The following is a 57,671-nucleotide window of genomic DNA, read 5'->3' as shown; positions in this document are numbered from 1 at the left end:
CATCCTGGCGGTGCTGTTCGAGGGACATCAGGACATCGGCAAGCTGCTTCCGGACTGGAAGGGCAAGACGATCATCGACGCGATGAATACGAATGACCCGGTCGAAACGCTCGACAACCTCCCCTCTTCCGCCTTCGCCGCCAGGTCGTTCCCCGGCGCCAGGTTCGTCAAGGGCTTCAATCACCTGCTGTCGCGCACCCTAGCCACCGACCCCAAGGTCCAGGGCGGCCACCGGGTGGTGTTCCTGTCGAGCGACGACGAAGCGGCCACCGCGCAAGTGGCGGACCTTGCGAAGCGACTCGGCTTCGCCCCCGTCAACCTCGGCAAGTTCGACGAGGGCGGCACCCTGGTGCAGGCACGCGGTCGCGTCTGGGGCCCGCTGATTTTCCAGGACCTGTTCAAGCAGCAGCCCTGAACGCGCACGGCCATCGCGACAAGGATCGCGATCGGCGCGCCATCCCCATCACTGCTTCGGCAGTGGCAACCTCTCCCACCAAGGATTCATGACATGAGCAAGTTGAATGGAAAGACCGCCGTCATCACCGGCGGCGCTACAGGTATCGGCTTCGCGGCAGCAGAGCGCTTCATCGAGGAAGGCGCCTTCGTCTTCATCTACGGCCGTCGGCAGGAAGCGCTCGACGCCGCGGTGACCAAGCTCGGCCCCAACGCCCGCGCGGTGAAGGGTTCGGTATCCGACCCGGCCGACCTCGACCGGCTTTACGCGGCGGTGAAGGCCGAACGCGGAACGCTCGATATCGTGTTCGCCAACGCCGGGACCGGCGGCCTGCTTCCGCTGGGGCAGATCACCGCCGAGCACATCGACGAAACCTTCGACACCAACGTGAAAGGCACGATCTTCACGGTACAGAAGGCGCTGCCGCTGATGGGCCCGGGCGGCTCGATCATCCTCACCGGATCGAGCGCCGGCACCACCGGCGCCCCGGCCTTCGGCGTCTACAGCGCGAGCAAGGCCGCCGTGCGCAACCTCGCCAAGACCTTTGCGGAGGACCTGAAGGGCACCGGCATCCGGGTCAACGTGCTGTCGCCCGGACCGACCGCAACCGAACTGGCGAAGGCCGCGGTGGGCGAGGAAGGCCTGAAGGCGTTCGCCTCGATGAACCCGCTGCAGCGCATGGCCGAACCGGCGGAGATCGGAGCGGCGGCCGCCTTTCTGGCGTCATCGGACAGCAGCTTCATGACCGCCAGCGAGCTTGCCGTCGACGGCGGGCTCGCGCAGATCTGACGCGTTGCGTATGGCCGGGTGCTCCTTCCGATGGGTCGGAGCGCCTTGTCGATTGCCCGGTGGCCGCGCCGAGCTACAAACCCGCATACGCCACCCATCCCTTGAACGTGAAAGCCGCATAGAACAGCTCATGCCGCTCGAAGCCGGCCTGCTCCAGCAAGTCGACCTCGGCTTCGGGAGAAAGCAGCGGGAGGCGGCGGGCCATCGCTTCGATCGTCGTGGCCATGTTCGCAACCGGCATGCCGTTGGAAGCCATGAAGGCCACGTGCCGCCGTAGCCAGCGCAGCTTTTCGTCCGGTGCATCGGGAACGCTGTGATGGGCCATCACCAGCGGGGCGCCGGGTTTCAACCGGCGCCTCAGCTCGCGCAGCGTGTGCAGGCGTTCCCTGATGGACAGGAAGTGCATGGTCAGCAGGCAAACCGCGCCGTCGAATTCGATGGCCGGAGCCGCATCGATGTAGCCCTCCAGCAACTCCACCCGCGGCGCCAGCGGCCCCAGCGTCTGGACGGCCAATTCCAGCATCGGCGCCGACGGGTCGATGCCGAGCAGGCGCCACTGCGGATGGGCTTCGGCAAAGGCCTTGAGCTCCAGGCCTCCACCGGCGCCCAGCACCAGCACGCGCCCATCGGACGGCACGTGCTCGTGCAGGAGCAGCCCGCTCATCTGGTGGAGCGCATGCAATCCGGGCACCTGGCGCAGCGGCCCGTCCGTGTATCGCGCCACCGCCTGGGGATCGTTGAAAGAAGACATGTGGCCTTCGCCGCTTGACATGGAGGCACTAACGTAACATCGTTTGTTACATGAAACGAGACAGCCGACTTTCCGCCGTACTCCACGCCTTGCTGCACATGGCCGAGCGCGATACGCCGATGACATCCGATGCGCTGGCACAGTGTCTGGGCACGCATCCGGTGGTGGTCCGCCGCACCATGGGCCTGCTGCGGGAGGCTGGCCTGGTCACGGCGGATCGCGGACACGCCGGCGGCTGGCGCATCTCGGCGGATCTCGCCATGGTCACGCTGCGCCAGTTGCATGAAGCGCTGGGCGAACCCGCGCTGTTCGCCGTGGGCAACCGGAACGAACATCCCGAATGCCTCGTCGAGCAGGCGATCAATGCGGCGCTGGACACCGCTTTCGCCGACGCCGAGGCACTGCTGTTGCAGCGGTTCGAGTCGGTCACCCTGGCCGCGCTGGCCGCGGATTTCGCGCGCCGCCATGGCGCCCATCGATCGAGGCACCGGCATGAAGCATGACGTCATCATCATCGGCGGCAGTTACTCGGGCATGGCCGCGGCCCTGCAGCTGCTACGGGCGCGCCGCAGCGTACTCATCATCGACGGCGGCAAGCGGCGCAATCGCAGCGCCAGTCATTCCCACGGATTCCTGGGCCAGGACGGCGTCGATCCCGCCGAGCTGGCCCGTGTCGCCCGCACGCAACTCGAGGCGTATCCCACGCTGACCTGGCTCGACGGCGAAGTCGAGCAGGCGACCGGCGCGATGGACGACTTCCAGGTGGCCTGTGGCGGCACCACGTATTCAGCCAGGCGTTTGCTGCTGGCGATCGGCGTGTCGGATCGGCTGCCCGAGATCCCCGGCCTGGCCGAGCGTTGGGGCAGGAGCATCTTCCACTGCCCGTACTGCCACGGTTATGAACTGGATCAGGGCCGCATCGGCGTCATCGCCACGGGCCCGATGTCGATCCATCAGGCGCAGTTGCTGCCGGAGTGGGGAAGCACCACGTTCTTCCCCAACGGCACGTTCGAACTCGACGAGACTGCCGCGGAAGAACTGGCTCGTCGCGGCGTGACGGTCGAAACGACGCGAATCGAGCGCATCGACGGAGACGCCGACATCGTGCTCACCGACGGACGACGCATCAGCTTCGCCGGCCTGTTCACCGCGCCGCGGAACGAGCCTTCGACACCGATCGCGGTGCGGCTCGGTTGCGAACTGGTCGAGACGCCGATGGGCCTGCAGATATCGACCGGAGAAACCAAGGAGACCACCGTGCCAGGCGTGTTCGCCTGCGGTGACGCCGCGAAGATCCCGCACTCGGTTTCGCTCGCAGTGGGTGACGGCGCCTGGGCTGGTGCGCAGATCCATCGGTCGCTGGTGTGGCCTGGGTCGTAATTAACTTCCGAACCCTGGCCCGCGATTCACGAAGCCGATGCTTCCAGCGCCCGATTGAGTCGCTCCACCAGCGCAGCCTGGATGTGTCCGTTGGACACGCAGACATTGCCGCCATGCACGCCCACCGGGCCACCGGTGACCGAGCTGGCCACGCCGCCGGCTTCGCGCACCAGGATGATGCCCGGCGCCATGTCCCAGGCGCACAGCGAGCGTTCCCAGTACGCGTCCCAGCGTCCGGCCGCGACGTAGGCCATGTCGACCGAGCACGCGCCGGTGCGACGGATGCCGGCGACTTCGCCGGACAGCAGCGCCATCTCGCGGGCGAACACCGGGTGATCGGGCTTGCCGGCGAACGGGATGCCGCAGCCGAGCACGCTGTCGACCAGGCGGTTGCGGGTGGAGACGCGGATCGGTTCGCTGTTGAGCCAGGCACCCTCGCCTTTCGCCGCCACGAACATTTCACGCAACACCGGCAACCAGGTCACGCCGGCCACCACCTCGCCCTCGCGCGCCAGCGCGATGTTGACGCCCCACAGCGGCGTGCCGAACAGGAAATTGGTGGTGCCATCCAGCGGGTCGACGATCCAGCTCTGCGCATCGTCGCTGCCGCCGGTGGTGCCGCCCTCTTCGCCGATGAAGCCGAACGACGGCTGCGCCTTGCCGAGGATTTCGCGGGTGCTGCGCTCGGCTTCCTCGTCGGCGATCGAGACCAGGTCGGCCGGGCCGGACTTGGTGCGCGCCACCAGTTCACCGAGCTGGCCGAAGCGCTGCAGCAAGCCGTCGCCGGCTACCTGGGCGGCCTTGATCATCGCCTTGAGTTCGGGGGAAGCGCGCAACATGGTTTCAGTCCCTGCGTCGTGTGCGCCACAGGCTCAGCGCCAGCAGCATGGAGAGCACCGACGAGCCGATCCAGAACGCGATCGCCGGGCCGAAATTGTAGTGGCGCACGCCATCGACCATGGTCATGCCGTGCTGGATCAGCGTGCCGGACACCTGCTCCTGCACGCCGGCGCCGATATAGCTGCAGATGCCGATCACACCCATCGCCGCGCCGGCCACGCGCTTGGGCGCGATGTCCACCGCGAACAGGCCGCCCAGCGAGGTGACCAGGCCGGTCAGGCCCATGCCGAACAGCACCATCGCGATGATCAGCGACCACAGGTGATTGGGGCCATAGAAGAACAGCAGCAGGCCAGCCAGTTCCAGCAGCGCGAAGATCAGGTTCACCGGCGGGCGATGTGCGTCGAACAGCTTGTCGGAAATGAAGCCGAACGCGATGGCGCCGGCCATGCCGGCCAGGGTGCTGATCATCAGCAAGGTGCCAGCCATGGTCAGCGAGTAACCGTGGATCTCCTGCAGGTACAGCACGCCCCAGGAATTGATCGCGTAGCGCGTCACGTAGGTGGTGGCCGAGGCCAGGCACAGCACCCAGATCGCGGGCATCTTCAGGATCGACAGCTGCAGCTTCAGCACCGAGGCGATCTTCGGCTTCGACGCTTCGCCGAAGTTGTCGTTCTTCCAGTCGTTGACCGCGGGCAGGCCCAGGGTGGGCGGGCGATCCTGCAGCAGCAGGTAGGCGCCGATCGCGGTGACCACGCCGATCATGCCCGGCCCCCAGAAACCGAAGCGCCAGCCGAAGGTGGCCACAGTGGCGCCCACGACGAGAAAGGTCAGGCCTTCGCCGATCGAATGCGCCGTGCTCCAGATGCCGTAGGTGCGCCCGCGCTCGCGGTTGGAAAACCACGCCGTCATCGCCACCACGCCGCCCGGCGCGCCGAAGCTCTGGAACCAGCCGTTGAGCCCCCACAGGATCACCGCCAGCCACACCGTGGTGACGAAGCCCATCGCCAGGTTGCACACCGCGGTGGTGAGGAAGGCGAAGGCCAGGAAGCGCTTCATGTTCGCGTGATCGGCGAGGAAGCCGTTGGTGAGCTTGCCGATCGCGTAGGTATAAAAAAGTGCCGAACCGATCATGCCCAGTTCGGCGGGAGTAAAGATGCCGGCGTCGATGATCGGTTTCTTGACCACCCCGAGCGCCAGGCGGCAGGTGTAGATCAGGCCGTAGCCCAGCGTTATCGCAAGCATCACGCGCAGGCGATGCTTGCGATATTGCCGGTCGATGACGTCCCTGTCGGTGATCTCGGGCTGGTCAGCTCCAGTTGCGAAAAACGCCAGCCATCCACGCGCCATCGGACTCCCCCCTCAGCAGCCGGCGCAGCACGCACCGGCCTCGTTGCAATCAGACTATTTCATATTTGAACAAATTGGAAGAATTATTCCATATACACCGAAACGCCTTGCTTCCCCCGCTGCGCGGAGGAAGGATCGTTCGTGTCACGCCGTCACAAAGTCGGGATCACGAAGCTCTGCTCGATCGCTTCGCCGCCCCGGGGCCAGCGCTGGGTCACCGTCTTGGTGCGGGTGTAGAAGCGCACGCCGTCCATGCCGTACTGGTTGAGGTCGGCGAAGCCCGAGCGCTTCCAGCCGCCGAAGCTGTGGTACGCCACCGGCACCGGGATCGGTACGTTGATGCCGACCATGCCCACCTCGACGCGGTCGGCGAACTCGCGCGCCGCGTCGCCGCTGCGGGTGAAGATGCTGACGCCGTTGCCGTAGGGATGCTGCGACGGCAGCGCCAGCGCTTCCTCGAAGCTGTGCGCACGCACGATCTGCAGCACCGGGCCGAAGATCTCGTCCTGGTAGGTCTTCATCGTGGGCTTCACGTGATCGAACAGCGTGGGCGCCAGGAAGAAGCCGCCTTCGTGGCCGGGCACCTTGAGGCCGCGGCCGTCGACCACCAGCTCCGCGCCCTCGTCCACGCCGAGCTGGATATAGCCCTCGATGCGCGCCTTGTGCGCCGCCGACACCACCGGGCCGTAGTGCGCATCGGGATTGCCGGAGACGCCCACCTGCAGCGCGGCGATCGCCGGCAGCAGTTTCGCGCGCAGCGCCTCGGCGGTCGCCTCGCCCACCGGCACCACCACCGGCAGCGCCATGCAGCGCTCGCCGGCCGAACCGTAGGCGGCGCCCATCAGGTCGGCGACGACCTGGTCGAGATCGGCGTCCGGCAGCACGATGCCGTGGTTCTTGGCGCCGCCCATGCACTGCACGCGCTTGCCGTGCGCCGCGCCGGCCGCGTACACCGATTGCGCCACGTCGGACGAGCCGACGAAGCTGACCGCCTTGATCGTCGGATGCGCTACGATCGCGTCGACGATCTCCTTGTCGCCATGCACCACGTTGAGGATGCCCGGCGGCAGGCCGGCCTCGATCATCAGCTCGGCCAGCCGCACCGGCACCGACGGGTCGCGCTCGGATGGCTTCAGGATGAACGCGTTGCCGGTGGCGATCGCCGGGCCGAACATCCACATCGGGATCATCGCGGGGAAGTTGAACGGCGTGACGCCGGCCACCACGCCCAGCGGCTGCATCGCCGAATAGACGTCTATCCGCGGGCCGGCGCCCTGGGTGTACTCGCCCTTCAGCAGGTGCGGGATGCCACAGGCGAACTCGATCACCTCCAGCCCGCGCAGCACATCGCCGTGCGCATCGGACACCACCTTGCCGTGCTCGCTGGCCAGCAGCTCGGCCAGCTCCTGCTTGTGCACGTTGAGCAGGCGCACGAACTCGAACATCACCCGCGCGCGGCGCTGCGGATTCACCGCGGCCCACGCCGGCTGCGCCTCGGCGGCGTTGCGCACCGCGCGGTCCAGCTCCGCGGCGTTGGCCAGCGACACCTTCGCCTGCACCTGGCCGCTGTTCGGATCGAAGACGTCGCTGTGGCGACCGGAGGTGCCGACGACGGTCTGGCCGCCGATGAAATGTTCGATGTTGCGCATGACTCACTCCTGGATGATGTCTTTCTGGTGGGCGCCGGATGGCCGGCCCGATGACCCGTTCCCCGCGAGGTCTGGATCTTTCGCTTCCCCCGCCGGCAGCGGGGGAAGCTGCCCGGAGGGCTGATGGGGGCGCTTTTTGCGCGATGGCAGATCAAGAGCACGTCCCCATCCGCCTTACGTGCCGCTCCTGCGGCACGCCCTTCGGGCCGGCTTCGCCGTTCGCTTCGGCATCCTGCCTTCTCAGTCGGCACCTTCCCCCGCTGGGCGGGGGAAGGGAGTCTTGCCGCGCTGTTAGCCGGGCGGGCGCCGCGCAATCCAGTCGTGGGCCGGGTCGTTGCGGAAAATCCATTGGCGATGCGGTCCCGCCATCACGTTGAGGTAGTACAGGTCGTAGCCGTGCGCCGTGCCGACCGGGTGGTAGCCGCGCGGCACCATCACCACGTCGCCGTCTTCCACGCAGACGGTTTCGTCGAGCGAGCGGTCATCGGTGTAGACGCGCTGGAAGGCGAAGCCCTGCGGCGGGTTGAGCCGGTGGTAGTAGGTTTCCTCCAGCGCGGATTCCGTGCCTGCCTCGGCGGTGTCGTGCTTGTGCGGCGGGTAGCTGGACCAGTGCCCGCCGGGCGTGATCACTTCCACCACCAGCAGGCTGTCGGCCGGCTCGGTCTGCGGCAGGATGTTGCGCACGTGGCGCGTGTTGGTGCCTGCGCCGCGCACTTCGCGGCTCATCGCGGATTCGGCGATCAGCCGCGGTTCGCCCTGCCCCGTGCCGGGCGCGGTACAGACGGCCAATTCGATCGGGCCACTGGCGACGACCTCATAGGCGACACCCGCGGGCACGTAGACGGCACCGGGCGCGCGATCCTCGAACGGGTTGCTGCGACCACCGACGTGCGCGAAGTGCACTCCGCCCGCATTGACGTCGGCCATGCCGGCAACGATCACCAGGCAGGCCTCGCGGCCGGCTTCGCCGCCGACGAACCGCTCACCGGCCGCCAGTTTCACCAGGCGGAAGCCGACATGTTTCCAGCCGGCGCTGGCCGGAGTCACCTCCAGCACGGTGCCCGTGGCGTCGGGCGCATGGGGGCGGACGCGCAGGCCAGCCATCACTGCAACCCCGCGGCGGCGGCGCGCTCCCGCAGCGTGCCGAGGCCGAGTTGGGCGTAGGTGCGCGGATCGGCCAGGGCCGGGTCCTGCTCGGCCTCGATCACGATCCAGCCGCTGTAACGGATCTTCGCCAGTGCAGCCATCAGCGCCGCGTAATCCAGGCCGCCGTCGCCGGGCACGGTGAACATGCCGGCCAGCACGCCGTCGAGGAAACTCGAACCGGCTGCGCGCAGTTCGTCGAACACCTCGCGGCGCACGTCCTTGCAATGCACGTGGGCGATGCGCGCAGGGTGCTCGGCGATCAGCTGCAACGCGTCGATGCCGCCCAGCGCGGCGTGGCCGGTGTCCAGGGTCAACCCCACCGATGCGCCGGTGTGGCGCAGGAAGGCCTGCAGGTCCGACGCGCGCTCGACCACGGTGCCCAGGTGATGGTGGTAGGCGAAGCGGATGCCCTGCGCCTGGATGTAATCGGCCACCTCGGTCAGGCGCTGGCCGAACACGGTCCACTCGTCCGGGCCGAGTTGCGGCGTGTCCTGCATGGCCTGGTCGCGCTGGCCATGGATCGCGTTGCTGGTTTCGGCGAACACGAACACCGTGCTGCCCATCGCCTTGAGCAGTTCCAGATGCGGCTGCAGCGCCACGATCTCGTCGTGGGCGGACTGCGTCAGCAGCGAGCCGCTGTACCAGCCGCCGATCAGGTCGAGCTGGTAGCGCGCCAGCAGCGGCTTCAGCGCGGTCGCCTGGCGCGGGAACTTACCGCCCAGTTCGACGCCTTCGAAGCCCAGCTCCTGGATGTCATGCAGGATGCTTTCCAGCGGCGTGTCGCCGCCCAGCTCGGGCATGTCGTCGTTGGCCCAGGCGATCGGGCTGACGCCGAAACGGATGCTCATGACAAATCCTTCTTCTGTCGGATGCCCTGCTCGTAGGCACGCCGCGCGGCCTCGACTTCAGGGCGTTCGGAAACTTCCGGGACCGCCACGTCCCACCACCAGCCACCGGCTTCGGTGCTCTTCAGCGGATCGGTGTCGATCACCACCACGTAGCTGCGCGTGGCGGCGCGTGCACGCACCAGCGCGGCTTCCAGTTCGCCCAGCGTCGCGACGTGTTCGGACAGCGCGCCCAGGCTCGCCGCGTGGGCGGCGAAGTCGATCGACGGCAGCACGTCGTGCGCGGCATCGGCCAGCAGGTTGTTGAAGCCGGCGCCGCCGGTGGCGTGCTGCAGGCGGTTGATGCAGCCGTAGCCCCGGTTGTCCAGCAGCACCACGATCAGCTTGCGGCCCAGCATCACCGAGCTGGCCAGTTCGGAATTCATCATCAGGTAGCTGCCGTCGCCGACCATCACCACCACCTCGCGACCGGGCGCCGCCATCTTCACGCCGAGGCCGCCGGCGATCTCGTAGCCCATGCACGAATAGCCGTACTCGACGTGGTAGCCGTCGCTGCGCGCGGTGCGCCACAGCTTGTGCAATTCGCCTGGCAGGCCGCCGGCCGCGCACACCACGATGGCGTTCTCGTCCACGCTGCGCTGCACCGCGCCGATCACCTGGGCATCGCTGGGCAGGACCTGTGCGGCGGCGCCGGCGGTGGCCGCATCGACGGCCGCATTCCACGCCCGCACCTCGCCCGCATCGATGGCGGGCGCGCGCCAGCCGGCCAGCTCCGCGGACAATGCCTGCAGCACCGTGCGTGCATCGCCGAGCACGGCCTGCGCATCGTGCTTGTGCGCATCGAACGGCTGCACGTTGATCTGGAACTTCCGCGCCTGCTCGAACAGGCTGCGCGAGCCGGTGGTGAAATCCGCCAGCCGCGTGCCGATGCCGACGACGAGATCGGCACGCGCGGCCGCCGCGTTCGCCGCGCTCGATCCGGTGACGCCGATCGAGCCGAGCGAGCAGGAATGATTCCACGGCAACGCGCCCTTGCCGGCCTGGGTCTCGGCCACGGCCAGGCCGGTGGCTTCGACCAGGGCGGCCAGCGCCGCTTCGGCACCGCTGTACAGCACGCCGCCACCGGCGATCAGCAGCGGATGCCGCGCCGCCTTCAGCGCGCTCACCAGCGCCGCGAATTCGGCGGCGTCGGCACCGGGCCGGCGCTCGCGCCACAAGCGTCGCGCGAAGAATGCTTCGGGATAGTCGAACGCCTCGGCCTGCACGTCCTGGCAGAACGCGATGGTGGCCGGGCCGCAGCTGGCCGGGTCGAGCATCGTGGCGAGCGCCTTGGGCAGCGCGTCGATGATCTGTTCGGGCCGGGTGATCCGCTCGAAATGGCGCGACACCGGACGGAAACAGTCGTTGGCCGTGACCGTGGCGTCGGCGAAGTCCTCGACCTGCTGCAGCACCGGATCGGGCTGGTGGCTGGCGAACACGTCGCCGGGCAGCAGCAGCACCGGCAGGCGGTTGACGTGGGCCAACGCCGCCGCGGTGACCATGTTGGTGGCGCCCGGGCCGATCGAGCTGGTGCAGACCATCGCGCGGCGGCGACGCATCTGTTTCGCATACGCGATCGCGGCGTGGGCCATGCCCTGCTCGTTGTGCGCGCGCCAGGTGGGAAACGTGTCGCGCACGGCGTGCAGCGCCTCGCCGAAACCGGCCACGTTGCCATGGCCGAAGATCGCCCAGGCGCCGGCGAAGTACGGCACTTCCTCGCCGTCGACGATCACGTATTGCGCCGCCAGCCAGCGCACCGTCGCCTGTGCCGCGGTCAGTCGCACGATGGCCATCTCACACCGCCTCGCTGCGGCAGGCCAGGGCCGCTGCGCGGGCCTCGCGCCACGCCTCGACCAGCACCGCGAAGCGCTCGCAGAGATCGGCGATCGCCGCCTCGTCATCGAAGCTGCCGGACAACCAGCGTGCCGCGGCATCCGCGAAAATCGTGCGCCCCACCGCGAAGCCCTTGACGATGGGACTGGCCGCGGCGCTGCGGAACGAATCGGCGAGCACTTCGCTGGGCGCCTGCAGGCCCAGCAGCAGGACGCCGTGGCAAAGCGGATCGTTGCGTCGAATGGCGCGCTCGATATGGCCCCAGGTGGCGCCGTCGGCGGCCGGTTCGAGTTTCCACCAGTCCGGTTTCATGCCCCGATCATAGAGACACTGGATCGCCCGCGCCGCGGTGTACTGGTCGACCGGTCCATGGCGCGAGGCGATCACTTCCAGCAGCAGCTCGTGGCGGGTCTTGCGGCAGGCGTCCTGCAGGCGCAGCAGCTGGCGTTCCTGCTGTTCGCACAACTCGCGCGGGTCGTCCGGGTGATAGAACACCAGGCACTTCACCACGTGGTTGTACGGCCAGGTGGCCAGCTCGGTGGCCACGTCGGCGGAGCTTTCGAACACCAGCGGGCGCGAACCGGGCAGCTCGATCGGACGGCCGATCCAGTACGGACGATCGGCGGCGGCTTCCAGCGCGCGCATGCCGTAGCGGCCATCCAGCAACACGCCGAAACGGTCGTCGCCACGCGCCAGCCGGTCGACCGCCTGCAATACCAGCGCCTTGAACGCGGGAATGCGGGCCGGGTCCGCCCCGGTCTCGCGGCAGATGTCCTCGAACTGGCTGCGATGATCGACCGCCAGCACGGTGAGGTCCTCGTGCACGCGGGTCCGCGTGGTCGCCCAGTGCAGCTGTTCCAGCGCGGCATCGTCGCGCAGCCGGAACGGTCGTTCGCCGCCACCGAGGAACGCCTGCAGTTCGTCCCAGGTCGGCATCGCGGGCGCGCAGCCGTGGCGCGAGACCACGATGGCGCCGCAGGCGTTGGCGTATTCGCAACACGTCGACAACGGCTCGTCGCGCAGCCAGCCGCGCAGGAAGCCGGCCATGAATGCATCGCCGGCGCCCAGCACGTTGAACACCTCGACCTGGAAACCGCGGCCGACCACGCCGTCGTCGAGGCGGTCGGGGATCGCGGCGGGGAACGCCGAGCAACCCAGCGCGCCGCGCTTGCACACCAGCAACGCGTCGCTGCGCGCGCGGATCGCCCGCAGCGCGGCGATGGTGTCGGTGCTGCCGCCGAGGATGTGGATCTCTTCCTCGGTGCCCACGATCAGGTCGCACAGCGGCAGCACCTGCTGCAGCCGCACGGTGACTTCGGCGTCGGCGACGAAGCGGTTCTCGCCCATGTCCCTGCCGGTCAGCCCCCACAGCACGGGCCGGTAATCGATGTCGAACACCACCCTGGCGCCGGCGGCGCGGGCCAGTTCGCAGGCGTGCACGGAGGCGTCGAACACGTTCGGCCGCGACAGGTGCGTGCCGTTGATCAGCACGGAGCGCGCGGACTGCACCAGCTCCACGTCGATGTCCGAGACGCCCAGCGCCATGTCGGCGCAGTTCTCGCGATAGAAGATCAGCGGGAACGTGTCCGGGTCGCGGATGCCCAGGAAGACCAGCGCGGTGAGCCGCTCGCGGTCGGTGACCAGGCCATCGACGCAGACGCCTTCGCGCCGCAGCTGCTCGTGGATGAAGCGGCCGAAATGGTCGGCGCCCACGCGGGTGACCAGGGCGCTGCGCAAGCCGAGTCGCGAGGCGCCGACGGCGGTGTTGGTCGGACTGCCGCCGATGTACTTCGCGAAAGAGGTCATGTCCTCCAGGCGACCACCGGTCTGCTCGCCGTACAAGTCGATGCAGGATCGTCCGATGGTTACAAGGTCAAGCTGACGCTTTGCCCCTTCCATATGCACTTCTCTCACGGGTCTCCGGCGCCCACCGCTCCGGATGCACGTAATATATATTCTATTTTCTATTTTTTAGCAACAGATGTTTCATTTCTTGGCGGACCTGGAAGACGGCAGCCGCGAACTGTTGCGCCGGGGCGTGCTGCTGGCGAAGGCGTAGGAGATCACCAGCGCCTGGGCCAGGCACATGGAAGCGGACAGCGAGCGGAACTTGCGCACTTCGGCCTCACGCACCTGCAGCACCACGGTGGCGGGCTTGGCCACCGGGCTGACCAGGCTGTCGCTGATCGACAGCACCTTGCAGTGGTTCTCCGCGGCGGCATCGATCATCTGCACCGCCTCTTCCGCATACGGGTGGTAGCTCACCGCGATCAGCAGGTCGCGGCGGGTGATCGCGTGGATCTGCTGGCGGGTCATGCCGCCGATGCTGTCGATGAAGACGGTCTTCTTGTCCACCTGGTGCAGCGAGTAGGCCAGGTAGGCGGCGACCGGGAAGGAACGGCGGAAGCCGGCCACGTAGACGGTGTCTGCCTCCTCGATCAGTTTCACCGCGGCCGCCAGGTTCTTGCGGCCCACCGCGTCGGCGAGGTTGTGCAGGGCCAGCACGTTGCCCTCGACGAATTCGGCCAGCACCTGCACCGGGTCGCCCACCGACTTGCCGTCGACGTTCTGGCTGAACTGCCGCACGCGCTCGCCGTAACCCAGCGCGGCGTTGCCCGACAGCAGGCCGTCACGGAACAGCCGCTGCATCTGGCTGGCGCCCTCGAAGCCGAACGACTTGGCGAAACGCACGATCGCCGACGGCTGCACGCTGCAGCGCTCGGCCAGCACGGCCAGCGTTTCCAGCGCCACCGCGTTGGGTTCGTCGAGCACGTAGCGGGCGATCTGCTGCAGGCGTTTGCTGAGCGATTCGTAGCGATCGAGGATGGCGGAGCGCAGTTCTTCGGCGCTGGCGGGCGGCACGTCCATTTCGACCATGGGGCTTTCCTTCGTGTTTCGCCGGGCTGCACGCGCAACACCGGCCTTTGTTGAAATATGGCGCAACTTTCCAGAAATTCTATTACAATCAAAAACAGAATATCAGTTCTATTTTTTTCGGCAACTCAGCTCGGGGGAGTCTACTCTTGGACAGAATCGACGTTGTCTTGATCGGCGCGGGCCGCATGGGCCAGGTGCACGGGCCCAATGCCGCCCGTCACCCGGGCCTGCGCCTGAAGTACGTGGTGGATCCCCGCGTCGAGGCCGCGGGCTTCGCCGCCCTGCACGGCGCCAGCATGGTCAGCCTGGAACAGGCGCTGGCCGATCCCTCGATCGGCGGCGTGCTGATCTGCAGCTCGACCGACCAGCACCTGGGCCACGCGCTGGCGGCGGTCGAGGCGGGCAAGGCGGTGTTCTGCGAGAAGCCGATCGATCTGGATCTGGAAAAGGTGCGGGCGGCGCAGTCGCGCTTCGCCGGCGCCCGCTTCCTGCTCGGCTTCAACCGGCGCTTCGATCCGCAGTTTGCGCGACTGAAGCAGCAGCTGGACGCGGGCGCGATCGGCCGGCTGGAAACCCTGCACCTGGTCAACCACGACCCGGCCTCGCCGCCGGCGGGCTTCATTCCCACCAGCGGCGGCCTGTTCAAGGACTTCACCATCCACGACCTGGACATGGCGCGCTGGCTGATGGGCGAGGAGCCGATCGAAGTGTTCGCCAGCGCCAGTTGCCTGGTCGACCCGGAGATCGGCCGCCAGGGCGACGTCGACACCGCCCGCTGCGTGCTGAAGACCGCCAGCGGCCGGCTGTGCGTGATCTCCAACACGCGCCGCAGCGGTTACGGTTACGACCAGCGCATCGAGGCGTTCGGCTCGACCGGCATGATCCGCGCCGACAACGTGGCGCAGGACACCGTGCACACGCTGACCGAGGCCGGCAGCTGCGGCGCGCCGATCATGCCCGCCTTCGCCGAGCGCTACCGCGAGGCCTACCGCGCCCAGATCGACCACTTCGCCGACGTGGTGCACGGCCGTGCCGTTTCGCGCACCGATTATGCCGACGGCGTGGCCGCGCTGATCCTGGCCGAGGCCTGCGCATGGTCCGCGCAGCACGAACAAGTCTTCACCCTCTGAGCGAGACACGATCATGCACAAAGTCGTCATAGTCGGAGCCGGCCGCATCGGTCGCATCCATGCCCGCAACGCCGCCCTGCATCCACGCATCGAACTGGCCGGCGTGATCGACGCGATCGACGCGTCGGCACAGGCGCTTGCCGCGGAGTGGAATGCCCCGGTCACCAGCCTCGACGCCGCGCTGGCCGATGCATCGGTCCGCGGCGTGATCATCGCCAGCTCCACCGACACCCACCTGGACTACTGCGTGCGCGCTGCCGCCGCCGGCAAGGCGATCTTCTGCGAGAAACCCATCGACCAGGATCTGGCCCGCGCCCGCGGCGCGGCGGCGAAGCTGTCCGGCGCCAACCTGCTGCTGGCCTTCAACCGGCGTTTCGATCCGAACTTCCGGGCATTGAAGGCGCGCCTGGACAGCGGCCGGATCGGCACGATCGAAAGCCTGCAGATCACCTCGAACGATCCCGCGCCGCCGCCGCCGTCCTACGTCGCCGTGTCCGGCGGCCTGTTCAAGGACATGGCGATCCACGACTTCGACATGGCCCGCTGGCTGCTCAGCGAGGAACCGGTCCAGGTCTATGCCGCCGGCAGTTGCCTGGTCGACCCGGTGATCGGCGAACTGGGCGACGTGGACACCGCGCGCACGCTGCTGAAAACCGCCTCGGGCAGGCTCTGCGTGATCTCCAACAGCCGCCGCAGCGGTTTCGGCTACGACCAGCGCATCGAGGCCTTCGCCTCCGGCGGCATGGTGCGGGCGGATAACGTGCTGGAGAGCACCACCCAGGTCTGCACCGAGGCCGGCGTCGCCAGCGACCGCCTGCAGAACTTCTTCCTCGACCGCTACGCCGAGGCCTATCGCAGCGAGATGGAGCACTTCGCCGACATGCTGGACGGCACGCGTGCCGCGGTCGGTTATGCCGACGGCGTGGCGGCGCTGGCGCTGGCCGAGGCGGCCAGCGAATCGGTACGCTCCGGCGCGCCGGTCAGGCTCTGAGTGAAGCGATGGCGGCGACCATCACGGTCGCCGCCATCGTGTTCCAGGCGGTCTTGATCAGGGCAGCACGGGCCGGCGCAGCACCGGCACCAGCTTGTCCTTCACGATCTTCTCGAAGTCCGCCAGCGGGCAGCGCTCCGCGCAACCCGGAATCGGGATGTACTGGTACGAGGCCGGATTGCCGGCGTCGAGCTTCTGCAGTTCGCGCACCTGGTCCATCGTCTGCGAGCGGTAGAACGCACGGACGAACTGCGCGCCCTGCGGATCGGCCAGCACCTCGAAACCGATCGCGCCGCCCGGCGGCGGATCGTCGCTGGGATAGCTGGGCACCTGCCAGTGCAGGTCGAGCATGCCGCCCAGGTCGGCAATGTTGGTGTCGTGTCCCACCAGCACCGTCAGCTTCGCGCCGTGTTCCACCGCCGCCAGCATGCGCGCGGCCAGCGGCGTGGCGGCGCGTGCCGCCACGTAGGGCGCGCGGCCTTCGTAGCGGAATTTCAGCGCGTGGAATTTCAGCAGGGTGGAAATCTGCTCACGGGTGAGGTGCCCCCAGGCGACGTCCTTCATCGGCTTCCCTTCGAGGTATTCGAGCAGGAAGGTCTGGCTGGCGGTGGAGGCGACGCCGAACGGATTGCCCACGCCGGGGCGATCACCGTCCTTGTGCTCCAGCCCGGCCGGCATCTTCGAGATGTCGCAAGCTGCGGCGGGCGCGCAGCCCATCGCCTGGTTGAGCAGGGCGAACAACGGCGCCTGCGCCTGCACTTCCGCCGCCATGCCACCGGCAGGCATCAGCGCCTGCACGGCCTTCAGCGCGGCATCGGCATCGATCGCCACCGCCCGCGTATCCAGCGGATGGAATTCCACGTCGTCGCGCTTGTCGGCCGGGAACGCGACGTTGATGCCGCAATCGGGAGCCATGCCTTCGACCAGTGCCCGTGCGGTGGCCTGGGTGCGCGACTTCGCGCTGGCGGCGACCTCGACGTCTCCGTTCGCCGGACAGCCGGTGGCCGGCAGCAGGCCGCGGGCGGCCCAGTTGATGCGATCCCACTGGCCGAGCAGGCGCACCGCATCGCGGCCGTGCCCGGTCAGCTCGCCGAAGTCGACGTCCCATTGCGGCCACGGCGACGGATTGGTGCCGGCCGGCGTGACTTGCTGCTTGGTCGGCGGCCTGACGCCGTGGCGCATCAGCATCACCACCCGTTGCAGCTTCAGTTCGACTGGCTGCGCGACGGCCGATGTCGCGGCTGACGCCGGCGTGGACGACTGCGCGTCCGATGCGCGCGTACACCCGCCCATGCTCATCGAGAACACCGCCAGCGGAATGCCGGCGAGCAGCTTCAGCGCAAGCGCGGATGAATTTCTGGAGTGCTTCAGTTGCATGTTCATTGCTCCTCGCAAACCGGACCTTGCCATGTTGCTCAAAAAAACGGCGATCCCGGGGAGAGGATCGCCGCCAGACACCGTGGGGACGGAATTCGAAGGCTCAGAACACGGCGCGCAGCGTGAGCGACCAGCGTGGCGACGAGCACTCGCGCTCGAGCTCCATGAAGTCGACGTTGTACGCCCGGTTGTTGGCCATCATCTCGGTGGCGTCGTCACCGGCGAAATCCTGTTCCAGCTGTTCGCTGCACGAGTCGAGCAGGTTGTTGCCGGTCAGGCGCAGCACGAACGACTTGCCGAGGCGCTTTTCCAGGAACACTTCCAGATTGCCGCCGTAGCTCGTGCTCTGCATTTCGCCGGGCGAATTGTGCTGGTAGGACGGCCCCTGCTTCTGGTAGCTGGCGCCGAAGCTGGCCTTCCACGCGGGAATGTCCTGGGTCACGCCGACGTTGTAGACGAACGACGGCTGGTCGTCGACGGTCACGTCGCGGCCGGTGATCGGGTTGAGCCGCTTGGAGAACAGCCGGGTGTAGTTGCCGAAGATGCCGGTGTTGGGCATGCCCAGCGCGCTCAGCGGCATCGACATGTCGAACTCCACGCCGCGGACCTTGGCGCTGCCGATGTTCTGGAACGTGTACAGGCCACCGGGGAAATCGTCCGGGTCCTGGCCGGCATCGGTGACCGGTCGCGTGGTGCGGACCATGCCGATCAGGTCGGAGATGTTGCGCTGGAACAGGTTGACGCCGACGATGCCGCTCTTGCCGATGCTGTGCTCGTAACCCAGGTCGAAGCCCAGCGAGCGCTCCATCTTCAGGTCCGGGTTGCCGATCGTCACGTCCCACTCGCCCGGCGATTCCAGGGTCACCGACGGCACCAGCTGCTCGACGCTGGGACGACGCACGGTGCGCGCCACGCTGAAACGCAGCTGGTCGGCATCGGTCAGTTTCCACTGCAGGTGCGACGACGGGTTGAGCATGAACTCGTGGCTGTCGGCGTGACCGGTGGTCTGCGCGTCCTGCACGTAGTTGACGTAGTTGGTGGTGACGTAGTCCTGCTTCGTCCGGGTCTTTTCGCCGCGCACGCCGGTAGTGAGGGTGAACGTCGGGCTGAATTCCCAGTCCACCGTGGCATAGGTGTCGAAGCGGTCTTCCTTGTAATCGAACCGCCCTTCGGTGCCCTTCTGGGTCGACTTGCTCAGGCCCGAGAGCTCCGATTCGGTATAGGTGCGGTCCTTGTTCTTGACCTGCACGCCCACCTTCAGCGTCGCCGCGTCGAGACCCATCGAGCTGGCAAGATCCGGCATGCGCCGCGTGATGGAGGCATCAGCCATCCAGTTCTTGTCATCGGCCGCCGTGCCCTTGTTCTTGTCCCGGGTATCCGGCGTGTCCTTGAAGTAGTGCTTGACCTCGCTGCCCTTGGTGCTGTTGCGGCCCAGGTAGGCCTCGAAATCGGTGCGGTCGTTGAACGAGGTGTTGAACAGCGCGGACAGGCCGTAGCTGTCCTCGTCGATCGGCGTGTTCTCGAACTTCAGTTCCGGATTGGCCAGGTCGAGGCCGCCGACACTGCCATCGCCCTCGTAGGTCCGGGTGTTCTCGTATTCGGTGCGGCGGGTCTTGATCGCGAAGGCGTCCAGCCGCAGGCTGGAGACATCGGACATGCGCCAGGTCACGTCGCCGTTGAAGGACAGGTCCTTCGACTCGCGCTCGTCGCCCTGCTCTTCGCGCCCGGTCGCCCGCGACTTGCTGATGTCGTCCCAGCTCTGCAGGCCGCGACCGTTGCTGCCGGCGGCCACCGCATCGCTGAAGCCGACCGTGTCGCCGTCGACCACTTCCTGGATCGCATGCTTCTCGTTGAAGCGCTTCTGCGCATCCACGGTCAGCGAATAGAACACCGTGTTCGCGTCGTTGCGGCCGGACCAGGACACGGCCGCATTCGGGCGGATCCGGCCGGTCTTCTTGTCCCAGGTTTCGCCGACGCGGACGATGACGCCGGGCGGCAAGGTCGCGCCGTCCTTGAGGATGATGTTGATGGTGCCGCCCACGCCCTGGCTGTCGAAGTCGGCCGATGGCGAACGGACGATCTCGATGCGATCGATGATCTCGGCGGGGATGCGGTCGACGGCGACCGAACGGTCATTGCCGATGCCGGGCACGGCGCGGCCGTTGACCAGGATCTGCGTATAGCCGTTGCCCAGGCCGCGCATTTCCGGCGCCACCGATTCGCCGACGTCGCCGACGAAGGCCACGCCCGGTACGCGACGCAGCTGGTCGCCCACCGAGACCGGCTCGAACTTGGCGAAGAACTGCTGGTCGTACACCAGCACCGGCGCCGGCACATCGATGTGGCTGCGATAGCCGATGTTGCCGGTGACCACCATCGCCTGCAGGTCGATGGCCTCCTGTTTCTTCTTCTCATCCGCCTGCGCGGCGGCCTGATCGCCACCGCCAGCCTGGACGCCCGTAGCCGGCTGGGCGGCCTCCTGCGCAAACACCAGGCTGGGCGTAGCCAAGGCGCAACCGCTCAACAGTAGTGCCGCCTGCAACGCATTTCGACGAAAAGTGTGCATGGATCATCTACCCCCAAAGATTTGGCCACCCTCCCCCTGCGACCCCCGCGGCGAAGTGCTGGCAATCCGAGAATACGAACAAAGATTCTAAAATGCAACACGTTTAGAATGTTTAGTGCAAAAAAGTTTTTGATGCCGTATGGTGGCCGCACGACAGCCAAGACACCGCGCGGGCGCAGCGGTCATCCGAGGAGAAAGGGGAATGAAAACACTGCTTCTTTACAGCGTCGCGACATCGCTTGCCCTGCTGCCGGCAGCCGGAACTGGCAAGTCCGCCGCACGCGACGCCGCCGCACCGGTGGTGCAGGCAAGCCTGCAGACCCAGGCCACCAGGAGCGGCAAGACCGACGCCAGCGTGATCGTCACCGGCACATCGCCTTCGGCGGTGCCACACGTGGTCGCCACCGCGGCGCTGGGCGGGCTGGAGGTCTATGGCGTCGATGGCCAGCGCCAGGCCAGCGTGCCCGCCGGCGAAGTGGCCGGTGTCGATGTCAGCTACGACTTTCCGATCGCGGGCAAGCCGCGCACGGTGCTTGCCGCGGTCGACGCCACCGGCAACCGCCTGCGCCTGTTCACCATGGACGGCGGCGTGCCGGTCGAAGCGGGCGCGCGCGCGATCCCGCTCGGCTTCGCGGTCGAAGGCGTGTGCCTGTTCCGCCAGCGGCTGGACGACGCGCTCTACGCCGTTGCAGTGGGCGACGGCGGCGAAGTGGATCAGCAGATGATCTACGCCACCGCCGACGGCAAGCTCGATGCACGCCAGGTGCGGCGGATCAGCCTTCCCTCCAAGCTGAAGCAGTGCACTGCCGACGGCGACGGCAACCTGTATGTCGCCGAGCAGGCCGTCGGCATCTGGCACCTCGACGGCAATCCCGAGGCCGACCTGTCCGCCACCCTGGTCGATGCGCCGCGACTGGGCCACCTCGGCAAGAAGGTCGAGGGCGTGGCCTTGTACGACGGCGGCAAGGGCAGCCGGTGGCTGCTCGCCGCGGACACGTCCGAAGGACGCATCAATCTCTACGACCGCGCCGATCACGATGCCTACCTGGGCAGCTTCGCCGTCACGGCACAGGGCAAGCCGCTGGACGGTCCCGGCCCGCTGTTCGCCACCAGCGTGGCGCTGGGCGCGAAGCTTCCCCACGGCGTGCTGATGATCAGCGACGAGGACGGCGGCGCCAACCACAAGGGCGTGTCGATGGCCGACGTCGCCCGCGCGCTCAAGCTGCAGCCGGGCACGCCGCAGGACCCGCGCGCAGCGGCGAAGCCGCCATTGGCAACCGTCACCGCCCTGGTGGAAACCGTGCCGGTGGCGAGCTTCGGCGACGCGGCCGACGACCCGGCGATCTGGGCGCATCCCACCGATCCGGCAAAAAGCCTGATCGTGGCCACCGACAAGAAAGCCGGCATGTTCGTCTACGACATGCAGGGCAAGGTGGTGCAGTTCCGTCCCGACGGCAAGATGAACAACACCGACCTGCGCGACGGCTTTCCGCTGGGCGGCGACAAGGTGACCCTGGTCACCGCCAGCGACCGCACGCACAAGTCGGTGGCGATCTACCGGCTCGATCCCGACCGGCGCGAACTGGTGGACGTCGCCGACGGCGTGCAGGCTACCGGCCTGGATGACCCCTACGGACTGTGCATGTATCGCAGCCCGAAGAGCGCGAAGACCTACGTGTTCATCAACACCGGCGACGGCCTGATGCGCCAGTGGGAATTGCTCGACGCCGGCAAGGGCCGCGTGCGCATCAAGCAGGTGCGCGAGTTCCGCATGGCCAGCCAGGCCGAGGGCTGCGTCGCCGACGATGCCAGCGGCGCGCTCTACGTCGGCGAGGAAGACGTGGCCTTGTGGAAGATGGACGCCGAACCGGATGGCGGCAACGCGATGACGGCGATCGACCGCGTCGCCGGCAACAAGGCGATCAGGGACGACCTCGAAGGCGTCGGCATCTACGACCTGGGCGGCGGCCGCGGCTACATCGTGGTTTCCAGCCAGGGCAACAACACCTACGCGGTGTACCGCCGCGAGGGCGATCATGCCTACCTGGGTTCGTTCGCCGTGGTGGCCGATGGTGCCCGCGGCATCGACGGCATCTCCGAGACCGACGGGCTGGAGGTCACCAGCCGCAACCTCGGCCCCGGCTTCGAGCACGGCGCGATGATCGCCCAGGACGGCCGCAACGTGCTGCCCACGCAGAACCAGAACTACAAATACGTTCCCTGGGAGTCGATCGCCCGGGCGCTGAAGCTGGAAATGCGCTGAAACTCACAAAGACGGCGGCCTGAGGCCGCCGTCTTTGGCATCGGTGCCGCCAACGAGGCAAACTGCGCGTCTGTCCAGACGACACGCGGAACGCGCCCATGCACGGCGAATACAAGATGCCCGGCGGCAAGCTGGTGGTGATCGACCTCGAGTTGCATGGCGATCACCTGGCCAAGGTGCAGCTGAGCGGCGACTTCTTCCTGGAGCCGGACGGCGCGCTCGACCTCATCAATCGCGCGCTGGAAGGCCAGCCCGCGGCGGCCACGGAAGCGGAACTGGCCCGCGCCATCGCCGGCCCGCTCGACAGCGACGTGATGATGTACGGCATTTCGCCCGAGGCGATCGCGGTCGCCGTGCGCCGCGCCCTGCACAAGGAATCTGCAGCATGATCCGCACCGACTGGCGCGACCACGACTGGCAGCTGATCCACACCACGCCGCAATCGCCCACCCTGCACATGGCGCTGGACGACGTGCTGACCCATGAGGTCGGTGCAGGCCGCCGCGCGCCCACCCTGCGCATCTGGGAATGGGCTTCGCCCGCGGTGGTGATCGGCCGCTTCCAGTCGCTGCGCAACGAGGTCGACGCCGAGGCGGCACAACGTCACGGCATCGAGGTGGTGCGCCGGGTTTCCGGCGGCGGCGCGATGTTCATCGAGCCCGGCAACACCATCACCTATTCGATCTACGCGCCGAAGTCGCTGGTCAAGGACCTGTCGTTCCAGGAGGCCTACGCCTTCCTCGACGAATGGGTGCTCGAAGCGCTGGCCGAGCTGGGCATCAAGGCCTGGTACCAGCCGCTCAACGACATCACCTCCGAAGGCGGCAAGATCGCCGGCGCCGCCCAGGTGCATCGCGGCGGCGCGGTGCTGCACCACGTCACCATGGCCTACGACATCGACGCGACGAAGATGCTGGACGTGTTGCGCATCGGCCGCGAGAAACTGTCCGACAAGGGCACCACCAGCGCGGCCAAGCGGGTCGATCCGCTGCGCAGCCAGACCGGCCTGCCCCGCGAGGCGGTGATCGAGCACATGATCGCCACCTTCCGCCGACTGCACGGCCTCGGCGACGGCATGCTGCGGATGGATGAACTGACCCAGGCCGAGACCCTGGCGCAGTCCAAGTTCGGCAGCCGCGAATGGACGGCCGACGTGGCCTGAGCAGCTGCGCGGCAGGGCCATACCTGCCATTCGTCACTTGTCAGCCGCGGTTCGCGAGGCAGAGGATCGGGCTTCCGTTCGCGCTGACAAGGAGAAGTAGATGCGTGCTTCACGACTATCCGTCCTGGTCGCCGGGCTCTGCCTGGCCTTCGCCGCCCACGCCGCCGACACCGACACCTGGAAGCTCCCGGTCGCGGTGAAGAAACTCGACAACGGCCTCACCGTGGTGGTCTCCGAAGACCACAGCTCGCCCACCGTCGGCATCAGCATGGTCTACCACGTCGGCATGCGGCTGGAGCCGCAGAATCGCACCGGCTTCGCCCACCTGTTCGAGCACCTGATGTTCGAGGGCACGCCGGACGCACCCAAGGGCACCTTCGAGCGGGTGATCCAGGGTGGCGGCGGCGTGTTCAACGGCTCCACCCGCGCCGACTACACCAACTATATCGCGTCGGCACCCTCGTCCGCGCTGGCGCCGATCCTGTGGATGGAGGCGGACCGCATGAAGTCGCTGGACTTCAGCGCGAAGAACCTGGCCAACCAGCAGAACGTGGTGAAGGAAGAGATCCGCGTCAACGTGAAGAACCAGCCCTATGGCCTGTTCTACTGGACCGATCTCAACCGTCTCGCGTTCGACAAGTGGGCCAACAACCACGACGGCTACGGCTCGTTCAAGGACCTGGACCACGCCAGCATCGCCGACGTGAAGACCTTCCACGACACCTTCTACCAGCCGGCCAATGCGGTGCTCGGCATCGCCGGCGACGTCACCCCGGCGCAGGCCTTCGCGCTGGCGCAGAAATACTTCGGCCAGCTGCCCGCCCGCGCGTTGCCGCAGCGTCCCGACGTCACCGAGCCGCTGAACACCAAGCCGCGCCACGAAGAGCAGACCGACGCGCTGGCCAAGGTGCCGGCGCTGGCGATCGGCTGGAAGATGCCGGCCCGCGGCAGCAGGGACCAGGTGCCGATGATGGTGCTGTCGCAGCTGCTGGTGGGCGACGACGCCTCGCGCTTCTACCAGGGCCTGGTCAAGGGCCGCGAGCTGCTGCTCAACATCAACGGCGGCGTGAACTTCCCGCTCGGCGACGGCAGCGACTACGCCGGGCCGACCCTGTTGGGAATGTTCGCGCTGTACAAGCCCAACGCCACGCCGGACCAGGTGCTGGCCGCGATCGACGAGGAGATCGGCAAGGTCGCCAGCGACGGCGTCGACGACGCGACCCTGGCGCGGCTGAAGACCAAGATGCTGTCGGACTGGTACGGCGGGCTGGAGTCCTTCCTCGGCCGCGCCGACACGCTGGCCAAGCTGCAGACCTTGTGGGGCGACGCCAACGTGGCCAACCGGATGCCGGGCTGGATCGAGGCGGTGAGTTCGGATGACATCAGGCGCGTGGCCCGCGCCTATCTCACCGACGCCAACCGCAGCGTGATCGTGCGCCGCCCGGCCGCTGCTGCCGCTCCCGCCACCAAGACCGCCAAGTGAGGACCGCCATGAAGACGAAGATGACATTCAGGACGCTCGCCATCGCGCTTGGCCTGGCACTGGCCGGCATGGCGCAGGCCTCCACCACCGCGTTGCCGAAGGACCTGCCCGCCTACGGCCCGGACAAGCCGCTGCCGGTGCCGCAGATCGCCCAGCGCACCCTGCCGAACGGGCTCACCGTGTGGGTGGTGCCGCGCGAGGGCCTGCCCAAGGTCAACGTGGCGCTGTCCGTGCTCGGCGGCACCGCGGCCGACGCCGCCGCCACGCCGGCGATGTCGCAGATGATGGCGCGCCTGCTCGACGAAGGCACCGCCAGCCGCAGCTCGCGCGACATCGCCGAGGCACTGCAGGCGATCGGCGGCGACTACGGCGCCGGCGCCGACGACGATGCGATCGGCATCCGCGCCAGCGCGCTGGCCTCGCACGCTTCGCAGTTGCTGGCGCTGGTGGCGGACACCGCGCTGCACCCGAGCTTCCCGGCCAACGAAGTCGCCCTGGCGAAAGCCAATGCGCTGCAGGGCCTGAAGGTGCAGGAAGCCGACCCGGACTGGCAGGCAGGCCGTGCCTTCAGCCACGCGGTCTACGGCGATCATCCGTACGCGCGCGATTCGCTGGTCGAAGCCACCGTGCAGGCCACCTCCAGCGACTCGCTGCGCGCGCTGCACGACGCCCGCTTCCGGCCCGATCGTGCCCTACTGGTGATCGTCGGGCGCATCGACGCGGACGCGGCGTTCAAGCTGGCCGAACAACAGTTCGGCAGCTGGAAGGCCGACGGCAAGGCCCTGCCCGACACTGCGCCGGCACCGCGTGAAGCAGCGCCCCAGCGGCTGCTGGTGGCACGCGACGGCGCCGTGCAGAGCAACATCCGTTATGGCCGTCCAGCCGTCCCCGCCAGCGACCCGGACTACATCCCGCTGACCGTGGCCAACACCATCCTGGGCGGCGGCTTCACCAGCCGCATCACCCAGGACATCCGCGAGGACAAGGGCTACTCGTACAGTCCGTGGTCGCGCTTCAGCGCCAGCCGCGTGGGCGGCAGCACAGTGGCCACCGTCGACGTGCGCAACGAGGTCACCGGCGCCACCCTGGCCGAACTATCCAGGCTGTTCGACAGCATGGCCAGCCAGCCGGCCAGTGCGGAAGAACTCAACGGCGCCAAGCGCCTGGTCGGCGGCATCTACCTGCTGCGCAACCAGATCCAGGGCTCGCTGACCGGCACGCTGGCGAACTACTGGGTGGACGGCCTGCCGCCGAGTTTCCTCGGCAGCTACGTGGCCGAGGCGAACAAGGTCACCGCCGCGCAGGTGCAGGCGATGGGCCGCAAGTATTTCGCCGCGAAGGATCAGAGCATCGTGATCGTTGGCGACCCCAAGGCGATCGATGCGCAGCTGAAGCCGTACGGGACGTTTGCGGCGTTCAAGCCCTGAAGAGCGACCCCACCCCGGCCCTCCCCTGCACGCAGGGGAGGGAGCAAGGACGCGCATTCGCGCCCTTCTCCTGCATGACAGGGTAGGAGCAAAACCGCACGCTCGATCCCTCCCCCTGCGCAGCAGGGGGAGGTCAGGAGGGGGTGGCTTTTGACTTTGCGGCGAAGAGCGACCCCACCCCGGCCCTCCCCTGCACGCAGGGGAGGGAGCAAGGCCGCGCGCCCGGCCCTACCCATACAAGAACCAAGCTCACAACAGCGGCAGGATGTGCTCGCGGCTGAGCTGCGCCACCGGCACGTCGGGCCGGGCCGGATCGATCCAGCGCAGTTCGGCGATCTCCGCCTGGGCCGTGATCGTGCCGCGCACTGCCACCGCGTAGACGGCCGCCTCGACCACGTGGCCGGGCTCGTTTGCCGCCGGCGCGCGACAATGACACAGCAGGCGGGCCGAGTCGCGCAGCAGTTCGCAACCCAGTTCCTCGCGCAGCTCGCGGGCCAGCGTGGCCAGTTCGTCGAGGTCGCCCGGATCGCGCTTGCCGCCGGGTTGCTGGAACACCGTGGCGCCGTGCTTGCGCACCAGCAGGCTGCGCCCCGCCGCATCGCGGATCACTGCAGCGACAATGCGGATGACCGGTTCCGCACTCACAGCCGGGTGTACGACCACGACTGCATGCGGCCGTCCTTGTATGGCATCACGCCGTGGAACGGACGCGGGTCGGCGTCGAACACCAGCGGCAGGAAGTGGCGGTCGCCTTCCCACATCGGCAGGGTCAGCAGGCGCTCCAGCGCGACCCATTCCAGGGTGCCTTCGGGATTGACCATGAACGGCGTGCCCGCGTAGCGGTCGATCACGAAGATGAAGCCGAGCCAGTCCTCGCCATGCTTGCCGAAGCCGGGCCAGTTCAGCGTGCCGCGCAACTGCATCGACTCGCAGGTGATGCCGGCCTCCTCCAGGATCTCGCGCTGCATGCAGGCGGCGATGTCCTCGCCCGGTTCCATCTTGCCGCCCAGGCCGTTGTACTTGCCCAGGTGCTGGTCGTCCGGACGGGCGTTGCGATGGATCATCAGCACTTCGCTGCGATCGGGCGACAACACGTAACCGAGGGTTGCCACTATCGGCATATAGGGCATGGGCGAGTACCGGGGAAAAGCGCAAGTTTAACGGCAGCCGGGCTCCGGCGCAGGCGGCGGACTTGCACGCGCAACGCAGGGCGGCGACCATCGACGCATGGCTTCTTCTCCCCCGCTTCCCCCCCGCCCCCGCCATTCCCGATGGCAGCGCGCGCTGTTGCCCGTGTTGCTGCTGTTCGGCGCGCCCGGTTGCGCGCCCACGGCGCAGGCACTGGCCAGCGGCGAGATCGCCTTCGAAGGACAGAACTACCGGATCGTGCATGTCGACCTCAGGCGCGAGAGCCTGTCCCTGCACTGGCGCGACCCGCAGAGCGGCCAGCCCTTCAGCAGCATCGAGACGCTGCGCCAGTGGGGCGAGCAGCACGGCCGGCACCTGCTGTTCGCCGCCAATGCCGGCATCTACGACCACAAGTTCGCGCCGCTCGGCCTGTACGTGGAAAACGGCAAGACCGTGGTGCCGCTGAACCTGGCCCACGGCAACCCGGCCTCGGGCAATTTCTCGCTGCTGCCGAACGGCGTGTTCGCGGTCTATCCGGACGGCCACGCCGCGGTGCGCACCAGCGCCGCGTTCAAGGCCGACGGCAAGAGCGCGAAGTGGGCCACCCAGTCCGGCCCGATGCTGCTGATCGACGGCAAGCTCAACGAGCAGTTCGTCGACGATTCCTCCAGCCTGAAATGGCGCAGCGGCGTCTGCGTGAAAACCCCGACCGAAGTGGTCTTTGCCGTGAGCGAGGCGCCGGTGAACTTCCATACGTTTGGACGGCTGTTCCGCGACAAGCTGGGCTGCCGCGACGCGCTGTACCTCGATGGCAGCATCTCGCAGCTGTACGTGGACGGCGAAGGCTACGCCGGCGCGCCGGCCTTCATGGTCAAGCCGTACGCGGGCATCTTCGCGGTGTTCGCCAAGCCATGACGACGCGTCGTCGCCGCATCCTGCGCATCGCGCTGCCGAGCCTGCTGGCGCTGCTGCTGGCCGCCTTCCTCGTCGGCTGGTACCTGTTCGCCGGCAGCCGCGCCCGGCTCGACGGCACGCGCCAGACCACCGGCCTGTCCGCTCCGGTCAGCATCCGTCGCGATGCGCTGGGTACGGTCACCATCGAGGGGAAGAATCGCACCGACATCAGCTATGCACTGGGCTACGTGCACGCACAGGAGCGCTTCTTCGCGATGGACCTGATGCGCCGCATGAGCGCCGGCGAACTGTCCGCGCTGGTCGGGCCGGCCGCGCTGAAGGTCGACCTCAACCACCGTCGCCATCGGCTGCGCGCCGTGGTCGAGGCCGCCTATGCGCAGATGGCTCCTGCCGCGAAGCACGAACTCGACCGCTACCGCGACGGCGTCAACGCCGGCCTGGCCGACCTGCGGGTGAAGCCATGGGAATACCTGCTGCTGGGCAGCCAGCCGCAACCGTGGCGCTCGGAAGACAGCGCGCTGGTGATCGCCGCGATGTACCTGGACCTCAACAGCGACGGCCGCAACGAACGCGAGCTGCGCATGGCGCAGATGCGCGCGGTGCTGCCCGGTTCGCTGGTGGATTTCCTGCTCGCGCCCGACCCCGACTGGGAGGCGCCGCTGAGCGGCCGGCTGTCGCGCACGCCGGTGCTGCCCGCCGCCAGCGTGTTCGACCTGCGCCAGCTTGCACCGGGCGCAGCGTCGACGACGCTGGCCGCCGCGCTAGCACCGGCGCTGGATGCACCGCGCCCCGGCAGCAACAACTTCGCCGTGGCCGGCACGCTCACCGGCAACGGCGCGGCGATGCTGGCCAACGACATGCACCTGGGCCTGCGCGTGCCGAACATCTGGTTCCGCACCCGCCTGCGCTATCCCGACCCCGGCGCGCCGAACGGCCAGCGCGACGTCAACGGCGTCAGCCTGCCCGGCACGCCGGCGGTCATCGTCGGCTCCAACGGCCAGATCGCCTGGGGCTTCACCAACAGCTACGGCGACTGGCAGGACTGGGTACGCGTGCTGCGCGATCCGCACGATGCCAGCCGCTACAAGGTGCCCGACGGCTGGGCGAACATCGAGACCCACGACGAGCACATCCAGGTCAAGGGTCGGCCCGACACCATCCTCAAGGTCGAGGACACCCGCTGGGGCCCGATCATGGGCCAGGACGCCGACGGCACGCCGCTGGCGCTGGCGTGGATCGCCGGCCGGCCGCACGGCTACAACCTCGACCTGATGCAACTGGAGCACACGCCCGACGTGGCTGCGGCGCTGGACCTCGCGCCGCATCTCGGCATGCCGCCGCAGAACCTGCTGGTCGCCGACAGCCACGGCAACATCGGCTGGACCCTCGCCGGCAACAGCGTCCCGCTGCGCGCGGGGATCGACCCGCTGCTGCCGTCGGACTGGTCGAAACCCGCTAGTGGCTGGCAGGGCTGGGCCGCAGCCGAGCGTTACCCACGCATCGAGAATCCCGCCGATGGGCGACTGTGGACGGCCAACAACCGCACCGTCGACGGCGACGCGCTGGCCCTGCTCGGCAACGGCGGCCACGACCTCGGAGCCCGCGCCCAGCAGATCCGCGACGACTTGCGCGCCCGCCCCAGTTTCACCCCGGGCAACCTGCTCGACATCCAGCTGGACAACCGCGCGGTGTTCCTCGCGCGCTGGCAGCGCCTGCTGCAGGACACCCTGGCCGGCAGCACCGACCCGGCGCTGCAGCAACTGCGCCAGCTCACCGCCACTTGGCGCGGCCGCGCCGCGGTGGACAGCGTCGACTACCGGCTGGTACGCGCGTTCCGCAACCAGGTCAGCGAGGCCGTGCTGGCGCCGTTCGCCGCCCGCGTCAAACAGCGTTACCCAGACTTCAGCTGGCCCGGCGAAAACAGCGCCGAAGCCGCCGTGTGGACGCTGATCCAGGCGCGGCCGCCGCAACTGCTCGACCCGCGATATCCCAACTGGCGCGCCCTGCTCGTCGACGCCGCGAAACAGGTGACGACCGAACTCGGCCGGCAACCCGGCGGCCTCGCCGCACGCAGCTGGGGCGAGCGCAACCGCGCCGACATCCGCCACCCGCTCTCCGCCGCGTTGCCGCGCTGGCTGGGCCGCCACATCGACATGCCCGATGAGCCGATTCCCGGCGACAACAACATGCCCCACGTCGCCGCGCCCGGCTTCGGCGCATCCGAGCACCTGGACGTCGCGCCCGGCCACGAAGCCGACGCCATCCTCAACATGCCCGGCGGCCAGAGCGACCACCCGCTGTCGCCGTATTTCGGCGCGGGCCACGAAGACTGGGTCGCGGGACGACCCACGCCGTTGCTGCCCGGCGCCACCGTGCACACGCTGATCCTGCAGCCGCCCGCGCCGACGCGCTGAGAAGCCTCCGTCCCGCGGAAGATTCCGATGCGCTGGCTGTGGCCACGGAAGCCGTGGCTGCAGCCAGTGACGTCATGCGTCATTCGACCACATGAACCGCCCGGCCGAATCTGACCGAAGTCAAAAGCACCGCACCCGCACACGCGCATGATCCGCACCGTTCACACGGCGGATCCGGTCCATGATCAGTTGCGACACCGTCATCATCGGCGCTGGCCCGGTCGGCCTGTTCCAGGTTTTCGAGCTGGGCCTGCTCGGGCTCGCCGCGCACGTGATCGATTCGGTGCCGCAGGCCGGCGGCCAGTGCATCGAGCTGTATCCGGACAAGCCGATCTACGACATCCCGGCCGTGCTGGTATGCAGCGGGCGCGAGTTGATCGAGCGGCTGAAGCAGCAGATCCGGCCGTTCGCGCCGCAGTTCCACCTGGGCCACACCGTCACCGCGCTGGAGCACATGCCGGACGGTCGCTTCCGGCTGCAAACCAGCGGCGGGCTCGTGTTCGACGCGGGTGCGGTGATCATCGCCGGCGGCCTGGGCGCGTTCGCGCCGCGCACGCTGAACCTGGCGGAAGCGGCGCCACTGGTGGGCCGCACGCTGCACTACAAGGTGACCCAGCCAGCGCTGTTCGACGACCAGGACATCGTGATCGCCGGCGGCGGCGACGCGGCGCTGGACTGGGCGCTGACCCTGGTCGAGCGCGCGCGCAGCGTGGTGCTGGTGCACCGCTCGCCGACCTTCCGCGCGGCGCCGGCCAGCGTGGCGCGCATGCAGGCCTTGTGCGACGAGGGGCGCATGCAGCTGTGCGAGGGCGACATCGTCGGCGTGGAAACGGCGGACGACGCGCTGGCGCAGGTACGCGTGCGCACGCGCAGCGGCATGGTCCAGCGTATCGAGGCTGCGCATCTGCTGGTGTTCTGGGGCATGCACCCGGCGCTGGGGCCGATCGCCGAGTGGGGGCTGGCGCTGGAACGCCAGCAACTGGTGGTGGACCCGGCAACCTTCCAGACCTCCGTACCCGGCATCTTCGCGGTGGGCGACATCAACACCTACCCGGGCAAGAAGAAGCTGATCCTGTCGGGCTTCCACGAAAGTGCGCTGTGCGCCTTCGCCGTGCACGCGCACCTGCACCCCGGCGACAAGGTGAACCTGCAGTACACGACCACCAGCCCGGCCCTGCAGCGGCGCCTGGGCGTGCGCGACGCCGAGCGCGATGCCGTCGTCACCGAGCCACCATCACACGCGACTGCTGCTGCCTGACCTCGCCCATCGCACGCGTTCAACCACACATTCCGGGAGACACCCCATGCCCCGTCCCTCCGCCCCCGACGACCTGCGCTCGCCCGAACGCCGGCGCTGGCTGAAGCAGGCCGGCCAGCTCGCCATCGCCGGCGGCCTGCTGGCTGGCGGCGGCTGGGCGGTGCTCAAGCGCAAGCAGAACCTGTGGCAGGTGCGCCGCGAACGCACGCTGATGCAGACCTCGGTAGCGGTGACCTGCCTGGCCGACGACGTGCAGGCGGCCGGCGCGGCGATCGAGGCGGCGTTCGCGCGCATGTCGGCGACCGCCGCGCAGCTGACCCGCTTCGATCCGGCCAGCCCGCTGGCGCGGTTGAACCGCGACGGCCAGCTCGTGCAGGTGCCCACGCAGCTGGACGCGGTGTTGCGCCAGGCGTTGTCGCTGTCGCGACTGACCGACGGCGCGTTCGATCCGACCGTGCTGCCGGTGCTGCGCTACTTCGAAACGCTGCGCGGCACGGCGGCCACCGACGCGCATGAGCAGCATGTGGCCGAAAACCGCGATGCACTGGTCGGTTACCGCGACCTCGCACTCGATGCGCGCGGCGCGCGGCTGCTGCGGCCGGGCATGGCCGTCACGCTGGACGGTATCGCCAAGGGCCACGTGGTCGACCAGGGCATCGCCGCGCTGCGCGGCGCCGGCATCGAGTACGCCCTGATCGACGCCGGTGGCGACATCCACGCGATCAGCGGCAATGACCCGCAGCGGCACTGGAACGTCGGCATCGTCGATCCGCGCGACGTCAGCCGCGTGGCGGCGGTGCTGCAGCTGCGCAACGCGGCGCTGTCGACCTCGGGCAACTACCGCGTGTTCTTCTCCGCCGACCGGCGCCTGTTCCACATCGTCAACCCGCGCACCGGCTGGTCGCCGCAAAACTATTCCAGCGTCACCGTGATGGCGCAGCGCTCGGTGCTGGCCGACGGCATGAGCACGGCGGCGTTCTCGCTGGAGCTGCCGCGGCTGTCCGCGCTGATGGACGCGCAGGATCAGCAGTGGCTGGCGTTCTCGCGCACCGGCGGGCAGCGCTGGCGCTCGCGCGAACTGCCGCTGATTGCCGGCACGGCGGAGCGGGTGTGATGCGCATGCCGCGTTCCCTCGTCACCCGCATGCTGTTGGCGCTGTGCCTGCTGGTGCTGGCGCCCGCGACGCTGGCCGGCGTCGATGCGAAGCACCCGCAGTTGCACGAGGTGTTCCCGCAGGCCACCCGCTACGGCGACATCGAGGGCACGCCGCCGGCGGCCGCGGTGTACCAGGGCGACAAGATCATCGGCTACGTGTTCGAGACCGTGATGGTGGCGCCGGTGCCGGCGTACTCGGGCGCGCCGATCAACCTGCTGGTGTCGATCGGCACCGACGGCAGCATCCGCGATGCGCGTGTGCTGGAGCAGCACGAGCCGATCCTGCTGGTCGGCATCCCGGTGCAGAAGCTGTACGACTTCGTGGCGCGCTACATCGGCCATCGCGTGGACGACCAGATCGTGGTCGGCGGCGGTGCCAGCGGCAGCGTGCGCATCGACGCGATCAGCAGCGCCACGGTGACCTCGATGGTGGTCAACGAGACGATCATGAACTCGGCGCTGAAGGTGGCCGCCTCGCGCAAGCTGATCGCCGGCGCCACCGACACCGACGCCAAAGCCGCCGCCGTGCGCACCGACTACTACCAGCCGGCCGACTGGGACACGCTGACCGGCAACGGCGCGATCGGCCACCTGCAGCTCAAGCGCCAGGCGATCTCCGACGCCTTCAGGGGCCAGCCCGAGAGCGGCCTGGTCGACGACCCCACCGCGCCGGCGCCCGGCCACGAGGGGGATGTCTTCATCGACCTGTACTTCACCGACGTCACCCCGCCCACGGTGGGCCGCAACCTGCTCGGCGCCAGCGCCCACGCCGACCTGATGAAGCAGCTCAAGCCCGGCGATTCGGCGATCGCGGTGATGGCCAACGGCATCTATTCGTTCAAGGGCGTGGGCTACGTGCGCGGCGGCATTTTCGACCGCGTGCACGTGCTGCAGGACGGCAAGCTGGTGCTGTTCAAGGACACCGACCTGGTGCCGTTGAACGACACCCCGCTGCGCGGCAAGCCGGCCTTCGCCGAGCAGGCGATCTTCATCGTGCGCAACGGCGGCAGCGGTTTCGATGCGACCCGGCCGTGGACGCTGCAGCTGATGGTGAACCGCCAGGTCGGCCCGCTGCAGAGCATCTATCACACTTTCACCCGCGACTACCGCATGCCGGCCGGCTACACCACAAGGCCGCAGAGCAGCGCCGAGTCGCAGTCCAGCGCGCTGCCGGCCAACGCCGCGCTGTGGCAGAAGATCTGGTACGGCCGGCGCATCGACATCGCCGTGTTGCTGGCCGGGCTGACCGTGCTCACGTTGATCCTGCTGTTCCAGGACTGGATAGTGAAGTACCCGGTGTGGCTCGAACGCGTGCGCACGGGTTTCCTGATCTACACCCTGGTGTTCATCGGCTGGCACGGGCTGGCGCAGTTGTCGGTGGTGAACATCTTCACCTTCATCCAGTCGCTGCTGCACGGCTTCCATTGGGAGACCTTCCTGATGGATCCGATGATCTTCATCCTGTGGGTGTTCGTCGCCGCCACCTTGCTGCTGCTCGGGCGCGGCGTGTACTGCGGCTGGCTGTGCCCGTTCGGTGCGCTGCAGGTGCTGGTGAACAAGGCGGCCAAGCGGCTGCACGTGCCGCAGTTCGAGTTCCCGCGCGTGGTGCACGAGCGGTTGTGGGCGCTCAAGTACGTCATCCTGCTGGTGCTGTTCGGCATGTCGTTGCAGTCGCTCAACACGGCCGAGCACTACGCCGAGATCGAGCCGTTCAAGACCACGTTCACGCTGCACTTCGCGCGCTCCTGGAGTTACGTGCTCTACGCGGTGCTGCTGGTCGGCATCTCCGCGTTCAACCACAAGTTCTACTGCCGCTACGTGTGCCCGCTGGGTGCCGGGCTGGCGGTGTCCGGACGCTGGCGATTGTTCGAATGGCTGCGCCGGCGGCCGGAGTGCGGCAGCCCCTGCCAGGTCTGCGCCAACGAGTGCGAGGTCAAGGCGATCCACGCGGATGGCCGCATCGACTTCAACGAATGCCATTACTGCCTGGACTGCCAGGTCACCCGCGTCAACGACCACAAGTGCCCGCCGATGGTGCAGCAACGCAAGAAGCGCGAACGCGCCGCACGGCCATTGCCCACGCCGATCGCGCTGATTACCCCGGCGAACGCGCCGGAAACCCGAGAGCCGGCGCCCGTCGCCGACTGATCCCACGTCACCTGCCTCTGCGGATGAAAAGCCATGCACGACGAATCGAAGAACAAACCCGAAGCGAACGCGGAAGGCGCCGACCCCGCGCGTCGCAACTTCATGAAGAACAGCGCGCTGGTCGGCCTGGCCGGTGCGGCAGGACTGGCGTTGGCGGGCTGCGGTCGCAAGGGTGATCACGGCGGCGCGGAAGGTGCCGCCGGGCACGACGGCAAACCCCGGCGCGAGCACGGTGAGCACGAAGCGGCCTCCGACCACGTGCCGCCCGGCCAGCTCGACGAGTACTACGGCTTCTGGAGCGGCGGACAGTCCGGCGAGGTGCGCCTTGTCGGCGTGCCCTCGATGCGCGAGCTGATGCGCATCCCGGTGTTCAACCCCGACTTCACCATCGGCTGGGGCGTCACCAACGAGAGCAAGCGCGTGCTCGGGCCGAACTTCCCGCCCGGCGGCGACTGCCACCACCCGCACATGAGCCAGACCGACGGCCACTACGACGGCCGCTACATCTTCATCAACGACAAGGCGCACACCCGCGTGGCGCGCATCCGCTGCGACGTGATGCGCACCGACCGCATCACCGACGTGCCCAACGTGCAGGCGATCCACGGCCTGCGCGTGCAGCGCGCACCACGCACCGGCTACGTGTTCGCCAACGGCGAGTTCCTGGTCCCGGCACCGAACGATGGCCGCGACCTGGACGATCCGGCCAAGTACCAGACCATGTTCAGCGCGCTCGACGGCGACACCATGGAAGTCGCCTGGCAGGTGCTGGTGGACGGCAACCTGGACAACACCGAGGCCGACTACGCCGGCAAGTACGCGATCTCCACCTGCTACAACAGCGAGGGTGGCATGGACCTGCCCGGCACCATGCAGGCCGAGCGCGACTGGGTGGTGGTGTTCAACATCGCCCGCATCGAGGAGGCGGTGAAGCAAGGCAAGTTCAAGACCATCGGCGGCTCGAAGGTGCCGGTGCTGGACGGTCGCCACGGCTCGCCGTTCACCCTGTACATCCCGATTCCGAAGAACCCGCACGGCATCAACGCTAGCCCCGACGGCAAGTATGTGGTGGCCAACGGCAAGCTGTCGCCCACCGTCACCGTGATGGAGTGGAGCCGCATCGACGACTGCTTCGCCGGCAAGCTGAAGGACCCGCGCGACACCGTGGTGGCCGAGCCGGAGCTGGGCCTGGGACCGTTGCACACCGCCTACGACGGTCGCGGCAACGCCTACACCACGCTGTTCATCGACAGCCAGATCGCCAAGTGGAACATCGCCGACGCGATCGCCGCCCACGACGGCAAGAAGGTCAACTACCTGCGCCAGAAGATCGACGTGGCCTACCAGCCCGGGCACTGCCACACCTCGATGGGCGAGACCCGCGACGCCGACGGCAAATGGCTGGTGTCGCTGAACAAGTTCTCCAAGGACCGCTTCCTGCCCACCGGCCCGCTGCATCCGGACAACGACCAGCTGATCGACATCTCCGGCGAGACCATGAAGCTGGTCGCCGACGGCCCGGTCTACGCCGAGCCGCACGACGTGATCCTGCTGCACCGCCGGCTGCTGATCGACAAGGTGAAGAAGAGCTGGGACCGCGACGACCCGTTCTTCGCCGAGACGGTGGCGATGGCGAAGAAGCACGGCGTCAACGTGCTGTCCGACAGCAAGATCATCCGCGAAGGCCGCAAGGTGTTCGTGTACATGACCTCGGCCGCGCCGATCTTCAGCATGGGCAGCTTCAAGGTGAAGAAGGGCGACGAGGTGACCGTGGTGGTGACCAACATTGACGCGGTGGAGGACGTGAGCCACGGCTTCTGCATCGTCAACTACGGCATCAACATGGAGATCAGCCCCGGCGCCACCGCCTCGGCCACCTTCACCGCCGACAAGGCAGGGGTGTTCTGGTACTACTGCACGTTCTTCTGCCATGCGATGCACATGGAGATGAGCGGGCGGATGCTGGTGGAGGCCTGAGTCATGCCGTGCCGCCGCGCAGCACGCGGCGGCACGGCATGGCCTTCCGCTGCCATGCATACGCTTCGTTGCCTCGCCATCCTGCTCCTGCTGCTGGCGCTGCCGGCACATGCGGACGAATCGCTGGAACAGCTCGTGGCCGCAGCGGCGCCCGGCGCCACGATCAGCGTGCCGGCGGGCGTGCATGCGGTGCATCTGAAGCTGGACAAGCCGCTCACCCTGGTCGGCGAACCCGGCGCGATCCTCGACGGCGGCGGCTCGGGCGACGTCGTGCGCATCCGTGCGTCGAACGTCACCGTGCGCGGCCTCACCCTGCGCCGCAGTGGCAGCGACCTCACCGCGATGAACGCGGGCATCTTCATCGAGCGCACAGCGCGCGACGTGGTCGTCAGCGGCAATCGCATCGAGGACAGCCTGTTCGGCGTCTACCTCGACGGCGCCGCCAACGTGCGGGTGGAGCGCAACGTGATCCGCGGCATGCGCAATCTGCGCGTGGCCGATCGCGGCGACGGCATCCACCTGTGGAACGACACCGGCTGCACCATCGAGGGCAACGACGTAGCCGGCTCGCGCGACGGCATCTACGTCTACGTCAGCCCGCACAACACCATCGCTCGCAACGTGCTGCACGACGTGCGCTACGGCGTCCACTACATGTATTCCCAAGACAACCTGCTGCTGGACAACGTCAGCCGCGGCAACCTCGCCGGCTACGCGCTGATGTCCTCGCACCACCTGAAGGTGATCGGCAACAGCTCCGAGGACGAGAGCTCCTACGGCTTCCTGCTCAACTACATCGCGCACAGCGAGATCGCCGGCAACCGCGTGTACCGCATCAAGGGCCAGAGCGACGACGCCGGCGGCACCATCGACGGCACCGAGGGCAAGGGCCTGTTCGTCTACCTGTCGCAGTTCAACAGCTTCCACGACAACCTCGTCGCCGACTCGCAAATCGGCATCCACGTGACCGCCGGCTCGGAGGACAACCGCCTGTGGGGCAACCACTTCATGGACAACCGCGTCCAGGTGAAATACGTGCAGAACCTGGCGCAGGAGTGGTCCGAGCGCGGCCACGGCAATTTCTGGAGCGACTACCTGGGCTGGGACCTGGATGCCGACGGCATCGGCGACATCCCGTTCCGCCCCAACGATGGCGTCGACGTGCTGCTGTGGAAATACCCCTCCGCGCGCAACCTGATGTCCAGCCCCGCGGTGCTACTGATGCGCTACGTGCAGCGCGCCTTCCCCGTGTTCACGCCACCCTCGGTGCAGGACAGCCACCCGCTGATGAAAACTTCCCCGGCCACGCCATGAACCACCCGATCGAATGCCACGCACTGGCCAAGCGCTACGGCGACCTCGCCGCACTCGACGGCGTCAGCGCCGCCGTGCCACGTGGCCAGGTGATCGGCCTGCTCGGCCACAACGGCGCGGGCAAGTCCACGCTGATCAAACTGATTCTCGGCCTGATCGCACCCAGCGGCGGCCGGCTGCAGGTACTCGGCCACTCGCCGTGGCGCGCGCACGCGCTGCGCCGGCGCATCGGCTATCTGCCCGAGAGCGCCACCTTCTACGGCAACCTCAGCGGCCGCGAACTGCTCGACTATCTGGCGCGGCTGAAGCAGGCGCCGCGCGCGCAGGTGTCCACGCTGCTCGAACGCGTCGGCCTGGCGCACGCCGCCGACCGCCGCATTGGCACGTATTCGAAGGGCATGCGCCAGCGCCTGGGCCTGGCGCAGGCGCTGCTCGGTTCGCCCGAACTGGTGCTGCTGGACGAGCCGACCACCGGCCTCGACCCGCAGGCCACGCGCGAGTTGTACCGCATCGTCGGCGAGCTGCGCGCGGACGGCCGCTGCGTACTGGTCTCCTCGCACCTGCTGGCCGAGCTGGAACCGCACATCGACGGCGCACTGATCCTGCGCCAGGGCAAGTTGCTTGCGTCCGGCAGCCTGCATGCGCTGGGCGAGCAGGCCGCGCTGCCGGCACAGGTATTGCTGCGGCCGCGCGAGCTGGCGATGGGCGAACTGCTCGCGCGCCTGGAAGCCGGCGGCCTGTCGCCACGGTCGCGCCCCGATGGCCGGCTGGAACTGCAGGTGCCACGCGCCAGCAAGCTGCGCATGCTGCGCGAGCTGCTGGCCGATCCCGCGATCGCCGATCTCGACGTGCGCGAGCCGACGCTGGCGCAACTCTACGACTGGCTCGGCGCCGGCCCGCCATCCACCGCGGAGATGGCCGCATGAACCCGATCCTCACCGTCGCCGCCAAGGAGTTCCGCGACGACTTCCGCAACCGCTGGACGATCGCGCTGACCATCCTGTTCGCGTTGCTGGCGCTGGGCATCGCCTGGTTCGGCAGCGCGGCGGCCGGGCGCGTCGGCTTCACCTCGTTCGACGCCACGCTGGCCAGCCTGACCACGCTGGGCGCGTTCGTGATTCCGTTGATCGGTCTGCTGATCGCCTACGGCAGCATCGTCGGCGAGCGCGACGACGGCACCTTGCTGCTGATGCTCAGCTATCCGCTCTCGCGCGGGCAACTGGTGGCCGGCAAGTTCCTCGGCCACTGCGGCGCGCTGGCCGCGGCCACGCTGGCCGGCTTCGGGTTCGCGGTGGCGATCATGCAGTGGATGCAGCCGCCGGAGCAGACGATGCAGGCGTGGCTGCAGATCGGCCGCTTCATTCTCAGCGCCTCGCTGCTCGGCGCCAGTTTCGTCGGGCTGGCCTGCCTGATCAGCGTGCAGACCGCCGACAAATCCCGCGCCGCCGGGCTGGCGCTGGTCGGCTGGCTGGTCAGCGTGGTGCTGTTCGACCTGGCGCTGCTGGCACTGCTGGTGGTCAGCGGCGGCAACCCGCTCGAGCGCGCGGTGTATCCGTACCTGCTGCTGCTCAACCCGGTCGACGTGTTCCGCCTGGTCAACCTCACCGCGCTGGGCGACGGCGCCGGCAACGACCTGCTGACCGGCATGACCGCCCACCACGTCTATCCGCCCGCCCTGCTCTACGCGCTATTGCTGGGCTGGGCGGTGGCGCCGTTCGCGTGGGCGATGCTCGCGTTTCGGCGCAAGGAAATCTGAAGGAGTTCGCGCGTGCCCTGCCCGCCGATCATCCCCCTGCGCCGCGCTGCCTTCGTGCTGGCGCTGGCCCTGCTCGCCGGTTGCGGCGGCAACCCCGCACCCGCACGCCACGCCGTCGACACCCACCCGGACGACGCCTGTGCGGTATGCGGCATGTACCTGGATGGCTCGCCTGGCCCACGCGCGGAAGCGTGGGTGGCCGGCCGCGCGAAGCCGCTGGTGTTCGATTCCACCCGCGACTTCTTCGCCTACGTGCTGCAACCGGAAAACCAGGCTTCGCTGCAGGAGTTGTTCGTGCAGGACAGCGCACGCATCGACTGGCAGCAGCCCGCCCACGCCGCGGTCAGCTTCATCGACGCACGCACCGCCTTCTACGTGGCCTGGCAGCCACTGGCCGGCTCGATGGGGCCGACCCTGGCGCCGTTCGCCAGCCGCACCGTCGCCGAAGCGTTCGTGCGCGAACATGGCGGCGCCGTGCTCGGCTTCGCGGAGGTCACGCCCGCACTGGTGGCCACGCTGGACTACCGCTGCCCCGCCCGGGCCACCGGCGCTCACGGCACGCTGCAATGCCTCGCCGCGCCCTCGCCGTCGCTCGCCCTGTCTAGCCATCCGCCAGCCGCGCCTTCGCCGACGCATCCACACCCCCATCCATGACAGGAATCCGCACCATGCTCGGACTGAACAGCTTTTCGCACTGGATCGTGTTGCTCGTACTGGTTGTGCTGATCTTCGGCACCGGCAAGCTGCGCAACGCCGGCCGCGACCTCGGCAGCGCCATCGCCGATTTCCGCAAGGGATTCGGTGACGGCAAACCGGACCGCGCCGCACCGTCGGCGGCGCAACTGGACAGCAACCACAAGCCGCCGCGCTGACACGTGGCTCTCCCTCGCCGGATGGCCTGCTCAGTGTTCCAGCGCGGCAGCCACCGTCTCAGGCAAGGTGTTCAGTGAGAACGGCTTCTGCAGCACGCGATAGACCAGCGCCTGCAGCGCTGGCGGCAGCGGCGATGGCGCGTAACCGGTCATCAGGATCACCTTCAGTTCCGGACGCAGCGTCTTGCCGATCCGGGCGACCGTATAGCCGTCGATGTCGGGCAGCTTGATGTCGCTCAGCAGCACGTCGATGCGCTGGTCGGATTTCAGGGCCTCGACCCCGCTGCTGCCATCGCTGGCTTCGACGACGCCGTACCCCGCGTCCTGCAGGTTTTCCATGACCAGTTCGCGCAGGAAGGCCTCGTCTTCGACAAGCAGGATGCATGGTGCGGAGGGATCGGGGGAAGACATTACGCTACCTCGGAGGTCGCTTCGTCGGCGACGTGCGGCAAGACGATGTGGATGGTGGTGCCGCGGCCGGGCTCGCTGTCGATGCTGGCCAGTCCGCGAGACTGCACGGTGAAACCGAAGATGGTGCTGAGGCCCAGGCCGGTGCCCTTGCCGACCGGCTTGGTGGTGAAGAATGGCTCGAAGGCCTTGCGGCGAACTTCCTCGCTCATGCCCATGCCGTTGTCGACCACCCGCAGATGCACGTAGTCGCCGTTCGGCAGGCCTTCCATGGGGTGATCGGCATCGATGCGCAGGTCGTCCACGCCGATGACGATGCGCCCGCCGTCAGGCATCGCATCGCGCGCGTTGACGACCAGGTTCAGTATCGTGTTTTCCATCTGGTTGGCATCGCAGAGCACGGGGCGATGCGAGTCGAGCCGGTAATCGATTTCCACGCCGCTGCCCACCGAATGCTCCAGCAGCGGGTGGATGTCGCGAACCAGCACATCCAGCCGCAGCGACCGGGGCGACAGCGGCTGTTGCCGCGCGAAGCTGAGCAGGCGCTGGGTCAGGCTGGCCGCCCGATCGATGCCGTCCTGCGCCACGTCGAGGTAGTGCCTGATCCGCCGTTCCCGCGCTTCGCGGCCATCGTCTGACTCGCGCTTCCGCGGCGGCGAGGCGGACGTGCCATCCGCCGACGGGTCGCCCTGCAGCAGTTTCTGTTGCAGCAGGGTGAGACTGCTCTTGATGATCATCAGCAGATTGTTGAAGTCGTGCGCGATGCCGCCGGAAAGCTGGCCGATGGCTTCCATCTTCTGGCTCTGCCGCAGCGCCTCCTCGGTACGCGCGCGCTGCGCCATCTCGATGTTGAGTCGCTCGTTGGCGTCGGCCAGTTCGGTGGCGCGCCGGTGCAGGGCATCGTGGGCGCGGGTCAGCACGCCCTGCGCCACCGCCAGCGCGGAAAGCATCAGCACCGCCATGATGGTCAGGAGCGCCACGCCGCTGTAGCGTGCCAGTTGCACCATCAGCGGCGTGTCTGCGGCGCGCAGATACACCCGGCCAACGGTGGTGGCGCCCTGGCGCGCCGGCACTTCCACCAGTTGCCGCTGGTGCGGCGCGCGGCCGTCAGCGGCCGGGCTGTCAGCGATCGGCTCGCTGCCCGTCCGCTGGAAGCCGGCCACCTGGCGGTGCGCCTCGTTGTACACCGCCGCCGCATCCAGCCGGGGGTCGAGCATCAGGGCGTTCACGTATTCCTGCGCGGCCACGCGGTCATCGAACGCGATCGCCGCGGTCACGCTGGCGGCCAGGATATTGGCCTGGGTGATCAGCTGGTGTCGCCGCTCGATCCGCGCCGAATGGTATTGGTAGGCAGCGGCAAGCGCGCCGGCGATCAGCAGCATGCCGGCCGCGACCAGCAGCATCACGGGCCGGAACGTGTAGGGCCGGTGGTCCGCGCGTGCCTTCATCGCGAATTGACCTTCAGGGCCAGGCTCAACAGCTTCGAACTGATCGTGAGATGGTTGCGTGCGGCGGCGGCGATATTGATCTCGAAGCCGACCCGGCCCTGGCGTATCACGAACTGCACGATGCCCCGCTTATCCGGCGCGGCGGAGTCGACCACGGTCAGCACCGGCTTGCCGTCCACCGCAGCCAGCGCCTGCCGCGTGGTCTGCGCCGGCAGCTGACTGATGAAGGCGATCTGGCAACCCGCGTCAGCTGTCAGCGCATCCAGCCGGAGCACTTCAAAGGCATGCGTGCCGAAGCGACGCCCGGCCACCGCGTCGGCCAGAAAGCCGCGGAACGGGTCGCCGCCGACCACGCAAATCCTGAAAGGCACATCCGGGCTGGCGAACTCTTCGGGCGGCCAGTTGACGAAAGGCGCCAGCTTGTAGAGATACGTCGCCTTGACCGCGTACTCCAGCGAGATCGCCGGTGGCGCTGGCGACGCCTGTCGTGGCAATTGCACCGCGTTCGCCGCCGCCACACCCGTCGCGTACAGCAGCAGGATGACCAGACAGGCCGGGCCGCGGGTACGCACCGCGTGCCATCCCGTGCGCAACGCGGCCACGGCACGCAGGGCGTGTCCGGACGCGGCGTGATGGGGCGGGATCGGCATGTGCTCAGAATTTCAGGCGGGCATCGAACAGCACGCTGCGTCCGATGCGGTCGCTGTCCGGGAACACGTATTCCTGATGCCACGAGTGCAGCAGGCTGGAGCCGGACAAGGCGAGATCCAGTTTCTCATTCACCCGCCAGGCCAGTCGCGCGTCGAGCTCCACGTAGCCGGGCACCTTCGGGTCCGGCAAGGCACTGACCCCGCGCAGTTCGGCCACCAGAGTCCAGCGATCCGAGAGGTTCATCACCGACCGGATGAAACCGTGACGCTCGGGGTCATCGCCGGCCTGCGACAGGCCCAGCAGGCCGCTCGCACCCGGCTTGAAGCGCAGCCGTTGCCGCTGCGTGGCGAAGCCTGCGCCCAGACGCCAGGAGTCGCCGATCGCGTAGCTGCCCCACGCTTCCAGCCCCCAGGTATGGCCTTCCATGCCATTGCCCCACAGCAATGGAAGCAGCGTGGGGGAATACTCGATGGTCCGCAGGTCGTCGTAGACGTTGTAGTACGCCGAAACCGATACGGTCGCCCGCGTGGCCACCTGTGCCCGCCAGCCGGCTTCATAGGCGGTCAGCTGCTCGCGTCTGAAGTCCGGATTGCCGACCAGGAACGTGGTCGAACCGAGTTTCTCGATGACATCCTGGTCGAACGGCGTGGGCGTGCGCACCGCACGCGAAGCGGCCGCCCACAGCAGCACGTTCCCACCCGGCTTCCATGACAGTTTTCCGCTGGGCATCAGCGACACGCCCGAGTAGGGATCGTCCTCGGCCTTGAGGCCCAGCGTCAGCTGCACGCGCGGGCCCAGCCCGATCTGGTCCTGCACGAACGCGTTCGCCAGGTTCTGCGTGTTCACCGCCGGGTCCCACAGCAGTGAACTGGCCGGACTGATCCGCGGCTTGATGTCGTAGCGATAGTTCCGGTTGCCCGCGCCCCAGACGACCTGGTTGTGCTCGCCGAGGGCGAAGTTGTGCTGCAGCTCGATGTCCCAGGTGTCGAGCGCGAAACCTTCTCCACTGGCGTCGTTGCGACGATGCACATGATCGTAATAGGCCTGCACCTGGAAGCTCGAGGTGTCGCTGATCGCATGCTGCCAGCGCGCCAGCACGTCGCCTTCGGTGCTGCGCGAGTCGGGCGCGCCGGCCTGCTCGGCGCGGCCATCGTGCAGGTCGCCCTGCAGCATGACGGCATCGGCCGCACCGCCATCCCAGTCCAGCCGGAAACCGACCTGCGGATTGCTCCAGCCGTTGCGCGCGTCGTGCCCGGCGCTGTTGTCGAACGAATCCCGGCGAACGTCCCGCGCGTAGACCCGGTAATGCGCGTGTTGTCCCAGCACGCCGCCGTATTGCACGGACGCGCCGCGCTGCAGGTTGCCCACGCCCACGTGCAGCACCCCGCCCCGGGTGTCGGCAGCCTTGCGGGTGATGATGTTGATCACGCCGTTGACGGCATTGGCGCCCCACAACGCACCACCGGGACCGCTGATGACTTCGATGCGTTCGATGTTCTCGGGCAGCACGTACTGGTCATCCCAGTACATGCCGGAGAATATCGGCGAATACACGCTGCGACCATCGATCAGCACCAGCAGCTTGTTGGGGAAATTCTGCGCGGTGTTGTTGCCGCTGAACCCCCGCGCGGTGATCACGTAGTTGCTCGGACTGGTCTGGAATACCGCCAGGTTGGGCGCCAGTCGCAGGATGTCCGGCAGGCTGGTGGCGCCCGATCGCAGGATGTCGTCGTGGCCGATCACGTACACCGCTGCCGCGGCGTCGCCCAGCGGTTCGGGGGTCTTCGCCACCGAGGAGACCACCACCTTGCCCAGATCCTCCAGCGAAAGATGGCTGAGATCCTGCGGCAGTGACACGGCGCTGGCCACGTCGACCGACAGCGCCAACAGGCCCAACGCGACCACGCCGGGCCGACACGCGCGCATCGCCATGCTCCTCATGTCGCGATCCTTACGCAAGCGCTACCCGAACAGCACATGAAAGCCCCCTGGCACGCCCCGGATGCCGGCATCGGGCGATATTATGCCGCCGATGCTCATGGCGACATGTCTAGGGCTTCTTCACACTTCGCGGTGGCACCTCCCTTCGCCTTGTGCCAGGCGCTCGCCCCGCGCCTATCCCAGCAGGCGTTCGCACACCGCCCGATACAGCGCCGGAAGCGCGTCCAGATCCGCCACGTCCACGCATTCGTCCACCTTGTGGATGGTGGCGTTGACCGGGCCGAGCTCGACCACTTCGGCACCCATCGGGGCGACGAAGCGCCCGTCAGAGGTACCACCCCCGGTGCTTTGCTCGGGATCGATGCCGCACAGCTCGCGGCAGACCGCCACCACGGTTTCGCGCAGGACACCGCCGGTTGGCGTGAGGAAGGGTTCGCCGGAGAGGTTCCAGTCCAGCGCGAAGTCCAGGCCGTGTCGTTGCAGGATCGCCTCAGTGCGGGCACGCAGATGCTCGGCGCGGCTGGCGGTGCAGTAGCGGAAGTTGATCAGCGCGGTGAGTTCGCCGGGGATCACGTTGGTGGCGCCGGTGCCGGCGTTGAGATTGGAGAACTGGAACGAGGTGGGCGGGAAGTCGTCATTGCCTTCGTCCCAGCGTTCGGCAGCCAGTTCGGTCAGCGCGGGAGCAAATGCATGGATCGGGTTCAGCGCCTTCTCCGGATACGCCACGTGGCCCTGCACGCCCCGCACCACCAGCGTGCCGGACAGCGATCCGCGGCGGCCCACGCGAATCAGGTCGCCCAGCCGTTCCTTCGAGGACGGTTCGCCCACCACGCACCAGTCGATGCGTTCACCGCGTTCGCGAAAATGTTCGACCACCCGCCGCACGCCGTCGAGATTGGTCGGGCCTTCCTCGTCGCTGGTCAGCAGCAGGCCGACGCGGCCACGATGCGCGGGATGCGCCGCCACGAACTGCTCCAGCGCCACCACCATCGCGGCCACCGAGCCCTTCATGTCGGCCGCGCCTCGGCCGTATAGACGTCCGTTCCGGACGGCCGGCTCGAACGGCGGACTTTGCCAGGAGGCTTCCGGGCCGCTGGGCACCACGTCGGTGTGGCCGAGGAACGCCAGCGTCGGGCCGGCGTCGCCATGGGTGGCCCACAGGTTGTCGACTTCGCCGTAGCGCAGGTGCTCGACGCGAAAACCCGCACGCGCCAGCCGTCCGCTGATCAGCGGCAGGCAACCGGCATCTTCCGGCGTTACCGAACGGCGGCGGATCAGCTCACAGGCAAGCTCGAAGACGTCGGACATGGGCACTCGTGATAGTCACGCAGGGCAAGAGCCGCAGCATACCAAGCGCGCCTGCCCGGGGGCTCAACCGGTCAGCACCACGCCCAGCAGATGGCCCACCCCGTAGGTGATCGCGGCGGCCGCGGCGGTGATGCCGAACTGGCGGGCGATCGAGAACAGCATGCTGCGCCCGGTGAACAGCGAGGTGCCGATGCCGATCAGGGCCAGCCCGGCGGCGGTGGAACACGCGCTGGCCAGCATGGCGACATCGCCACCGAGGAAAAAGTACGGCGCCACCGGAAACAGCGCGCCACAGGCGAACAGGCAGAACGAGGAGATCGCCGCGCCCCAGGCCGAACCGCCCAGTTCAGCCGGGTCGACGCCCAGGTCTTCGCGCACCAGCATGTCCAGCGCCGCGCGCGGCGTTTCGGCCACGTGCCCGGCCAGGTGTTCGGCCGCCGCCGGTTCCAGTCCCTTGTCGCGATAGATGCCGGCGATGTGTGCCAGGCCGTCTTCCGGCGCCACTGCCAGACGCTCGGCGCGCTCGGTGATCTGCGCCTGGTAGAACTCGCGCGAACTGTTGACCGACAGCCATTCGCCCAGTGCCATCGAGCATGCCCCGGCGACCAGTCCGGCCAGACCGGCCAGCAGCACGGCGCGATCACCCGAGGCGGCGCCGGCCATGCCCATCACCAAGCTGACGTTGGAAACCAGCCCGTCGTTGGCGCCGAGCACGGCGGCGCGCAAGGTGTTGCCGCTCTGGGCGCGATGGCGCAATCCGTGCGGACCGGCCGGCTGCGGCAACGGGAAATGGTCGCGATGGCCGCTGCGGTCGACCGGCGTGACGGCATGGTCGGCGTGTTCCAGCCGCACCACGGTCGGCATCACGAACTCGGTGCCGAAGCGTTGCGCGAACCAGCTCAGCGTGCGCACGCGCAAGCCGATCCGCGGCGACGGCACGGCCTCGCCCAGTTCGCGCAGGCGCTCCTCCCAGAACTGCGCATTGGCCCGCTCGCCCGCCGCGATGCGTCGATAGGCCTGGCCCAGTCGCGCATCATCGGCCAGCTCGGCCAGCCGCGCGTACAGTGCGGCGTTGTCGCGCTCGATGCGAAGGTTGCTGCGGAAGCGGCGGATGCGGTGCGTACTCATCGTGGTCAGTCGTCGAGCTCGTCGTCACGCTGGCCCAGGTAGACCAGCGCCAGCAGCAGCACCACGACGAAGCGGAACGCGCTGGCCAGCCCGTTCCACTGGCTGGACATCCACATGCCGAACCATTCGCCGCCGATCGCCATGAAACCGCCCAGCCACAGCAGCACGCCGACGCCGAGCCCGGCCACGGCGAGGCGCTTGGCACGATGGAACAGCGCGGCCGGTGAACGGCGCGCGCGCCACAGGCGCCACGTCCCCAGCCCGCACAGCACGGCGGCCAGCGTTTCGATGGCGATGATCAGCACGTAAGCCGCATGCTGCAGCAGCGGCGCATGGATCGCGCGGTAGTGGATGGTGGCGTCCGGGAAGATCGAGTCCATCGCCAGCACGTGCTGCACGAAGACCAGGTTGCTGCCGTAGTCGGTGAGGTTGCCGAACGCGACCAGCGCCAGCCACAGCGCGATCGTCCCCATCAGCCCGATCTTCGAAAGCCGCGTCGGCATGTCAGCGGCCGAACAGTTTCTTGAAGCCGTTGTCGCTGAAGCCCACGCTCACCGTGCCGTCGGGCTGTACCACCACCGGGCGGCGGATCAGCGCGGGATATTCCTTCAGCAGCAGCGTCCACTCCGGATCGCTGCCGGGGTTCTTGCGCTGCGGCAGCAGGTTGCGCCAGGTGGTGGAGGACTTGTTGACCAGCTTCTCCCAGCCGCCGAGCTGCGCGGCCCAGTCCTTCAGCGTCGCCGCCGGCACCGGATTGGCGCGGTAGTCGACGAAGTCGTGCGCCACCTCGAAACGGGCCAGCCAGTTGCGCGCCTTCCTGCAGGTGTCGCAATTCGGAAGTCCATGCAGCACGGGGTTCATTCGCCACTCCGCAGCAGTTCGTTGATGCTGGTCTTGCCACGGGTCTTCTCGTCCACCTGCTTGACGATGATCGCGGCGTACAGGCTGTGGCTGCCGTCCTTTGCGGGCAGGCTGCCGGCCACCACCACGCTGCCGGCAGGCACGCGGCCGTAACTCACTTCGCCGGTGGCGCGGTTGTAGATGCGGGTGGACTGCCCCAGGAACACGCCCATGCCGATCACGCTGCCCTTCTCCACCACCACGCCTTCGACCACTTCGGAGCGCGCGCCGATGAAGCAGCCGTCCTCGATGATGGTGGGATTGGCCTGCAACGGCTCCAGCACGCCGCCGATGCCGACGCCGCCGGACAGGTGCACGCCGGCGCCGATCTGCGCGCAGGAGCCCACCGTGGCCCAGGTGTCGATCATGCTGCCGGCACCGACATGGGCGCCGATGTTGACGTAGCTGGGCATCAGTACGGCGTCCTTGGCGATGTGCGCGCCCCGGCGCACCAGCGCCCCGGGCACCACGCGCGCACCGAGCTGCTCCAGCTCGGTGTCATCGCCGTGGGCGAAGCGCAGCGGAACCTTGTCGAAGGCCTGAGCCGGACCACCGTCGACCACGCGGTTGTCGTTGATGCGGAAGTACAGCAGCACCGCCTTCTTGATCCACTGGTTCACCGTCCAGCCGCCGTGGCCGTCCGGCTCGGCCACCCGGCGCTCACCGGATTCCAGCAGGTCGAGGACCTGGCCGATCGCCGGGCGCAGACGGGTCTCGATCTCGGCCGGGTTCAGCGTGTTGCGACGTTCAAAGGCTTCGTCGATCAGGGTTTCGATGGCTTGCATGGGGTTCATTCGCAGAAGATGATGATGACGGTCGGCCGGTGCGGCCACCAAGAATACAGGCCGGATCGGCATTTGCCTGCCCGGCTTCATCCGTATTTGACGACGGCGCATCCATTGTTTCACAGCACTCAACGGAGTCGGAAATGAACCAGATCAAGATTGGCGTGATGGTGGGAAGCCTGCGCATGGATTCGTTCAATCGCCGACTGGCCCGGGCCGTGGAGAAGCTGGCTCCCGACGATCTCGCCTTCCGGCACATCCAGATCAACGACCTGCCGCTGTATTCGCAGGATTTCGATGCGGCCTACCCCGCTGCCGCCACCCGACTGAAGAAGGACATCGAGTCCGTCGATGCCCTGCTCTTCGCCACACCCGAATACAACCGCTCGATTCCGGGCGTGCTGAAGAATGCGATCGATATCGCTTCGCGGCCCTGGGGCACCAACTCGTTCGCCGGCAAGCCCGCGGCCGTCATCGGCGCCTCGATCGGTTCCACCGGCACCGCCCTGGCGCAGCAGCATCTGCGCAACGTGCTCGCCTACCTGGACATGCCCGTGCTGGCCCAGCCGGAGGTGTTCATCCATTTCAAGGAAGATCTTGTCGGCGAGGATGGCAGCATCGGCAATGATGGAACCCGGAAATTCCTGCAGGGCTTTGTCGACAACTATGTCGCCTGGGTCAGGCGATTCATTCGGTAAGCAAGAAGCGCGACGCGTGTGCTGGTCGCGCGCGTCGGCACGGCGCTGTCGGAAACTGTTGGGGCTTCCTGCGCCAGGCGCCGTGACACGGACTTTCGGGTGCTCCGATCAGCGGATCGAACAGGCGATCGGGGCAACTCCCTTCACCATCACGAGACGTCCTGCGGGTCCATGATGCACCCGTACCCGCGCGTGCAACCGGAACGCGCGAGGGGTACCGTTTCGTCATCTCCCCCCCTGGAGGAAGCCCATGCACGAGCAGATCAGTCAAGGCTCCATGGTTTTCGTTACCGATGGTGCCGACGGCATCGGTGCCGTGCGGGAGATCAGGCGCGGCTTGCCCGAGCTGCTGATCTACATCGAAAACGCCGGAGACTTCGTGATACCGATATCGGCCGTCAAGGATGTTCATTCCGGCAAGGTCGTGCTGGATTTCGACAGGCTGGATCTGCGCCTGCGCAATGCCATCCGCCATGCGCGCGATGCGGAAGACCGCAATTACGTCGCACCTGCTTCGGGGGAAGAGGAAGAGTAGCCGTCGACATGCGCCAGGCCGATCACCCCGCGACCTGGAGAACGCTTTCCGGCAAGACCTCCGGCTTGTCGACGGAACCCCTCATGGCATGATCAACCGAGACGAAGAACGACTGAACCGCCAGCTGGACCGGTTCGAACGCGAGTTGCCCGCGTCGTTGAGTCGAAGCATGCGCTGGCTGCGCGAACCTTCGTCGCGGTGGATCCGGATTCCGGCCGGTCTGCTGCTGATCGCTGGTGGCATTTTCAGCATCCTGCCCCTGCTGGGCCTGTGGATGCTGCCGCTGGGGCTCCTGCTTCTGGCCCAGGACCTGCCCTTCCTGCGGCGCCCGACGCGGAGCGCCCTGCTGTGGATGGAACGGCGCTGGGTACGCTGGAAACGGCGCCGCCGCGACAGAGCCGGATAATCAGAATGCCGGCCCCCGCCGATACCCGCCGCGAAACCCGATCCGTGCCATCAGAAGCCATTCCGGCGTCCACCCATAAATCGCTGGTGCATGGCATTTAAAGCCGTCAGTGACTGGTTTTGTGTGGATAATTCGTGATAATGGCGCGATCCCACCTGGAAGGCGGTGCAAACCCATGACGCAATATGATCTTGAGTCTTTGTTGGCACCGATCGGAGATGAATCCCCGTCGGGTGACGATCTCGAATACGATCCCGAATTCCTCGCGCTGGAACGCGCCGCCGCGCCAAAAGCGGAGCGCGCGATCGGCGACAACGTCAAGGCCGCGGAAGAGCCGGACTGGGAAAAGGTCGCCGAACTGGCCGAGGCCCTGCTGCACCGTTCCAAGGACTTGCGTCCGGCCATCCACCTCACCACCGCCTGGATGCGCACCTCGGGCATGCGTGGATGGAGTGCCGGGCTCAGCCTGATCCGCGGGCTGCTTGAACACTTCTGGGACACCGTCTATCCGCAGCTGGAAGCCGAGGACGACAACGATCCGACCATGCGGGTCAATTCGGTCGTGCCACTCGGTGACCTGCAGGGCGTGCTGCGCTATTTCCGCACCACGCCGTTCGTGCAATCGCCGCGGATGGGCCGTTTCGACCTGCGCGACCTGCGCATCGCCAACGGAACGCTGAAGGTCACGACGGAAGGCGAGCCCGGTCCGTCATTGACCGAGATCGAAGCCTGCTGCATGGACTGCTCCGAAGACGACCTGGTGGCGGTCACCGCCGCCATCGGCCAGTCGCTGGAAAGCGCCAAGGCCATCGACGGCATTTTCAACGACCGTATCGGCACCGCCGGCCCGGACCTCAAGAATCTGCTCAGCGATATCTACGAACTGAAGAAGTTCCTGGACCCCCAGCTGGCACGCCGGCTTCCGCAGGAAGGCGCGGGTGGTGAAGGTGAGGCGGGCGAAGGTGGCGGCGAAGGCGGAACCGGCGGCACCCGCGCATCCAACGGCGCCATTTCCGGGCCGCAGGACGTCATGCGGCGGCTGGACGAGCTGTGCGACTACTACTCGCGCAACGAACCGTCGAGCCCGGTGCCACTGCTGCTGCGGCGCGCCCAACGACTGGTCGGCATGGACTTCATGGACCTGCTGAAGGATCTCGCCCCGGGCGGCATTTCCGAGCTGCGCGTGGTTTCCGGCACGCCCGAAGACGAATAGCCCGAAGACGACCATCCCGAAGACGAGCCGGCCGCAGATCCGATCCGGCAGTTGCAGGGGCAGGCTTCAGTAGACGCCCTTGCAGCTGTTCGCGCCGGAACGAACGAAGAGCTGACGCACCGATGGGTCCCAGCTAAGGGTCAGGCCAGCCGGCAGTCCCGCGGTGATGCCGGCCGAAGCGATCTGGCTGATCGGCCCCACCGTGGTGGTGCGGCCATCCGCGAAGGTGACTCCCGCGCTGATCGTGTAGCGCAGCGGATCGGTGCACGTCCCGGTGTCCACCTGCCTCGAAACGGTGTTGCCGCCGGAAAAGTCCGGCATGGTGCCGGCGATGGGTGGCCCGACCTTCTCGCTGCCGTCACCGGCACGGCACGTGGTGGTCAATACGTAGCTGATCGAAAGCCTCGCCGGGGTGGCCACCTGTACCACGGCCACCGCCTCGGGCTGGGCGCCGCAGCCAAGCAGGAAAGCCTTGCGCCTGGACGCCACGTGGAGCACGTAGCTGCCAGGATCGATTTTGGCGCCTGCGGGCAACTCCAGCTCGATCCGGGCGGGCGAGACCCCGGTCACCTTCGGCTGCACCGCCTGCGGCTTGCCCTGGGCATCGGTGGCAGTGACCTTGGGGTCCTCACACTGCGCATCGAACAGGTTGGCTCCCACCAGCGCGAAGCTGGTCTTGCCGGGGATGTTTCGCAACACGAACAGCGGGCGATGATCTGCAGTCTCGACGGCATCGACGACCGGTGGCAGCTTCGCTCCGTCCGACGCTTCGGCAAGCTGGGCCACCGTCGTCGCCAGCGCATCGGCCATGGCATTTGCGTCCGTGTCCAGGCAACCCTTGCTGGCTTCCAGAAACGCCTGCACCCGCTGGCTGGCCGCATGGGCACGATAGGCGTTGCTCTTGGGTTTGGCGTCGATGATGTCGATCGGCTTGTCGACGTCCTTGCCCAGCGATTTCCGCAAGGCCTCGCTCATCGTGGCGAGACGCTCGCTGGTCGCCCCCAGGCTGGAGCCCGGCATGCCGGCCGCACGAGCGGACAGCTCATGCTGGGCCGTGCCCAGTTCTTCCAGGATCGCCGTTCCACTCAGTCGCGGCGCAAGCTGCGCCGCGAGTGGCGTAACCCACCCCGGCGCCAGCAATCCGACCAGGACGGCCGCGCCGAGCTTCAGCATGCTCATCGGCGACCATTCATCATGAAGCCCACCATCCCCACGGTGTCGCCTTCCTGGCAATCCTGCTGATCCGGCTGGTCCGGATCGCACCCGCTCTGTTGATCAGCCGGCAAACGCACGCCGGACGGCACGATGCCGTAGGAGCGATAGTTCGCCGTGATCACGCTGGGGTCGATGTAGGAGTCACCGTGATTGCCGTTCTGCGCACTACCTGCACCGGTTGCGGTCGGCACGTTGATCGCGAAGCCGCCACCCAGCGGCAGCAGGTTGCTGTTGCTGTCGATCGCGTAGAAGTAAGCGGGCGGGAACCCGACATTCGCGATCATCTGCAAGCCGGTACCGACCACGTAGATCGGCGCCGAAGCCTTGCCCATCCGTCCGGTGGAGCCCCAGATACCCGTGCTGTTGTAGAGCGGCGTGGTGCCCAGCTGGAACAGGTCGCCGTTGGTCACCGACAGATAGGTGGCCGCCGTGCCCGCGTTGACCGTGAACGTGCTGCCATCGACCGACGCGAGGGTCAGGGTCTTGTTGTTGGTCATGCTGAAGCCACCCGGCGACGAGAAGTTGCCAAGTGTGTCGACCATGTTGTTGATGCGACCCGAGGCACTGCCCAGGGTGGTGGCGCCCGCCGCGCTTCCGCTCAGGGTGCTGGCCGTGATCAGGCCGCCGGAGCCTTCGGTGATCGCGCCAGCGGACTTCAGCGTGGTCTTGGTGCCGCTGATCGCCCCGTTGATGGACAGTCCGCCGGAGGTCGTGGTCAGGGCCAGGGCGGAGCCGCCGTTGACCGCGCCATTGACCGTCAGCGCCTGCGCATTGCTCAGCGCGAAGTTCGCTGCACTGAAGCTGCCCAGGATGCCGATGTGGTTGGCGCCGGTGAGGGTTGTCGCACCGACCGACTGGCCGCTCAGGGTGCCGGCCGTGATGCTGCCGCCGGCGCCTTCGCTGATCGCACCGGCCGACTTCAGCGTCGTCGTGGTGCCGCTGATGGCACCGTTGATGATCAGGTCACCCGCGGTGGTGGTGAGTGCCACGACTGGGCCGCCATCGAGTGGCCCGACCACCGTCAGCGTCTGTGCATTGGTCAGACTGAAGTCCGCCGTGAAGCTGCCCAGCGTGTTGATGTGGTTGCTGCCGTCCAGCGTCGTATTGCCGGTCGACTGCCCCGTCAGCAGATTCGCGGTGATGCTGCCTGCCGCGCCCTCGGTGATCGCACCGGCGGAGTTGAGCGTGGTCGTGGTGCCGCTGACCGCCCCGTTGATCGCGAGATCGCCAGCGGTCGTGGTCAACGTGGTACTGGCGCCACCTTGCAGCGGACCACTCACGGTCAGCGAGCGCGCATTGGTCAGGCTGAAGGCCGTCGCGCTGAAACCGCCCAGCGTGGTGATCTTGTTGGCCTGGTTCAGCGTGGTGCTGCCGCTCGAACTGCCGGTCAGCGTGCCGGCGGTGAGGATGCCACCGCCCTGGCTGATGTTGCCGGTGGAGTCCAGGTTCACCGTCGTGCCGGTGACGTTGTTGCCCAACGCCAGATCGCCAGCCGAGGTCAGCGAAACCTCGTCACCCGTGACGGCCGTGTTCACGCTCAGCGCCCCGCTGGTCGTGGTCAGGCTGATGTCGCCAGTGCCACCCGTGGTGGTCAGCGGACCACCCACACTCAGCGCTTGCGCATTGGTCAGGGCGAAATTGGCGGCGCTGAAGCTCCCGAGCGTGCCGATGTGGTTGGCCTGGTTCAGCGTCGTGTTGCCGACCGAGCTGCCATTCAAGTTGGTCGCGGTGATGCTGCCGCCACTGCCTTCGGTGATGTCCGCGGCGGAGTTCAGCGTGGCCGTGGTGCCGCTGACCGCACCGTTGATGGCCAGGTTGCCGGCCGTGGTGGCCAGGGTCGTGCTGGTGCCGCCGCTGACCGGACCCGTGACGGTCAGTGCCTGCGCGTTGGTCAATGCGAAGCCAGCCGCCGTGAAGCTGCCCAGCGTGCCGATGTGGTTGCTGCCGTTGAGCGTCGTTGCTCCGCCCGAGTGGCCTGTCAACGTGGTTGCCGTGATGGCACCGCCGGCGCCTTGGCTGATCGCCCCTGCGGAGGCGAGTGTCGTCGTCGTGCCGTTGACTGCCGCGTTGATCGCCAGGTTGCCGGCGGTCGTGGTCAGCGCCGTACTGGCGCCACCGTTCAGGGCGCCGGCGATGGTCAGCGACTGTGCATTGGTCAGGGCAAAACCCGCAGCACTGAAACTGCCCAGGTTGGTGACATGATTGCTGCCGTTGAGCGTGGTCGCACCCGCCGACTGCCCGGTCAGCGTCGCGGCGGTGATGTTGCCACCAGCCCCTTCACTGATCGTTCCGGCTGACTTCAGTGTGGTAGTCGTGCCGCTCACCGCACCGTTGATGGCCAGGTTCCCTGACGTCGTGGTCAACGCCGTGCTGGCTCCGCCATCGACTGCTCCGGTCACGGCCAGCGACTGTGCATTGGTCAGCGCAAAGCCGGCAGCAGTGAAGCTGCCCAGGGTGCCGACATGGTTGACCCCGGCAAGACTGGTTGCGCCTGCCGAATGACCGGTCAACGTGGTCGCCGTGATGCTGCCCGCCGGTCCTTCGTTGATCGTCCCGGACGAGTTCAGGCTCACTGCCGTGCCGTTGAGCACGCCACCCACGGTCAGGTTGCCCGAATTCACCGTCAACGCGCCCGTGCTCACCGTCCCGAGCGTCAAGGCATTGATGTCACTGATCTGCGTGGCGCCACCGGCGAGATTGACCACGCCACCGAAGTCATTGCTGCCGCCAGCGAGGGTAATCGCGCTGGTGCCGGCATTGACCGTGGTGGTGCCCGCCACGGCCAGCGCCGCGCCCGTCTGCGATACCGCCCCGCTGCTGGTGATGAGCAAGTTGCCACCCACCGTGGTCGCGCCCAGCGTCGTGCTGGTCCCGGCACCGGTCGTGGTGATCGTGAGCGTGCCGGCCGCGTTGCCGCTGACGCCAAGATTGCTGCTTGCCGTCACCGCCGCGATGCCGGAAGTGGTGCCGCCGACCCCCGTCGTACCCGCACTGGACAGGTTCACATTGACCGGCGTGGTGTAGCCCGAGTAATCCAGGCTGCCGTTGCTGCCAGCATTGAGGTTGCCCGAGATATCCCCGTCGGCCCCCGAATGCATGAAGAAGTGGCCGGTACCGGTGTCGATCAAGTTGCCGATGCCGGAGAAGGTCCCGGCCAGATTGGTCACCGTACCCTGGTTGTGGCCGGTGAGGCTCCAGTTCTGGTTGGATGCGGTCAGCGTGCCGGTGCCGGCATCGGCGATGTTCTCGAACGAGGTCCAGACCAGCGTGCCGCCGTTGCCGGCGTTCGCGCCGGTCAGGGTGTAGGTCTGGCTGCTGCCACTGATCGTGTCCGAGGCCGAACCACCCTTCACCGTGGTGATGCCGCTCCAGCCGCCGGTGCCGGTGGCCGTGCCGCCCAGGCCCACGTTCACCGCCGTCGTGTACGCGCTGTAGTCCAGCGTGCCTGCGCTGCCGGCCGTCAGCATGCCGCTGACGCTCGCACCGTTCGCAAACACGAAGTTGCCCGCTGCGCTGTCGCTCAGGTTCTCGAACGAGCTCCAGCTCAACACGCCATTGTTGCCGGCGTTCGCGCCGGTCAGCTGATACGTCTGGCTGCTGCCGCTGATCGTGTCCGACGCCGAACCGCCCTTCACCGTGGTGATCCCGCTCCAGCCACCGGTGCCGGTGGCCGTACCACCCAGGCCCACGCTCACCGCCGTGGTGTACGCGCTGTAATCCAGCGTGCCCGCACCACCGCCCGCCAG

The 57,671-nt window shown here is 67.8% G+C and carries 50 protein-coding genes (1 of these 50 running past the window's edge); 26 read left to right on the top strand and 24 right to left on the bottom strand.

The window, feature by feature from the left end; genetic code table 11:
* Positions 1-415: the 3' portion of an NADPH-dependent F420 reductase gene (locus AC3A56_RS10840; RefSeq protein ID WP_487770337.1), read on the top strand. It extends 314 nt beyond the left edge of the window; 415 of the gene's 729 nt are visible here — the last part of the coding sequence; the start codon falls outside the window, past its left edge; it ends in the stop codon at positions 413-415.
* Positions 416-508: 93 nt separating this feature from the next.
* Entirely contained in the window at positions 509-1,243 is a 735-nt protein-coding gene (locus AC3A56_RS10835) for an SDR family NAD(P)-dependent oxidoreductase (RefSeq protein WP_487770336.1), read from the top strand.
* 73 nt (positions 1,244-1,316) lie between these two features.
* Here AC3A56_RS10835 and AC3A56_RS10830 read toward each other — a convergent pair whose 3' ends face one another.
* Positions 1,317-1,994: a class I SAM-dependent methyltransferase gene (locus tag AC3A56_RS10830; protein WP_487770335.1), complete on the bottom strand. Its 678-nt coding sequence runs from the start codon at positions 1,992-1,994 to the stop codon at positions 1,317-1,319.
* Between the two features lie 50 nt (positions 1,995-2,044).
* Here AC3A56_RS10830 and AC3A56_RS10825 point away from each other — a divergent pair, with 50 nt between their 5' ends.
* The gene (locus AC3A56_RS10825) at positions 2,045-2,497 is read left to right on the top strand and encodes an Rrf2 family transcriptional regulator (protein WP_487770334.1); all 453 of its coding nucleotides are present in this window, start codon (positions 2,045-2,047) and stop codon (positions 2,495-2,497) included.
* Complete coding sequence (locus tag AC3A56_RS10820) at positions 2,487-3,374, top strand: NAD(P)/FAD-dependent oxidoreductase (RefSeq protein ID WP_487770333.1); 888 nt, start codon at positions 2,487-2,489, stop codon at positions 3,372-3,374. The genes AC3A56_RS10825 and AC3A56_RS10820 overlap by 11 nt, the downstream gene beginning before the upstream one ends.
* Before the next feature lie 26 nt (positions 3,375-3,400).
* Here AC3A56_RS10820 and AC3A56_RS10815 read toward each other — a convergent pair whose 3' ends face one another.
* From AC3A56_RS10815 to AC3A56_RS10780, 8 genes are all read right to left on the bottom strand, one after another.
* The gene (locus tag AC3A56_RS10815; protein WP_487770332.1) at positions 3,401-4,213 is read right to left on the bottom strand and encodes an inositol monophosphatase family protein; all 813 of its coding nucleotides are present in this window, start codon (positions 4,211-4,213) and stop codon (positions 3,401-3,403) included.
* A gap of 4 nt (positions 4,214-4,217) precedes the next feature.
* Entirely contained in the window at positions 4,218-5,564 is a 1,347-nt protein-coding gene (locus tag AC3A56_RS10810) for an MFS transporter (RefSeq protein ID WP_487770331.1), read from the bottom strand.
* 152 nt (positions 5,565-5,716) lie between these two features.
* Positions 5,717-7,213, bottom strand: coding sequence for a CoA-acylating methylmalonate-semialdehyde dehydrogenase (locus tag AC3A56_RS10805; protein WP_487770330.1), 1,497 nt, complete (start codon positions 7,211-7,213; stop codon positions 5,717-5,719).
* Between the two features lie 291 nt (positions 7,214-7,504).
* Positions 7,505-8,317, bottom strand: a complete 813-nt coding sequence (iolB, locus tag AC3A56_RS10800; RefSeq protein WP_487770329.1) for a 5-deoxy-glucuronate isomerase — start codon at positions 8,315-8,317, stop codon at positions 7,505-7,507.
* Positions 8,317-9,207, bottom strand: coding sequence for a myo-inosose-2 dehydratase (gene iolE / locus AC3A56_RS10795; protein ID WP_487770328.1), 891 nt, complete (start codon positions 9,205-9,207; stop codon positions 8,317-8,319). The genes iolB and iolE overlap by 1 nt, the downstream gene beginning before the upstream one ends.
* A complete protein-coding gene (gene iolD / locus AC3A56_RS10790; RefSeq protein ID WP_487770327.1) occupies positions 9,204-11,036 on the bottom strand; it encodes a 3D-(3,5/4)-trihydroxycyclohexane-1,2-dione acylhydrolase (decyclizing) in 1,833 nt (610 codons plus the stop codon). The genes iolE and iolD overlap by 4 nt, the downstream gene beginning before the upstream one ends.
* Before the next feature lies 1 nt (position 11,037).
* A complete protein-coding gene (locus AC3A56_RS10785) occupies positions 11,038-12,975 on the bottom strand; it encodes a bifunctional 5-dehydro-2-deoxygluconokinase/5-dehydro-2-deoxyphosphogluconate aldolase (protein WP_487770326.1) in 1,938 nt (645 codons plus the stop codon).
* An 87-nt stretch (positions 12,976-13,062) separates the two neighbouring features.
* The gene (locus tag AC3A56_RS10780; RefSeq protein WP_056716346.1) at positions 13,063-13,953 is read right to left on the bottom strand and encodes a MurR/RpiR family transcriptional regulator; all 891 of its coding nucleotides are present in this window, start codon (positions 13,951-13,953) and stop codon (positions 13,063-13,065) included.
* Between the two features lie 146 nt (positions 13,954-14,099).
* On the opposite strand from AC3A56_RS10780, the gene iolG (AC3A56_RS10775) reads away from it, so the two are divergent.
* A complete protein-coding gene (iolG, locus tag AC3A56_RS10775; protein WP_487770325.1) occupies positions 14,100-15,083 on the top strand; it encodes an inositol 2-dehydrogenase in 984 nt (327 codons plus the stop codon).
* A gap of 13 nt (positions 15,084-15,096) precedes the next feature.
* The gene (gene iolG / locus AC3A56_RS10770; protein WP_487770324.1) at positions 15,097-16,074 is read left to right on the top strand and encodes an inositol 2-dehydrogenase; all 978 of its coding nucleotides are present in this window, start codon (positions 15,097-15,099) and stop codon (positions 16,072-16,074) included.
* A gap of 57 nt (positions 16,075-16,131) precedes the next feature.
* Here iolG (AC3A56_RS10770) and AC3A56_RS10765 read toward each other — a convergent pair whose 3' ends face one another.
* Positions 16,132-17,451, bottom strand: a complete 1,320-nt coding sequence (locus AC3A56_RS10765) for a histidine-type phosphatase (protein ID WP_487770323.1) — start codon at positions 17,449-17,451, stop codon at positions 16,132-16,134.
* A 103-nt stretch (positions 17,452-17,554) separates the two neighbouring features.
* Positions 17,555-19,960, bottom strand: a complete 2,406-nt coding sequence (locus tag AC3A56_RS10760; protein ID WP_162253809.1) for a TonB-dependent receptor plug domain-containing protein — start codon at positions 19,958-19,960, stop codon at positions 17,555-17,557.
* A gap of 259 nt (positions 19,961-20,219) precedes the next feature.
* Here AC3A56_RS10760 and AC3A56_RS10755 point away from each other — a divergent pair, with 259 nt between their 5' ends.
* From AC3A56_RS10755 to AC3A56_RS10735, 5 genes are all read left to right on the top strand, one after another.
* On the top strand, positions 20,220-22,280 hold the full coding sequence (locus tag AC3A56_RS10755) for a phytase (RefSeq protein ID WP_487770322.1): 2,061 nt from the start codon (positions 20,220-20,222) through the stop codon (positions 22,278-22,280).
* A 98-nt stretch (positions 22,281-22,378) separates the two neighbouring features.
* The gene (gene lplB, locus AC3A56_RS10750; RefSeq protein ID WP_056716359.1) at positions 22,379-22,669 is read left to right on the top strand and encodes a lipoate-protein ligase small subunit; all 291 of its coding nucleotides are present in this window, start codon (positions 22,379-22,381) and stop codon (positions 22,667-22,669) included.
* Entirely contained in the window at positions 22,666-23,442 is a 777-nt protein-coding gene (locus AC3A56_RS10745) for a lipoate--protein ligase family protein (RefSeq protein ID WP_056716361.1), read from the top strand. Before lplB ends, AC3A56_RS10745 begins: the two co-directional genes overlap by 4 nt.
* A gap of 100 nt (positions 23,443-23,542) precedes the next feature.
* Complete coding sequence (locus tag AC3A56_RS10740; protein ID WP_056767705.1) at positions 23,543-24,925, top strand: M16 family metallopeptidase; 1,383 nt, start codon at positions 23,543-23,545, stop codon at positions 24,923-24,925.
* A gap of 8 nt (positions 24,926-24,933) precedes the next feature.
* A complete protein-coding gene (locus tag AC3A56_RS10735; RefSeq protein WP_235577848.1) occupies positions 24,934-26,352 on the top strand; it encodes a M16 family metallopeptidase in 1,419 nt (472 codons plus the stop codon).
* A gap of 249 nt (positions 26,353-26,601) precedes the next feature.
* On the opposite strand, the gene AC3A56_RS10730 is transcribed toward AC3A56_RS10735, so the two are convergent.
* Entirely contained in the window at positions 26,602-26,997 is a 396-nt protein-coding gene (locus tag AC3A56_RS10730) for an NUDIX hydrolase (protein ID WP_487770321.1), read from the bottom strand.
* Positions 26,994-27,482, bottom strand: coding sequence for an NUDIX hydrolase (locus tag AC3A56_RS10725; protein WP_487770320.1), 489 nt, complete (start codon positions 27,480-27,482; stop codon positions 26,994-26,996). The genes AC3A56_RS10730 and AC3A56_RS10725 overlap by 4 nt, the downstream gene beginning before the upstream one ends.
* Before the next feature lie 97 nt (positions 27,483-27,579).
* Between AC3A56_RS10725 and AC3A56_RS10720 the strand changes: the two genes are divergently transcribed.
* From AC3A56_RS10720 to tatA, 11 genes are all read left to right on the top strand, one after another.
* Positions 27,580-28,395, top strand: a complete 816-nt coding sequence (locus tag AC3A56_RS10720; protein WP_487770319.1) for a phosphodiester glycosidase family protein — start codon at positions 27,580-27,582, stop codon at positions 28,393-28,395.
* Entirely contained in the window at positions 28,392-30,809 is a 2,418-nt protein-coding gene (locus tag AC3A56_RS10715; RefSeq protein ID WP_487770318.1) for a penicillin acylase family protein, read from the top strand. Before AC3A56_RS10720 ends, AC3A56_RS10715 begins: the two co-directional genes overlap by 4 nt.
* A 181-nt stretch (positions 30,810-30,990) precedes the next feature.
* Positions 30,991-32,067 carry an NAD(P)/FAD-dependent oxidoreductase gene (locus AC3A56_RS10710; RefSeq protein ID WP_487770317.1) on the top strand — a complete coding sequence of 359 codons (1,077 nt, stop codon included), beginning with the start codon at positions 30,991-30,993 and terminating at the stop codon, positions 32,065-32,067.
* A 46-nt stretch (positions 32,068-32,113) separates the two neighbouring features.
* A complete protein-coding gene (locus AC3A56_RS10705) occupies positions 32,114-33,181 on the top strand; it encodes an FAD:protein FMN transferase (RefSeq protein WP_487770316.1) in 1,068 nt (355 codons plus the stop codon).
* A complete protein-coding gene (locus tag AC3A56_RS10700) occupies positions 33,181-35,370 on the top strand; it encodes a 4Fe-4S binding protein (RefSeq protein ID WP_487770315.1) in 2,190 nt (729 codons plus the stop codon). The genes AC3A56_RS10705 and AC3A56_RS10700 overlap by 1 nt, the downstream gene beginning before the upstream one ends.
* Positions 35,371-35,403: 33 nt before the next feature.
* Complete coding sequence (nosZ, locus tag AC3A56_RS10695; RefSeq protein WP_487770314.1) at positions 35,404-37,347, top strand: TAT-dependent nitrous-oxide reductase; 1,944 nt, start codon at positions 35,404-35,406, stop codon at positions 37,345-37,347.
* Between the two features lie 54 nt (positions 37,348-37,401).
* Entirely contained in the window at positions 37,402-38,661 is a 1,260-nt protein-coding gene (locus tag AC3A56_RS10690) for a nitrous oxide reductase family maturation protein NosD (RefSeq protein ID WP_487770313.1), read from the top strand.
* Positions 38,658-39,587 (top strand): ABC transporter ATP-binding protein, encoded by a 930-nt coding sequence (locus AC3A56_RS10685; protein ID WP_487770312.1) that lies wholly within the window; start codon positions 38,658-38,660, stop codon positions 39,585-39,587. Before AC3A56_RS10690 ends, AC3A56_RS10685 begins: the two co-directional genes overlap by 4 nt.
* Positions 39,584-40,417, top strand: coding sequence for an ABC transporter permease (locus AC3A56_RS10680; RefSeq protein WP_487770311.1), 834 nt, complete (start codon positions 39,584-39,586; stop codon positions 40,415-40,417). The genes AC3A56_RS10685 and AC3A56_RS10680 overlap by 4 nt, the downstream gene beginning before the upstream one ends.
* A gap of 12 nt (positions 40,418-40,429) precedes the next feature.
* The gene (locus AC3A56_RS10675) at positions 40,430-41,071 is read left to right on the top strand and encodes a nitrous oxide reductase accessory protein NosL (protein ID WP_487770310.1); all 642 of its coding nucleotides are present in this window, start codon (positions 40,430-40,432) and stop codon (positions 41,069-41,071) included.
* Positions 41,072-41,085: 14 nt separating this feature from the next.
* Entirely contained in the window at positions 41,086-41,289 is a 204-nt protein-coding gene (gene tatA, locus AC3A56_RS10670; protein ID WP_487770309.1) for a twin-arginine translocase TatA/TatE family subunit, read from the top strand.
* Positions 41,290-41,319: 30 nt separating this feature from the next.
* Here the strand turns inward: tatA and AC3A56_RS10665 are convergent, their stop codons facing one another.
* The 9 genes from AC3A56_RS10665 to dapD form a co-directional block, all read right to left on the bottom strand.
* Entirely contained in the window at positions 41,320-41,700 is a 381-nt protein-coding gene (locus tag AC3A56_RS10665) for a response regulator (RefSeq protein WP_487770308.1), read from the bottom strand.
* Positions 41,700-43,145 (bottom strand): sensor histidine kinase, encoded by a 1,446-nt coding sequence (locus tag AC3A56_RS10660; RefSeq protein ID WP_487770307.1) that lies wholly within the window; start codon positions 43,143-43,145, stop codon positions 41,700-41,702. The genes AC3A56_RS10665 and AC3A56_RS10660 overlap by 1 nt, the downstream gene beginning before the upstream one ends.
* Entirely contained in the window at positions 43,142-43,795 is a 654-nt protein-coding gene (locus tag AC3A56_RS10655) for a TOL_0243 family YfiR-like periplasmic protein (RefSeq protein WP_487770306.1), read from the bottom strand. The genes AC3A56_RS10660 and AC3A56_RS10655 overlap by 4 nt, the downstream gene beginning before the upstream one ends.
* Before the next feature lie 4 nt (positions 43,796-43,799).
* Positions 43,800-45,722, bottom strand: coding sequence for a TOL_0244 family TonB-dependent receptor (locus AC3A56_RS10650; protein WP_487770305.1), 1,923 nt, complete (start codon positions 45,720-45,722; stop codon positions 43,800-43,802).
* Between the two features lie 189 nt (positions 45,723-45,911).
* Positions 45,912-47,045 (bottom strand): succinyl-diaminopimelate desuccinylase, encoded by a 1,134-nt coding sequence (gene dapE / locus AC3A56_RS10645; protein WP_487770304.1) that lies wholly within the window; start codon positions 47,043-47,045, stop codon positions 45,912-45,914.
* Positions 47,046-47,108: 63 nt separating this feature from the next.
* The gene (locus AC3A56_RS10640; RefSeq protein ID WP_204109202.1) at positions 47,109-48,173 is read right to left on the bottom strand and encodes a VIT1/CCC1 transporter family protein; all 1,065 of its coding nucleotides are present in this window, start codon (positions 48,171-48,173) and stop codon (positions 47,109-47,111) included.
* A 5-nt stretch (positions 48,174-48,178) separates the two neighbouring features.
* Positions 48,179-48,676 (bottom strand): DUF2165 family protein, encoded by a 498-nt coding sequence (locus AC3A56_RS10635; RefSeq protein WP_487770303.1) that lies wholly within the window; start codon positions 48,674-48,676, stop codon positions 48,179-48,181.
* A 1-nt stretch (position 48,677) separates the two neighbouring features.
* Positions 48,678-49,034: a Spx/MgsR family RNA polymerase-binding regulatory protein gene (locus AC3A56_RS10630; RefSeq protein ID WP_487770302.1), complete on the bottom strand. Its 357-nt coding sequence runs from the start codon at positions 49,032-49,034 to the stop codon at positions 48,678-48,680.
* Complete coding sequence (gene dapD, locus AC3A56_RS10625; protein ID WP_056716441.1) at positions 49,031-49,858, bottom strand: 2,3,4,5-tetrahydropyridine-2,6-dicarboxylate N-succinyltransferase; 828 nt, start codon at positions 49,856-49,858, stop codon at positions 49,031-49,033. Before dapD ends, AC3A56_RS10630 begins: the two co-directional genes overlap by 4 nt.
* 143 nt (positions 49,859-50,001) lie before the next feature.
* Between dapD and AC3A56_RS10620 the strand changes: the two genes are divergently transcribed.
* The 4 genes from AC3A56_RS10620 (at position 50,002) to tssA (ending at position 52,710) form a co-directional block, all read left to right on the top strand.
* Positions 50,002-50,556: an NADPH-dependent FMN reductase gene (locus tag AC3A56_RS10620; RefSeq protein ID WP_487770301.1), complete on the top strand. Its 555-nt coding sequence runs from the start codon at positions 50,002-50,004 to the stop codon at positions 50,554-50,556.
* 250 nt (positions 50,557-50,806) lie between these two features.
* On the top strand, positions 50,807-51,091 hold the full coding sequence (locus AC3A56_RS10615) for a hypothetical protein (RefSeq protein ID WP_487770300.1): 285 nt from the start codon (positions 50,807-50,809) through the stop codon (positions 51,089-51,091).
* An 88-nt stretch (positions 51,092-51,179) separates the two neighbouring features.
* Positions 51,180-51,497, top strand: coding sequence for a hypothetical protein (locus tag AC3A56_RS10610; protein WP_487770299.1), 318 nt, complete (start codon positions 51,180-51,182; stop codon positions 51,495-51,497).
* A 175-nt stretch (positions 51,498-51,672) separates the two neighbouring features.
* Complete coding sequence (tssA, locus tag AC3A56_RS10605; RefSeq protein WP_487770298.1) at positions 51,673-52,710, top strand: type VI secretion system protein TssA; 1,038 nt, start codon at positions 51,673-51,675, stop codon at positions 52,708-52,710.
* A 66-nt stretch (positions 52,711-52,776) separates the two neighbouring features.
* Here tssA and AC3A56_RS10600 read toward each other — a convergent pair whose 3' ends face one another.
* Together AC3A56_RS10600 and AC3A56_RS10595 are read right to left on the bottom strand one after the other, a co-directional pair.
* Complete coding sequence (locus tag AC3A56_RS10600; RefSeq protein ID WP_487770297.1) at positions 52,777-53,889, bottom strand: hypothetical protein; 1,113 nt, start codon at positions 53,887-53,889, stop codon at positions 52,777-52,779.
* On the bottom strand, positions 53,886-57,671 hold a 3,786-nt coding region (locus AC3A56_RS10595; protein WP_487770296.1), incomplete at its 5' end, for a beta strand repeat-containing protein. The genes AC3A56_RS10600 and AC3A56_RS10595, both read right to left, overlap by 4 nt.

The sequence above is a fragment of the Rhodanobacter sp. Soil_C_14 genome (assembly GCF_057657335.1).
Note: the sequence above shows the minus strand (reverse complement) of the source record. Positions and strands in the feature narration are given on the sequence as shown.

Excerpts from the sequence above, each read along its gene's own strand:
- AC3A56_RS10835 (WP_487770336.1), top strand. The coding sequence starts at position 509 with ATGAGCAAGTTGAATGGAAAGACCGCCGTCATCACCGGCGGCGCTACA.
- AC3A56_RS10830 (WP_487770335.1), bottom strand. The coding sequence starts at position 1,994 with ATGTCTTCTTTCAACGATCCCCAGGCGGTGGCGCGATACACGGACGGG.
- AC3A56_RS10825 (WP_487770334.1), top strand. The coding sequence starts at position 2,045 with ATGAAACGAGACAGCCGACTTTCCGCCGTACTCCACGCCTTGCTGCAC.
- AC3A56_RS10820 (WP_487770333.1), top strand. The coding sequence starts at position 2,487 with ATGAAGCATGACGTCATCATCATCGGCGGCAGTTACTCGGGCATGGCC.
- AC3A56_RS10815 (WP_487770332.1), bottom strand. The coding sequence starts at position 4,213 with ATGTTGCGCGCTTCCCCCGAACTCAAGGCGATGATCAAGGCCGCCCAG.
- AC3A56_RS10810 (WP_487770331.1), bottom strand. The coding sequence starts at position 5,564 with ATGGCGCGTGGATGGCTGGCGTTTTTCGCAACTGGAGCTGACCAGCCC.
- AC3A56_RS10805 (WP_487770330.1), bottom strand. The coding sequence starts at position 7,213 with ATGCGCAACATCGAACATTTCATCGGCGGCCAGACCGTCGTCGGCACC.
- iolB (WP_487770329.1), bottom strand. The coding sequence starts at position 8,317 with ATGGCTGGCCTGCGCGTCCGCCCCCATGCGCCCGACGCCACGGGCACC.
- iolE (WP_487770328.1), bottom strand. The coding sequence starts at position 9,207 with ATGAGCATCCGTTTCGGCGTCAGCCCGATCGCCTGGGCCAACGACGAC.
- iolD (WP_487770327.1), bottom strand. The coding sequence starts at position 11,036 with ATGGCCATCGTGCGACTGACCGCGGCACAGGCGACGGTGCGCTGGCTG.
- AC3A56_RS10785 (WP_487770326.1), bottom strand. The coding sequence starts at position 12,975 with ATGGAAGGGGCAAAGCGTCAGCTTGACCTTGTAACCATCGGACGATCC.
- AC3A56_RS10780 (WP_056716346.1), bottom strand. The coding sequence starts at position 13,953 with ATGGTCGAAATGGACGTGCCGCCCGCCAGCGCCGAAGAACTGCGCTCC.
- iolG (WP_487770324.1), top strand. The coding sequence starts at position 15,097 with ATGCACAAAGTCGTCATAGTCGGAGCCGGCCGCATCGGTCGCATCCAT.
- AC3A56_RS10765 (WP_487770323.1), bottom strand. The coding sequence starts at position 17,451 with ATGCAACTGAAGCACTCCAGAAATTCATCCGCGCTTGCGCTGAAGCTG.
- AC3A56_RS10755 (WP_487770322.1), top strand. The coding sequence starts at position 20,220 with ATGAAAACACTGCTTCTTTACAGCGTCGCGACATCGCTTGCCCTGCTG.
- lplB (WP_056716359.1), top strand. The coding sequence starts at position 22,379 with ATGCACGGCGAATACAAGATGCCCGGCGGCAAGCTGGTGGTGATCGAC.
- AC3A56_RS10745 (WP_056716361.1), top strand. The coding sequence starts at position 22,666 with ATGATCCGCACCGACTGGCGCGACCACGACTGGCAGCTGATCCACACC.
- AC3A56_RS10740 (WP_056767705.1), top strand. The coding sequence starts at position 23,543 with ATGCGTGCTTCACGACTATCCGTCCTGGTCGCCGGGCTCTGCCTGGCC.
- AC3A56_RS10735 (WP_235577848.1), top strand. The coding sequence starts at position 24,934 with ATGAAGACGAAGATGACATTCAGGACGCTCGCCATCGCGCTTGGCCTG.
- AC3A56_RS10725 (WP_487770320.1), bottom strand. The coding sequence starts at position 27,482 with ATGCCCTATATGCCGATAGTGGCAACCCTCGGTTACGTGTTGTCGCCC.
- AC3A56_RS10720 (WP_487770319.1), top strand. The coding sequence starts at position 27,580 with ATGGCTTCTTCTCCCCCGCTTCCCCCCCGCCCCCGCCATTCCCGATGG.
- AC3A56_RS10715 (WP_487770318.1), top strand. The coding sequence starts at position 28,392 with ATGACGACGCGTCGTCGCCGCATCCTGCGCATCGCGCTGCCGAGCCTG.
- AC3A56_RS10710 (WP_487770317.1), top strand. The coding sequence starts at position 30,991 with ATGATCAGTTGCGACACCGTCATCATCGGCGCTGGCCCGGTCGGCCTG.
- AC3A56_RS10705 (WP_487770316.1), top strand. The coding sequence starts at position 32,114 with ATGCCCCGTCCCTCCGCCCCCGACGACCTGCGCTCGCCCGAACGCCGG.
- AC3A56_RS10700 (WP_487770315.1), top strand. The coding sequence starts at position 33,181 with ATGCGCATGCCGCGTTCCCTCGTCACCCGCATGCTGTTGGCGCTGTGC.
- nosZ (WP_487770314.1), top strand. The coding sequence starts at position 35,404 with ATGCACGACGAATCGAAGAACAAACCCGAAGCGAACGCGGAAGGCGCC.
- AC3A56_RS10690 (WP_487770313.1), top strand. The coding sequence starts at position 37,402 with ATGCATACGCTTCGTTGCCTCGCCATCCTGCTCCTGCTGCTGGCGCTG.
- AC3A56_RS10685 (WP_487770312.1), top strand. The coding sequence starts at position 38,658 with ATGAACCACCCGATCGAATGCCACGCACTGGCCAAGCGCTACGGCGAC.
- AC3A56_RS10680 (WP_487770311.1), top strand. The coding sequence starts at position 39,584 with ATGAACCCGATCCTCACCGTCGCCGCCAAGGAGTTCCGCGACGACTTC.
- tatA (WP_487770309.1), top strand. The coding sequence starts at position 41,086 with ATGCTCGGACTGAACAGCTTTTCGCACTGGATCGTGTTGCTCGTACTG.
- AC3A56_RS10665 (WP_487770308.1), bottom strand. The coding sequence starts at position 41,700 with ATGTCTTCCCCCGATCCCTCCGCACCATGCATCCTGCTTGTCGAAGAC.
- AC3A56_RS10660 (WP_487770307.1), bottom strand. The coding sequence starts at position 43,145 with ATGAAGGCACGCGCGGACCACCGGCCCTACACGTTCCGGCCCGTGATG.
- AC3A56_RS10655 (WP_487770306.1), bottom strand. The coding sequence starts at position 43,795 with ATGCCGATCCCGCCCCATCACGCCGCGTCCGGACACGCCCTGCGTGCC.
- AC3A56_RS10650 (WP_487770305.1), bottom strand. The coding sequence starts at position 45,722 with ATGCGCGCGTGTCGGCCCGGCGTGGTCGCGTTGGGCCTGTTGGCGCTG.
- dapE (WP_487770304.1), bottom strand. The coding sequence starts at position 47,045 with ATGTCCGACGTCTTCGAGCTTGCCTGTGAGCTGATCCGCCGCCGTTCG.
- AC3A56_RS10640 (WP_204109202.1), bottom strand. The coding sequence starts at position 48,173 with ATGAGTACGCACCGCATCCGCCGCTTCCGCAGCAACCTTCGCATCGAG.
- AC3A56_RS10635 (WP_487770303.1), bottom strand. The coding sequence starts at position 48,676 with ATGCCGACGCGGCTTTCGAAGATCGGGCTGATGGGGACGATCGCGCTG.
- AC3A56_RS10630 (WP_487770302.1), bottom strand. The coding sequence starts at position 49,034 with ATGAACCCCGTGCTGCATGGACTTCCGAATTGCGACACCTGCAGGAAG.
- dapD (WP_056716441.1), bottom strand. The coding sequence starts at position 49,858 with ATGCAAGCCATCGAAACCCTGATCGACGAAGCCTTTGAACGTCGCAAC.
- AC3A56_RS10620 (WP_487770301.1), top strand. The coding sequence starts at position 50,002 with ATGAACCAGATCAAGATTGGCGTGATGGTGGGAAGCCTGCGCATGGAT.
- AC3A56_RS10615 (WP_487770300.1), top strand. The coding sequence starts at position 50,807 with ATGCACGAGCAGATCAGTCAAGGCTCCATGGTTTTCGTTACCGATGGT.
- AC3A56_RS10610 (WP_487770299.1), top strand. The coding sequence starts at position 51,180 with ATGATCAACCGAGACGAAGAACGACTGAACCGCCAGCTGGACCGGTTC.
- tssA (WP_487770298.1), top strand. The coding sequence starts at position 51,673 with ATGACGCAATATGATCTTGAGTCTTTGTTGGCACCGATCGGAGATGAA.
- AC3A56_RS10600 (WP_487770297.1), bottom strand. The coding sequence starts at position 53,889 with ATGAGCATGCTGAAGCTCGGCGCGGCCGTCCTGGTCGGATTGCTGGCG.